54 protein-coding genes (2 of these 54 cut by a window edge) are annotated in these 57,671 nt (G+C 43.2%); 43 read left to right on the forward strand and 11 right to left on the reverse strand.

Features of this window, described 5'->3' with window-relative positions:
* The 3 genes from F0364_RS19170 to F0364_RS19180 form a co-directional block, all read right to left on the reverse strand.
* A protein-coding gene (locus F0364_RS19170; RefSeq protein ID WP_153799417.1) for an alpha/beta hydrolase crosses the window boundary here: on the reverse strand, positions 1 to 313 show its start. The gene continues 599 nt to the left of window position 1, outside the view; only the first 313 of its 912 coding nucleotides appear in the window; the start codon lies at positions 311 to 313; its stop codon lies off the left edge, out of view.
* A 685-nt stretch (positions 314 to 998) separates the two neighbouring features.
* Positions 999 to 1,376 carry a hypothetical protein gene (locus F0364_RS19175; protein ID WP_153799418.1) on the reverse strand — a complete coding sequence of 126 codons (378 nt, stop codon included), beginning with the start codon at positions 1,374 to 1,376 and terminating at the stop codon, positions 999 to 1,001.
* 73 nt (positions 1,377 to 1,449) lie between these two features.
* A complete protein-coding gene (locus tag F0364_RS19180) occupies positions 1,450 to 2,430 on the reverse strand; it encodes a PhoH family protein (RefSeq protein ID WP_153799419.1) in 981 nt (326 codons plus the stop codon).
* Between the two features lie 459 nt (positions 2,431 to 2,889).
* Here F0364_RS19180 and F0364_RS19185 point away from each other — a divergent pair, with 459 nt between their 5' ends.
* Positions 2,890 to 3,315 (forward strand): VOC family protein, encoded by a 426-nt coding sequence (locus F0364_RS19185; protein WP_153799420.1) that lies wholly within the window; start codon positions 2,890 to 2,892, stop codon positions 3,313 to 3,315.
* A gap of 42 nt (positions 3,316 to 3,357) precedes the next feature.
* Here F0364_RS19185 and F0364_RS19190 read toward each other — a convergent pair whose 3' ends face one another.
* Positions 3,358 to 4,386 carry a hypothetical protein gene (locus tag F0364_RS19190; protein WP_153799421.1) on the reverse strand — a complete coding sequence of 343 codons (1,029 nt, stop codon included), beginning with the start codon at positions 4,384 to 4,386 and terminating at the stop codon, positions 3,358 to 3,360.
* 131 nt (positions 4,387 to 4,517) lie between these two features.
* On the opposite strand from F0364_RS19190, the gene F0364_RS19195 reads away from it, so the two are divergent.
* A complete protein-coding gene (locus tag F0364_RS19195) occupies positions 4,518 to 5,018 on the forward strand; it encodes a GNAT family N-acetyltransferase (RefSeq protein WP_153799422.1) in 501 nt (166 codons plus the stop codon).
* Between the two features lie 9 nt (positions 5,019 to 5,027).
* Here F0364_RS19195 and F0364_RS19200 read toward each other — a convergent pair whose 3' ends face one another.
* Together F0364_RS19200 and purB are read right to left on the reverse strand one after the other, a co-directional pair.
* Complete coding sequence (locus F0364_RS19200; RefSeq protein WP_153799423.1) at positions 5,028 to 5,570, reverse strand: Uma2 family endonuclease; 543 nt, start codon at positions 5,568 to 5,570, stop codon at positions 5,028 to 5,030.
* An 18-nt stretch (positions 5,571 to 5,588) separates the two neighbouring features.
* On the reverse strand, positions 5,589 to 6,935 hold the full coding sequence (gene purB / locus F0364_RS19205) for an adenylosuccinate lyase (RefSeq protein ID WP_153799424.1): 1,347 nt from the start codon (positions 6,933 to 6,935) through the stop codon (positions 5,589 to 5,591).
* A 134-nt stretch (positions 6,936 to 7,069) separates the two neighbouring features.
* Here purB and F0364_RS19210 point away from each other — a divergent pair, with 134 nt between their 5' ends.
* Complete coding sequence (locus tag F0364_RS19210) at positions 7,070 to 7,813, forward strand: menaquinone biosynthetic enzyme MqnA/MqnD family protein (RefSeq protein ID WP_235921158.1); 744 nt, start codon at positions 7,070 to 7,072, stop codon at positions 7,811 to 7,813.
* Positions 7,814 to 7,999: 186 nt separating this feature from the next.
* Here the strand turns inward: F0364_RS19210 and F0364_RS19215 are convergent, their stop codons facing one another.
* Both F0364_RS19215 and pruA read right to left on the reverse strand, forming a co-directional pair.
* Positions 8,000 to 9,253, reverse strand: coding sequence for an alkaline phosphatase family protein (locus tag F0364_RS19215; RefSeq protein ID WP_153799426.1), 1,254 nt, complete (start codon positions 9,251 to 9,253; stop codon positions 8,000 to 8,002).
* Between the two features lie 283 nt (positions 9,254 to 9,536).
* Positions 9,537 to 11,168: an L-glutamate gamma-semialdehyde dehydrogenase gene (gene pruA, locus F0364_RS19220; protein WP_153799427.1), complete on the reverse strand. Its 1,632-nt coding sequence runs from the start codon at positions 11,166 to 11,168 to the stop codon at positions 9,537 to 9,539.
* A 184-nt stretch (positions 11,169 to 11,352) separates the two neighbouring features.
* Between pruA and F0364_RS19225 the strand changes: the two genes are divergently transcribed.
* Positions 11,353 to 11,775, forward strand: a complete 423-nt coding sequence (locus F0364_RS19225) for a DUF4293 domain-containing protein (protein WP_153799428.1) — start codon at positions 11,353 to 11,355, stop codon at positions 11,773 to 11,775.
* A 22-nt stretch (positions 11,776 to 11,797) separates the two neighbouring features.
* Here the strand turns inward: F0364_RS19225 and F0364_RS19230 are convergent, their stop codons facing one another.
* Positions 11,798 to 11,941 (reverse strand): hypothetical protein, encoded by a 144-nt coding sequence (locus F0364_RS19230; RefSeq protein ID WP_153799429.1) that lies wholly within the window; start codon positions 11,939 to 11,941, stop codon positions 11,798 to 11,800.
* 156 nt (positions 11,942 to 12,097) lie between these two features.
* Here F0364_RS19230 and F0364_RS19235 point away from each other — a divergent pair, with 156 nt between their 5' ends.
* The 3 genes from F0364_RS19235 to F0364_RS19245 all read left to right on the forward strand — a co-directional run bounded on the left by F0364_RS19235 (position 12,098) and on the right by F0364_RS19245 (position 17,089).
* On the forward strand, positions 12,098 to 12,919 hold the full coding sequence (locus F0364_RS19235) for a hypothetical protein (RefSeq protein WP_207632766.1): 822 nt from the start codon (positions 12,098 to 12,100) through the stop codon (positions 12,917 to 12,919).
* A 178-nt stretch (positions 12,920 to 13,097) separates the two neighbouring features.
* On the forward strand, positions 13,098 to 14,078 hold the full coding sequence (locus tag F0364_RS19240) for a hypothetical protein (RefSeq protein ID WP_153799430.1): 981 nt from the start codon (positions 13,098 to 13,100) through the stop codon (positions 14,076 to 14,078).
* A gap of 230 nt (positions 14,079 to 14,308) precedes the next feature.
* Positions 14,309 to 17,089: a CHAT domain-containing protein gene (locus tag F0364_RS19245; protein WP_153799431.1), complete on the forward strand. Its 2,781-nt coding sequence runs from the start codon at positions 14,309 to 14,311 to the stop codon at positions 17,087 to 17,089.
* Positions 17,090 to 17,320: 231 nt separating this feature from the next.
* Here F0364_RS19245 and F0364_RS19250 read toward each other — a convergent pair whose 3' ends face one another.
* Positions 17,321 to 18,076, reverse strand: coding sequence for a tetratricopeptide repeat protein (locus tag F0364_RS19250; RefSeq protein ID WP_153799432.1), 756 nt, complete (start codon positions 18,074 to 18,076; stop codon positions 17,321 to 17,323).
* Entirely contained in the window at positions 18,069 to 18,653 is a 585-nt protein-coding gene (locus F0364_RS19255) for an RNA polymerase sigma factor (protein ID WP_207632767.1), read from the reverse strand. The genes F0364_RS19250 and F0364_RS19255 overlap by 8 nt, the downstream gene beginning before the upstream one ends.
* 356 nt (positions 18,654 to 19,009) lie before the next feature.
* Between F0364_RS19255 and F0364_RS19260 the strand changes: the two genes are divergently transcribed.
* The 36 genes from F0364_RS19260 to F0364_RS19435 all read left to right on the forward strand — a co-directional run.
* The gene (locus tag F0364_RS19260) at positions 19,010 to 21,148 is read left to right on the forward strand and encodes a carboxy terminal-processing peptidase (protein WP_153799434.1); all 2,139 of its coding nucleotides are present in this window, start codon (positions 19,010 to 19,012) and stop codon (positions 21,146 to 21,148) included.
* A 146-nt stretch (positions 21,149 to 21,294) separates the two neighbouring features.
* The gene (locus F0364_RS19265) at positions 21,295 to 22,056 is read left to right on the forward strand and encodes a polysaccharide biosynthesis/export family protein (RefSeq protein ID WP_207632768.1); all 762 of its coding nucleotides are present in this window, start codon (positions 21,295 to 21,297) and stop codon (positions 22,054 to 22,056) included.
* 97 nt (positions 22,057 to 22,153) lie between these two features.
* The gene (locus F0364_RS19270) at positions 22,154 to 24,445 is read left to right on the forward strand and encodes a GumC family protein (protein ID WP_207632769.1); all 2,292 of its coding nucleotides are present in this window, start codon (positions 22,154 to 22,156) and stop codon (positions 24,443 to 24,445) included.
* A gap of 87 nt (positions 24,446 to 24,532) precedes the next feature.
* Positions 24,533 to 25,036 (forward strand): UpxY family transcription antiterminator, encoded by a 504-nt coding sequence (locus F0364_RS19275; protein WP_153799437.1) that lies wholly within the window; start codon positions 24,533 to 24,535, stop codon positions 25,034 to 25,036.
* 12 nt (positions 25,037 to 25,048) lie between these two features.
* Positions 25,049 to 26,089, forward strand: coding sequence for a Gfo/Idh/MocA family protein (locus tag F0364_RS19280; protein WP_153799438.1), 1,041 nt, complete (start codon positions 25,049 to 25,051; stop codon positions 26,087 to 26,089).
* 184 nt (positions 26,090 to 26,273) lie between these two features.
* Entirely contained in the window at positions 26,274 to 26,984 is a 711-nt protein-coding gene (locus F0364_RS19285) for an acylneuraminate cytidylyltransferase family protein (protein ID WP_153799439.1), read from the forward strand.
* On the forward strand, positions 26,971 to 27,771 hold the full coding sequence (locus F0364_RS19290) for an SDR family oxidoreductase (RefSeq protein WP_153799440.1): 801 nt from the start codon (positions 26,971 to 26,973) through the stop codon (positions 27,769 to 27,771). The genes F0364_RS19285 and F0364_RS19290 overlap by 14 nt, the downstream gene beginning before the upstream one ends.
* Before the next feature lie 38 nt (positions 27,772 to 27,809).
* On the forward strand, positions 27,810 to 28,853 hold the full coding sequence (locus F0364_RS19295) for an N-acetylneuraminate synthase family protein (RefSeq protein ID WP_153799441.1): 1,044 nt from the start codon (positions 27,810 to 27,812) through the stop codon (positions 28,851 to 28,853).
* On the forward strand, positions 28,847 to 29,986 hold the full coding sequence (gene neuC / locus F0364_RS19300; protein ID WP_153799442.1) for a UDP-N-acetylglucosamine 2-epimerase: 1,140 nt from the start codon (positions 28,847 to 28,849) through the stop codon (positions 29,984 to 29,986). Before F0364_RS19295 ends, neuC begins: the two co-directional genes overlap by 7 nt.
* Positions 29,983 to 30,933, forward strand: a complete 951-nt coding sequence (locus F0364_RS19305; RefSeq protein ID WP_153799443.1) for an alpha-1,2-fucosyltransferase — start codon at positions 29,983 to 29,985, stop codon at positions 30,931 to 30,933. Before neuC ends, F0364_RS19305 begins: the two co-directional genes overlap by 4 nt.
* A gap of 36 nt (positions 30,934 to 30,969) precedes the next feature.
* The gene (locus F0364_RS19310; RefSeq protein ID WP_153799444.1) at positions 30,970 to 31,698 is read left to right on the forward strand and encodes a TylF/MycF/NovP-related O-methyltransferase; all 729 of its coding nucleotides are present in this window, start codon (positions 30,970 to 30,972) and stop codon (positions 31,696 to 31,698) included.
* 97 nt (positions 31,699 to 31,795) lie between these two features.
* Positions 31,796 to 32,668: an alpha-1,2-fucosyltransferase gene (locus tag F0364_RS19315; protein ID WP_207632770.1), complete on the forward strand. Its 873-nt coding sequence runs from the start codon at positions 31,796 to 31,798 to the stop codon at positions 32,666 to 32,668.
* On the forward strand, positions 32,665 to 33,438 hold the full coding sequence (locus F0364_RS19320; RefSeq protein ID WP_153799446.1) for a class I SAM-dependent methyltransferase: 774 nt from the start codon (positions 32,665 to 32,667) through the stop codon (positions 33,436 to 33,438). Before F0364_RS19315 ends, F0364_RS19320 begins: the two co-directional genes overlap by 4 nt.
* 33 nt (positions 33,439 to 33,471) lie before the next feature.
* The gene (locus F0364_RS19325; protein ID WP_262885406.1) at positions 33,472 to 34,578 is read left to right on the forward strand and encodes a glycosyltransferase; all 1,107 of its coding nucleotides are present in this window, start codon (positions 33,472 to 33,474) and stop codon (positions 34,576 to 34,578) included.
* Positions 34,575 to 35,441: an ABC transporter permease gene (locus F0364_RS19330; RefSeq protein WP_153799448.1), complete on the forward strand. Its 867-nt coding sequence runs from the start codon at positions 34,575 to 34,577 to the stop codon at positions 35,439 to 35,441. Before F0364_RS19325 ends, F0364_RS19330 begins: the two co-directional genes overlap by 4 nt.
* A gap of 2 nt (positions 35,442 to 35,443) precedes the next feature.
* Complete coding sequence (locus tag F0364_RS19335; RefSeq protein ID WP_153799449.1) at positions 35,444 to 36,712, forward strand: ABC transporter ATP-binding protein; 1,269 nt, start codon at positions 35,444 to 35,446, stop codon at positions 36,710 to 36,712.
* Positions 36,702 to 37,706 carry a glycosyltransferase family 2 protein gene (locus F0364_RS19340; RefSeq protein ID WP_207632771.1) on the forward strand — a complete coding sequence of 335 codons (1,005 nt, stop codon included), beginning with the start codon at positions 36,702 to 36,704 and terminating at the stop codon, positions 37,704 to 37,706. Before F0364_RS19335 ends, F0364_RS19340 begins: the two co-directional genes overlap by 11 nt.
* A 41-nt stretch (positions 37,707 to 37,747) precedes the next feature.
* Positions 37,748 to 38,659: a glycosyltransferase gene (locus tag F0364_RS19345; protein ID WP_153799451.1), complete on the forward strand. Its 912-nt coding sequence runs from the start codon at positions 37,748 to 37,750 to the stop codon at positions 38,657 to 38,659.
* A 147-nt stretch (positions 38,660 to 38,806) separates the two neighbouring features.
* Complete coding sequence (locus F0364_RS19350) at positions 38,807 to 39,214, forward strand: sugar 3,4-ketoisomerase (RefSeq protein WP_153799452.1); 408 nt, start codon at positions 38,807 to 38,809, stop codon at positions 39,212 to 39,214.
* Entirely contained in the window at positions 39,211 to 39,624 is a 414-nt protein-coding gene (locus F0364_RS19355; RefSeq protein WP_153799453.1) for a sugar 3,4-ketoisomerase, read from the forward strand. The genes F0364_RS19350 and F0364_RS19355 overlap by 4 nt, the downstream gene beginning before the upstream one ends.
* 1 nt (position 39,625) lies before the next feature.
* Entirely contained in the window at positions 39,626 to 40,174 is a 549-nt protein-coding gene (locus F0364_RS19360; RefSeq protein ID WP_153799454.1) for an acyltransferase, read from the forward strand.
* Complete coding sequence (locus tag F0364_RS19365) at positions 40,171 to 41,316, forward strand: DegT/DnrJ/EryC1/StrS family aminotransferase (RefSeq protein WP_153799455.1); 1,146 nt, start codon at positions 40,171 to 40,173, stop codon at positions 41,314 to 41,316. The genes F0364_RS19360 and F0364_RS19365 overlap by 4 nt, the downstream gene beginning before the upstream one ends.
* Positions 41,317 to 41,438: 122 nt before the next feature.
* Entirely contained in the window at positions 41,439 to 42,854 is a 1,416-nt protein-coding gene (locus F0364_RS19370) for a CDP-glycerol glycerophosphotransferase family protein (protein WP_153799456.1), read from the forward strand.
* Positions 42,851 to 44,119 (forward strand): glycosyltransferase family 4 protein, encoded by a 1,269-nt coding sequence (locus F0364_RS19375; protein ID WP_153799457.1) that lies wholly within the window; start codon positions 42,851 to 42,853, stop codon positions 44,117 to 44,119. Before F0364_RS19370 ends, F0364_RS19375 begins: the two co-directional genes overlap by 4 nt.
* A 22-nt stretch (positions 44,120 to 44,141) precedes the next feature.
* On the forward strand, positions 44,142 to 45,383 hold the full coding sequence (locus F0364_RS19380; protein WP_207632772.1) for a glycosyltransferase family 4 protein: 1,242 nt from the start codon (positions 44,142 to 44,144) through the stop codon (positions 45,381 to 45,383).
* Positions 45,384 to 45,386: 3 nt separating this feature from the next.
* Positions 45,387 to 46,004 (forward strand): methyltransferase domain-containing protein, encoded by a 618-nt coding sequence (locus tag F0364_RS19385; RefSeq protein WP_153799459.1) that lies wholly within the window; start codon positions 45,387 to 45,389, stop codon positions 46,002 to 46,004.
* Positions 46,005 to 46,193: 189 nt separating this feature from the next.
* Positions 46,194 to 48,038, forward strand: coding sequence for an asparagine synthase (glutamine-hydrolyzing) (gene asnB / locus F0364_RS19390; RefSeq protein WP_153799460.1), 1,845 nt, complete (start codon positions 46,194 to 46,196; stop codon positions 48,036 to 48,038).
* A 3-nt stretch (positions 48,039 to 48,041) separates the two neighbouring features.
* Entirely contained in the window at positions 48,042 to 49,226 is a 1,185-nt protein-coding gene (locus tag F0364_RS19395; protein WP_153799461.1) for a glycosyltransferase family 4 protein, read from the forward strand.
* A 178-nt stretch (positions 49,227 to 49,404) separates the two neighbouring features.
* Positions 49,405 to 50,742: a glycosyltransferase family 2 protein gene (locus tag F0364_RS19400; protein WP_153799462.1), complete on the forward strand. Its 1,338-nt coding sequence runs from the start codon at positions 49,405 to 49,407 to the stop codon at positions 50,740 to 50,742.
* Positions 50,739 to 51,905 carry a glycosyltransferase gene (locus F0364_RS19405; RefSeq protein ID WP_153799463.1) on the forward strand — a complete coding sequence of 389 codons (1,167 nt, stop codon included), beginning with the start codon at positions 50,739 to 50,741 and terminating at the stop codon, positions 51,903 to 51,905. Before F0364_RS19400 ends, F0364_RS19405 begins: the two co-directional genes overlap by 4 nt.
* Positions 51,895 to 53,229, forward strand: a complete 1,335-nt coding sequence (locus tag F0364_RS19410) for an O-antigen ligase family protein (protein ID WP_153799464.1) — start codon at positions 51,895 to 51,897, stop codon at positions 53,227 to 53,229. The genes F0364_RS19405 and F0364_RS19410 overlap by 11 nt, the downstream gene beginning before the upstream one ends.
* An 85-nt stretch (positions 53,230 to 53,314) precedes the next feature.
* Positions 53,315 to 53,854 (forward strand): GNAT family N-acetyltransferase, encoded by a 540-nt coding sequence (locus F0364_RS19415; RefSeq protein ID WP_207632773.1) that lies wholly within the window; start codon positions 53,315 to 53,317, stop codon positions 53,852 to 53,854.
* 245 nt (positions 53,855 to 54,099) lie between these two features.
* The gene (locus F0364_RS19420; protein WP_153799466.1) at positions 54,100 to 55,125 is read left to right on the forward strand and encodes a Gfo/Idh/MocA family protein; all 1,026 of its coding nucleotides are present in this window, start codon (positions 54,100 to 54,102) and stop codon (positions 55,123 to 55,125) included.
* Positions 55,122 to 56,333 (forward strand): DegT/DnrJ/EryC1/StrS family aminotransferase, encoded by a 1,212-nt coding sequence (locus F0364_RS19425; protein ID WP_153799467.1) that lies wholly within the window; start codon positions 55,122 to 55,124, stop codon positions 56,331 to 56,333. Before F0364_RS19420 ends, F0364_RS19425 begins: the two co-directional genes overlap by 4 nt.
* On the forward strand, positions 56,330 to 56,926 hold the full coding sequence (locus tag F0364_RS19430; RefSeq protein ID WP_207632774.1) for a sugar transferase: 597 nt from the start codon (positions 56,330 to 56,332) through the stop codon (positions 56,924 to 56,926). Before F0364_RS19425 ends, F0364_RS19430 begins: the two co-directional genes overlap by 4 nt.
* 189 nt (positions 56,927 to 57,115) lie before the next feature.
* A protein-coding gene (locus F0364_RS19435) for a dienelactone hydrolase family protein (RefSeq protein ID WP_153799468.1) crosses the window boundary here: on the forward strand, positions 57,116 to 57,671 show its 5' portion. The gene runs 296 nt beyond the window's last position; the window shows 556 of its 852 coding nt (coding positions 1-556); the start codon lies at positions 57,116 to 57,118; its stop codon lies beyond the right edge, outside the window.

Raw genomic sequence — 57,671 nt, forward strand, 5'->3', positions numbered from 1 at the left:
TAATGCCCCACTCATTAAAGCGTTTGGCAAAGTTTTCTCCTTCATGGTTCCAGGCTAAAATGCCATACCCGCCACCCGGGCAAATAATAACGGCTGTTTTGGTGGCGGCCGGGTTGGCAGCTTTGTATACAACCATTGCAGGTACTGATACCTTACTTATCCGGGAAATGCCATCGTTGCCAACATCTGTTTTTTCCTCGTTGGCGGAGGGCTTACTGTTTGGCACCGTGTTGTACAGGGGTACAACGGTTTGCGCCTTGAGTTGGTTATGCATGCAGAAAAATACAAGTGATAAGGCCAGCAACTTTTTCATGTTGGAATTGATTATATGAACCTGAAATTTATAAAAAAGCTACATTCAGGCGCAATAATGTTTGGGAAGTTCTCTGCCAGAAAGCAGGTTTGTATGAGCGAAGAAAATTAACCATGTAAGTCATGTGAGAAAATGTAAGGGATTCGCTTTCTGAAAACTTGATAGATAAGTGCAAATTAACAATGTAAGCAAGGCAAAAAAGTATGGGCCCTTTGGGATTTCTGTTTACCAGGATTAAGAAGTGCATGGAATTACAGAAAGTACAAAGCGCAGAAATGTTTGGGAAGTTCTCCGCCAGACAAGCAGGTTTGTATGAGCGAAGGAAAATTAACCATGTAAGTCATGTGAGAAAATGTAAGGCATGCGCTTTCTGAAAAGTTTGATGGGTAAGTGTAAATTAACCATGTAAGTCATGTGAGAAAATGTAAGGGATACGCTTTCCGCAAAGTTTGATGAGTAAGTGTAAATTAACCATGTAAGTCATGTGAGAAAATGTAAGGGATACGCTTTCTGAGAACTTGATAGGTAAGTGTAAATTAACAATGTAAGCCAGGCAAGAAAATGTAGGTGATTTCGGATTTCTGTTTACCCGGGCTGAAAAGCTGCATAGAATTACAGAACGTACAAGAGTGCGACGCAAGTAAAGCCTCCTGCTTGTTCTTCTGCCGGGCCCATAAAATCTCCGCTATTGCTCACTCATGCGGAAGAGTGTTTCTATATCGTACGCTACTTTCCAACTCCCGCTTTGTTTAAGCAGTAACAGTTTCATAGGATATGCCTTGCCGGTAATTTGAATCCTTACGATGCAGGAATCGTTGCGTGTGTTGAAAGAACTGATTTTGTACGTGTCGTTTTCTTTAATGGGAAAAATATTTTGCGGTGAAGAAGCCAGCGCTTCAAGCATATTGCTGCTGGTGCCGGTAGCCAGCTTTTTTGCCTGCGCATACTGCCTTTGCTGCATAAGGGTAAGAAAGGTTTGCGCCACACTCTCCGGTGGTTTGCCATTGCTGCATGAAGCGCATGCTATGATTGCCGCTGCCAGGTATGTAAGGCGGAATTTCAAACGCTGTTTTTTAATAGTGCTTAACAACAAAGGGTGGCCATTGCCACCCTTTGTTGCTTGTGAAAATAAGTTTTTAATGGTGGTGCCTGTGCTCTTCTTCTTTTTCCTTTTCCCTGTCGTAAGCCTTGATGATGGCTTTTACCAGGCGGTGGCGCACCACATCTTCTTCATCCAGTTCCACATGCGCAATGCCATCAATGTTCCGCAAAATACGTGTGGCTTTTTCAAGGCCGCTGCGTTGGTTTTTAGGAAGGTCAACCTGTGTGGGGTCGCCGGTAATGATGGCCTTTGCATTGGCGCCAATACGCGTAAGGAACATCTTAATCTGCAGGTCGTTGGTGTTCTGTGCCTCATCCAGTATAATGAAGGCATTGTCCAGCGTACGGCCACGCATGTAAGCCAGTGGCGCAATTTCAATGGTGCGGGTACTCATATAATAGCCCAGTTTATCGGCGGGTATCATATCGTCCAGCGCATCATATAAAGGCCGCAGGTAAGGATCAATTTTTTCCTTTAAATCGCCGGGTAAAAAGCCAAGGCTTTCACCAGCTTCCACAGCCGGGCGGGTAAGAATAATTTTCTTTACCAGTTTGTTTTTAAGCGCCCTTACAGCCAGCGCAACAGCGGTGTAAGTTTTACCCGTACCGGCAGGGCCAATGGCAAAGAGAATGTCATTACGGTCTGCTGCCTGCACCATACGTTTCTGGTTGGCTGTTCTGGCACGCACCGTTTTGCCATTGGGGCCAAACACCAGAATGTCATTCGGGTTGCGGTCAACAAAATGGTCAATGGTTTCAGCATCGTCGCCACCCAGAATCTGCTCAAAATAGTTATCGCTCATGTCGCCATTGCGCTCCATGTACTGGATAATCAAATCAATTTTTTCTCTTGCCGAATCTATCTGTTCAGGGGCGCCGCTTAGTTTTATTTGCGTACCACGGGATAATATTTTCAGCAGGGGAAATTTTTTCTTAAGCAGGTCAAGCTTCTTGTTGTTTACACCAAAGAACTCAATGGGATTCACGGTGTCCAGGTTAATAATTGTTTCTGTCAAGTCGTTTCTTTTTAGGTGAGTAATGTGTACTTGCTCGGGTAACTAACCGTTCTATCCAAATTTAATTTATTGATTGTCACTTATGGTGATAATGATATACACATGCTGTGGATAGAAAAGGCTACTAAAGTTCGCCAATAAAAACTAAAACTGGTGTGAAGATTATGGGGTGCCCCCAAGCTATCGCAAGGGGTCGGGCTTTCCGCTATTACTCCGGCACATAAGCCTGGCTGCGATGACCCTCACCGGGGTAACCGCTTCAATCCCTCACCCGGCGGTGTAACAGCCGGCTTATTTTGCAGGCAGGCTTAAAATTTGGCCTCAATGATAAAGGTGCAGCATTTAAATGTCGCTTTTGGCCCGCCTAACCGGCATTATCTCCCCTTGCAAAATGCATTGGTGCTACCTAACTTGCATGCAACAGTAAAAACAATTATTCACTCATTCAACAATTGTAACATGACAGAACAGATCTTCCCTTGTTTATGGTTTGATGGCAACGCCAAAGAAGCGGCCGAATTTTATTGCGGCGTATTCGAGAACTCAAAAATCGTTACCGACCAGGGCATGGTGGTAATATTTGAGGTGAACGGCAAAAAATTCATGGGGCTTAACGGCGGGCCAAAATTTAAGTTCAATGAAGCGGTATCGTTTGTAATTACCTGCGATACACAAAAAGAGATAGACTTTTATTGGGAAAAACTTACTGCTGACGGTGGTGAAGAAAGCATGTGTGGCTGGCTGAAAGACCGGTATGGTGTTTCCTGGCAGGTGGTGCCCTCCATCATTGGCCAGCTTATGTCAGACCCTCAGAAAGCGCAACGCGTAATGCCTGTATTGATGCAGATGAGAAAGCTGGATATTGAGAAGCTGCAATCAGCCTGAGTATGGGGGGTTACTGCATACCAAAGATTTTTTACGGCAATGTCACTCCGTTCTCGCATTATCAATAAACTCGTACCTTATATTAGCCGGGCTGGATACAAGGTTGTAAAACTCATCCAGGTATTTCGTCATGCTGCGTTTCTGGATATCCGCTAATAATGCAAAGTTTTGTATAAGCCCGTAAATGTTGTTTTTCTGTTCATTTAATAAGGTGATAACCGGCAGCAGTTCTTCCATGGTTCTGCCAAAGCCCCGGTAAGCCCTTTCCTGAACAGATGTTGTGCCCAGGTCTTTAGAGGGGGTGGCGTAGTAGGCATTTACAATACCGGCAAAATCAAAGTCGTAGGGGATGATGTAAGGTTTTTCAACCGGGGGCTTTTTGTTGGTAATGAATTTTACGTTGTGGTTTACCGGTACTGCCCAGTCTGTATTGCCAATCATGTACTGGAAAATGGTAACCAAAGTAGTGTGTTGCCGGTTGGTGTTTTCCGTATGCAGTTTCAGGTTATTTACCTCTTTGCATTTGTTGCGGTCTGCCAGCGCATCAATATCCTCAATAAAGAAAGTGTATTTTGTAATGTCTTTCCTTGCCTTTTCGCTGTCTGTAAAAGTTATCCTGGCAAGCCTAACTTTAAAACTCTTATCTGTTAGCAGGTTATACATTTTATACACCAGGTATTCTTTTAACAGCAACTGTTCATCTTCTTTGCCATTGCCGCATGGGCAAACAAGTTTAAGGTCTTTCAGTTTTTTAAGCCTTGAGCTGTCTGAACTTTTAAAATGCAGCTTAAGGGAAGGGAGGTAACAATTCTTTCTCCGGAAAACGCCCCTTGCATTCAGGGAAATTTTTTCTGTGATCACCGAACTGTCAGGAAAAGAAATACTGATAGTTGCCGGCTGCACAATACCTTTTGCTTTTTCAAACAGCATTTTTTTAAGGTTGGTGGAGATGGTTATCTGCAGTGGTGTTTCGTCCTTAAATACCCGCAGGCTGTCTTTAGCAAAATGCGCCCTTGCTGATGCATTGTTCAGCAGCAGAAGAAGGCATATGCAGTAAAGTATAGCTTTCATCCAGTGGGGTATTGCTTGTAAAAGATAGTAAAAACAACGGCAAAAAACAATAGGCTTGTTTTCTTATGTTGTATCAGCCGTTTTGCCATAAATCCTTAGCTGTTTATTTTTGAAAAGTGTAAACAGTAAGCATGATAGTTTTTGAAACCAGTGATTACAGCATAAGGCAATACACTTTGGCAGACAGCGGGGTTTTCTTTCTTATCAACGGCGATGCGGATGTAATGCGTTATATAAGGCCGCCTAAAACAAGGGCAGAGTGTAATGCTTTTCTCGCAGAGAATATACGCAGGTATGAGGAATTTCCTGGTACTGGAAGGTGGGCGGTAGAAGAAAAAAACAGTGGCTTTGTTATTGGCACATTTTCCCTGCTTCCCTTAGAAGAAGACCCGGCTAAATTCCATATCGGCTATGCTCTTTTGCCACAATATTGGGGAAAAGGCATAGCCAGTTTGCTTCTAAAAGCTGGTATTGAATGGTTCTTTTCCGCGCATACCGGAGAAACATTGTACGCAATTACGGTTAAGGCAAATCTTGCTTCGGAAAAAGTGCTGGTGAAATGCGGTTTTCAGTTGGCCGGAGGGCATGGGGATAATGAGAACCTGTGGACTTATCATGAATTGATTAAATGAAGCCTTCCGCTATTGCCATATTTGTGAAAGGTCTACGGTAATGCTACAGTCATTATCTAATTCAAAACTGTAGGGTTCATTGTCTTCTTTTCTGAGTTTGTAAAAGCTTCCTGACAAGTCATAAACTTCTATTTTTTCTTTATCAGTGTCAACAATAAGATAATGTTTTACTTTCTCCTGCTCATAAATATAAAACTTGGTGTTCCTGTCTTTTAAAGCAGTTGACGGCGACAATATTTCTACAACAAGTGCAGGAGGAAAATCCAGGTATGGTTTTTTTATGTTTCCGCAAACAATCAGTATGTCCGGTTGTAAAATCGTGTCTTCTGATATTTTATAGTCAATTGGGTCATAAGCATGGCAATGTTTGCAGCCGGTTTTTCGTAAAGCAACAGTCAATTCAGTCCTTAATTCCGCTGCAATTCTCTGGTGCCGGGGCAAAGGGGCAGGGCTCATGGCAAACGGAAGTCCATCAATCAACTCCCATTTACCTTCCCACAATTTCCATTCATTGTATGTATAGTGTGGTATTATTTTGAATGCATTGCTCATACACTAAAATTACAAAATCTAATACTCCGCAGCAATTCCTGTGTAGTTATGCGGGGTAATAGCTTTCAACTCTTTCTTAAGTTCTCCACTTATTTTCAAGCTGCTAATAAAGGCATGTATAGATTGTTTGTTTATCTGGTTTTTACCCCGTGTCAGTTCTTTCAAGGCTTCGTAAGGGTTGGGGTAGTTCTCCCTTCTCAGTATGGTTTGTATCGCCTCTGCCACCACAGCCCAGTTATTTTCCAGGTCTTCTTTCAGCTTGGCTTCATTCAGTAAAAGTTTGCCCAGCCCTTTTTCAATAGATTTAATAGCTATCAGGGTATGCGATACCGGCACACCCAGGTTGCGCAGCACTGTGGAATCCGTAAGGTCGCGTTGCAGCCTTGATACCGGCAGTTTCGCCGATAAATGTTCCAGCAGCGCATTGGCGATGCCCAGGTTGCCTTCCGCGTTTTCAAAATCAATAGGGTTTACCTTGTGCGGCATGGCGCTGGATCCTACTTCTCCTTTCTTAACCTGCTGTTTAAAATAATCCATGCTAATGTAGGTCCACATGTCGCGGCACAGGTCAATCAGTATATTGTTGATGCGTTTAATATTGTCAAAGTGTGCTGCCAGGTTATCGTAGTGTTCAATCTGCGTGGTAAACTGCATGCGCTGCAGGCCCAATACGCCTTCTACAAATTCGTTGCCCAGCGTAACCCAGTTCTTTTTGGGGAAAGTTATATGGTGTGCATTAAAATTGCCTGTGGCGCCGCCAAATTTGGCCGCGTAAGGTATGTAAGAGAAAAGCTGTACCTGGTTATCCAGCCTTTCGGTAAAAACCATAATCTCTTTGCCCAGTTTGGTGGGGGATGCAGGCTGACCATGCGTACGTGCCAGCATAGATACATCCTTCCATTGTGCGGCCAGTATGGCCAGGTTGTTCTGCATGTTAATAATGGCAGGCAGGTATTCATGTTCCATGCAGTGCTTCCAGCTAAGCGGTATGGATGTATTGTTGATGTCCTGAGAGGTAAGTCCAAAATGTATCCACTCTTTCAACTCAGGGGCGCCGGCTTTATCCAGTTGTTCTTTCAAAAAGTATTCAACAGCCTTTACATCATGGTTGGTAACACTTTCAATTTGTTTTATCTGTTGCGCATCATCCAGCGAAAAATTTTCGGCCACCAGTTTAAAGCGTTGCCTGGCTTTGGCGGGCAGCTTGAAAAACTTTTTATCTGCCAGGAATAGAAAGTATTCTACTTCCACAATAACACGGTATTTAATAAGGGCAAACTCAGAAAAGTACTCATCAAGGAAAGCAACCTGTTTACGGTAACGGCCATCAACAGGGGAAATTGCTGTCAGGTTATTTAATTCCATTCAGTGTTGTGTTTTAATGCGTAAGAGCGCTGTTGGCGGTCATCGCAAGTGTGGCCAGCGTGTGGGTATTACTTACAGCCCCTGCGGCTGGCATATAGGAAAATCCTTTTTCTTTGCACGCAAAAATAGCTGAATTGAAGAAGATAAAAGTTGGTGCTGTTAGTTATTTGAATACAAAGCCATTACTATACGGCATCACAAGGTCTCAGGAATTAATGAACCAGGTTGAATTAACAGAAGCGTACCCGGCAAAAATAGCAGCCATGCTGGTGGCCGATGAAATTGACGCAGGTCTTGTTCCTGTAGCGGTTATACCAAGGTTAAAAGAATGGCATATCGTAAGCGATTATTGTATTGGCGCGGTGAACGATGTGGCTAGCGTATGCCTGTTTAGCGAAGTGCCCTTTGATAATATTGAAAAAGTATTGCTGGATTATCAAAGCCGTACTTCCGTTAACCTGTTTAAAGTATTGCTGAAGCATTACTGGAAAAAAGACATGGTGTTGGAAGACGCCAAAGAAAACTATATCTCTCAAATAACAGGCACTACTGCCGGCGTTGTTATTGGCGACAGGGCTTTAGCGCAGCGCAAGGTATCGCCTTATGTATACGACCTTGCCGGCAACTGGAAGCATTTTACGGGCCTGCCTTTTGTGTTCGCGGCGTGGATAAGCAACAAACAACTGCCTGCTGATTTCATTAACTTGTTTAACCAGGCCAACAGTGTTGGGCTCAATCAGCTTGACGCGGTTATTGCCGAAAATAATCACAGTAATTATAACCTGCGTGAGTATTACACCCATAACATCAGTTATGTGCTGGACGATGAAAAACGCAAAGGCATGAATAAATTCCTGGAGTTATTGCAACAGCTATAGCAATAAGCAATGCCCTGCGGTCATTTACTGAACCCTCATCCCCTGAAGGGGTGTTATTATGGGCCCGGCAGGAGGAATTGCTATGAGGCTTTGCTTGCGTCGCACTCTTGTACGCCTTGTTCGCTATTCAGCTTTTCCCGCATTGTAGTTTTGTTCTGCTGCCTCCGGCGGCAGAAACAAAAACTGCTACTTAAGTATCCCGTTCAACACTTTCTCTTTCCCGTCAATTTTTCCGGTAACCTTAAGGCCAAGCATTTTGGCTATCATGGGGTACACGTGCACGTTACTGAACGATCCTATCTGAAGGTTTTCTTTAAAGGCAGGCCCCCAGGCATAAAAGCTGGCCTGCATATCCTGCATGGCATTGTCATAGCCATGTCTGCCGGGGTGGGGCTTGCGGTTTTTAAGGTTAAACACTTTTGGGTATTTAGGCACCAGCAACAAATCTCCAATCCGGTGGTAACCGTCGTCTTTTTTTCGGTAGTGCCAATGGCGCGGTGCATTTTTGGCCAGGTACACATCAAAATCTACGGCTTGTTTTTTTAATGCCTTGTAGGTTGGTTTAATAAAGCTTTTGTCTTTAGCATATAGGTGCAGCAGCAGGTCGCCATCGGGTATAGTAAACTGTGTGGTATCTATGGCAGCGGGCAGTTGCAAAGTATGCAGTGTATCAATGGCCGTCATGCCGTGGTCTGATACAAACACGTAGTTCACCGGCAGTTGCAGCGAGTCTGTCATGCGAACCATTTTACCCACGCTTTCATCCACAAAGCGTACCGCTTCTTCCGTTTGCCTGGAGTCAACGCCGTAAGTATGTTCTTCATGGTCAACTTCCGGAAAATAAAAGGTAATCATGTGGGGCCTTTTTTCCGGCGGTAATGTCAGCCAGTTTTTTACGGCCTGTATGCGGGTATCTATATCAATTTTATCGTTGTACAAATAGTAGTATGTTGGGCGTATGCCCTGTACAGCCGTTTCGGAACCTACCCAGTAAAAACTTGCGGAAAGCATGCCCTGTTGTTCTGCCAAAACCCAAAGAGGTGTGCCGCCGTAATAGCTGCTATCCCCTACAGCTTTGCGGTTGCTCATTTTATAGGTAGCGTTTTTTTGGGCATCAAAAAACGTATTGTCAACCAAACCGTGGTGAGAGGGGTAAAGCCCTGTTACAATGGTATAGTGATTGGGGAAAGTTAAGGAAGGGTAGGAGGGCTGCATGGATGCGGCTGCAACACCGGCAGATCTTAATCGCTTTATGTTCTCTGCATTGTATTTATCCGCAAGGTCGTAGCGGAAGCCATCGGCGGAAATAAGTATTACATAAGGTTTTTGCTGCTGTTCGGCGGTATTGATCCTCCCTTCAATAATCTTTTGTGTGGTATCAACCTGGGCAACAACCGCACCGGGCAATAACAGGAGTAATAAGGGCAGTATTCTACGCATGTGTTTTTTGTAAAAATAGTTACGGCTGTAAACAAGGCATATTAATTTACCTTGAACAATGGCCGCAAATATAAAACAATGGTTGTACTTAAACGGTGCTTCAACCGGAACAGTGTGGTGAGGTATTGCGCTGTGTCACCACCGCGCCAGGGATTGCAGCGGATACCCCGGTGAAGGCTTTGTGTGCAGGCCCTGTGCCGGAGTATGAGCGGAAAGCCCGGTGCCTTTGGCAGGCGCCCTTAAAAAAGCCCTTCTCCGGGTAAGGGAAGGGCTTTTGCGGTTCTTAGCTCTCTTTCAAAAACGGGTAATGATAACCCGTTGGCGGGTTAAACGTTTCTTTAACCGTTCTGGCGCTTAACCAGCGAAAAAGGTTTAGCATACTGCCGGCCTTATCGTTGGTGCCGCTGGCACGGGCGCCGCCAAAAGGCTGCTGGCCAACTACAGCGCCGGTGGGCTTATCGTTAATGTAAAAGTTACCGGCAGCGTAACGCAGCTTTTCGGTAGCCAGTATAACGGCATCCCTGTCCTGCGCAATAATAGAGCCTGTTAACGCGTAAGACGATGTGCCGTCAACCAATGCCAGTGTTTCTTCAAACTTATCAGCATCGTAAACGTACAGCGTTAACACCGGGCCAAATATCTCTTCGCACATGGTTACATACTTCGGGTCTTTGGTTTCTATAACGGTAGGCTCAATAAAATAGCCCTCGGTTTTATTATAGTTGCCGCCCACCAGTATTTTGGCTTTCTTGTCTTTTTTAGCATTGTCTATGTACGAGCTTATTTTATCAAAGCTCCTTTCATCAATTACGGCATTAATAAAATTGCTGAAATCTTCCACGGTGCCCATTTTCATGCTTTGTACCTGTGCCACCAGGCGGGCCTTTACTTCTTCAGCTATGTTAGATGGCAGGTAAGCCCTGGATGCGGCCGAACATTTTTGCCCCTGGAATTCAAAAGCGCCACGGGCAAGGGCGGTGGCCACCACATCCGCATCGGCGCTTTTATGCACCATCACAAAATCTTTACCACCGGTTTCGCCAACAATGCGTGGGTAAGATTTGTAGTTGGCTATGTTTTCCCCAATGGTCTTCCACATTTGGTTAAATACACCGGTAGAGCCGGTGAAATGCACGCCGGCAAAATCTGGGTGGGAGAAGCATACTTTGCCCAAAACAGGGCCGTCTACGTATATCAGGTTAATAACACCATCGGGCAGGCCGGCTTCTTTTAAAATACGCATAAACATTTGTGCGCTGTACACCTGCGTGTGGGCCGGCTTCCATACTACCACATTGCCACACATGGCGGCGCTGGTGGGCAGGTTACCGCCAATGGCCGTAAAGTTAAACGGTGTTACGGCCAGTACAAAGCCTTCCAGGGGGCGCCACTCTGTGCGGTTATGCATACCGGGGGAGGAGATGGGTTGCTGCTTGTATATCTCGCTTAAAAAGTGCACATTAAAACGCAGGAAATCTATTATCTCGCAGGCGCTGTCAATCTCGGCCTGGTAAGCGTTCTTGCTCTGGCCCAGCATGGTAGTGCCGTTCATGTACGTACGGTATTTGGTGGCAATAAGGTCGGCGGCTTTTAAGAATATATGCGCCCTGTCTTCCCAGGGTAGTGCCGCCCAGGATTGCCTGGCTTTCAGCGCCGCGTCTATTGCCTGTTTTACATGCTTCTCTTCGCCTTCGTGGTAAAAGCCAAGGGTATGTTCAATTTCATGTGGGGGGTGCATCCTAACCTTTTTGCCGGTTTTAATGGCTTTGCCGCCAATATACATGGGCACTTCCGTTTGCTTTTTTTTAAGCTCGGCCAGCGTTTTCTTTAATGCCGCTTTTTCTACAGAGCCCGGTGCATATTGCAAAACCGGCTCGTTTACAGGCATCGGGTAACTAAAGTATCCAAGACTCATATATGCTGTATTTAGAAAAGTAAATGGGCGCAAGTTAATCATTCAGGCTAACATGTGTTATTCGTTTATTAGCCAACAATTGCCCATATTTGATGCGGTGAAAACAAAAAGGCTGTACCAAATGTTATTTGGAATTTGACTGCCTAACCTTGAGATTTGTGAAAAATAAAAACCACCTGTTGTTATGATACAACGTGTACAAACACTTTGGTTGCTGGCTGCATCAGCCTGTGCCTTTTTAACCTTAAAGCTTTCTTTTTACAGTGGCAATAAGCTGGTTGAAAACAAACCATTGTTTTCCAGCCTCACCGCAATGAATAATATCCCTATACTGATACTTACTGTTGCCGTTGCTATAGCTGCTCTTGTAATAATATTTTTATACAAAGACCGCAAGATGCAAATACGGTTAACTCTTGCAACGGCTGTTATCTCCATACTTATTGTGGTGCTTTATTTTTTGCAGACAAAGAAGTTTATTCCTGACCAGGGTAATTATGATTTTACAGCCTTCTTCCCCTTCCTGGTGCCTGTATTTTTATTCCTTGCCGCCCGAGGCATTTACCGCGACCAGAAGCTCATTAAAAGTGTTGACAGGCTCCGATAACAGCCGTACGGGATAAATACAATTATGGGCCCGGCAGCATTACAGCTATGGGGCTTTGCTTGCGTCGCACTCTTGTGCGTTCTGTAATTCTATTCAGCAGGCTGTAACAGGCTTTCATCATGGTAAACTCATGCAGGGCATTTTCTTTTGCTATAGCTGCAGTCACAAAGTTTTAAAGCCGCACCAACTTAAGCATTTCTTTCTCCCATACTTTTTTTGTCAAAAAAATATCAGCAAAGGCGGTTACATAAAAAGCCTTAAGGCAACTATTTACCAGACCGGTCTTTAACCAATCATTCATTAAAAATTAAAAACTTAGGTTATGAGATTCAATTTTGGTAAGTATTACAAGAGCTTTTTACCGGCGGGCATAGTAATGTTGCTGTTTACTGCCTGCCAGAAAGAAAACGCCATGCCGCAACAACCGCAACAGCAGGAAGAAATTGCGGAGGATGCAACTACAGAACGTACCGCAACACAATCTGTATTACTGGTAATTGATGAAGAAAGTATTGACAATGGCAACCCGCCCAATAACTTTTCTGAAACAGATGTTAACGACAAGCTTGCCAGGGTGGGCCTGCGCCAGAAACTGCGGTATTTTTCTAATAACGTAGGCAAAACTATTGACCTGTTTACCGGCGAAGTGGGTGATGAAGGGTGGTTTGCCTTAAAATCCATACCCAATAGCTGGAAGAATGCGGGCCCTACCACCAATGGCTCCCGCAATTACCTGGCTGCCGGTAAAGGCCTTGGCACCGGCGAAAGCCCCGAAGTATTGCTGGATAAAATACCCAACGTTACGCCGTTGCGTGCCAGGGGGCTTAAAATGCTGATTGGAAAAACAATACTGGCGGTAGTGTACGATGGTGATGTAAGCATCAACTATTCCCCATTGAATGGTAACCTGCAGGGCGCCAACCTGGGCCTTGTAGCGCTGGAAGTGGTTAATGTGCGCAAACGTAACGATGGCTCCAGCGGTTCGCTGCCCAGGGTAACCGTAAGAATTAAAAAAGTGGAAGACTCCATGGCCGGCACACTAAGGCTTTTTGCCAATGCACCTGTTCCCAAATCTTCATCCGAGCCTTTTGATATAACCCCTCCCCAAACTGTATCGGCCATACAGCTTGTGCCTGCGCCCTGATAATTTGCAGTTGCAGCACAATAATCCTTTCTTTTATTTCTTTTTATCTGTGAAAAACCATTTCTTATCCTGCTTGTTTACTATTTGTTTTGCACCCTGTAGAAAATACCGGTAACCAAATAAAAATTTAATGGTTACAAAACGCTAATAACGGCAACTGATATTTAAATACAGTAACATGGCTAACCTGAAGTACTTTTTATTAGCGCTGGCTATTTATGGCCTTGCAGCCTGCAGAAAAAACGTGGACAACCAACTTCCGGATAGTGTAGAGGAAGCAACCTCAACAGAAGCGGGTACAGAAAATGCCCGTACGGGAAGGTTGTCTTACGGTAAAAGTTTGTTTTACCTTAAAAACCAGGCTGGCAATTATACCGTTTTGCCTGTAAGTAAGCCCGCCGCTGCCGGTTATTTCAAGGCCAACCCACTTGGCCTCCGCCTTGACAGTGCAACCGGCCGTATTAATGTAACCCTTAGCGAAACAGGTCTCCGGTACAAGATATACTATATATCCCCCACTGGTAAATTGCTGGACAGCGTTAAGATTGTTATTTCCGGTATTGATTATAGGGATGCCATTTATGAAATAAAGAAAACCCCGGTAGCCTACGATACGGCTTTCCCTATCTATAATGCCAATACTACATTGGCGCTGCCCTGTGGTTCTGGCGATGATGACGACGACGATGATGATGACAATGGATGCGTATTTGATGAAACAGATTTGAACAATGATGGCAATGATGATATTCCCGGTGTTATACAGGACAAGTTACTGGTAGATGAAAAACGCGGAACGATAGATGTGGAAGCATCTTTTCATGCGGGTATATTCGGCTCATCCAACCCGGCCAATGACCTTAGGAAAGATTTTACTTTCTACTATCGTCTTAACGATGCCAGCAACATGGCGCTCAACAAGATTACCGTAAGGGTGTACCATTACAAAAAACGTTCGGACATACCGGCATCCCTGTTGGCGGAATTAAATAACCGCAGGTTGCTTGCCGCAGCAGTAAATAGCCGCGGGCAGGAAGAAGCCGATCTTTCCGGCGATTATATTTACGGGGACGGTATGGATGCTTTTTCGGCTTTCAGGTTCCAGTCTAAAATGAAACGGCCACCAATCATTATTATCGTAAGCCAGTACACAAAATAACCCCCAATTTCATTCAACGTAAAACCCGGGATAAGTTTCCGGGTTTACTTATTTTTACGCATGTTGTAATCCCGGTGTTGCCGGGTTGTTGCACCAGCGTAAAAAACAAACCTATCGCACCTCTGTTGTTCCTTAAGCTGCTCATAAAATGTTGGCAGGCTTTTTCATCTCCTGTTGTTCTGCGCCTGCATTTGCTGGCGCCTGCCGGTTTACTCAATAAAAAAGCAAGTTTGGTATCCTGCCTGCTCCTGCTGCCTGCTTTTTTTTCGCTGGCCAGGCAATACCAGTTTAGCAATTACCGGCAACAGTTTAATAAAGCCATTGCGCTGTATAATAACCCGTCGCCTACGCCGGAGTCAGATAGTGTGGCCTTACAGCTTTTTACAGCCTGTGCCAATAGTGCGCTGGCTGCACGTAAAGACTATAAACTTGCTGTTGAAAGTTTAATAAAGGCAGGCAACATACATCAAACATACCAGCGGTACAGCCAGTCTAATCAAATGTACCATCATGCGCTGTCCATCAATAGCCGGTACCTCAGGCACAAGGCACTCCGTTACGAGGCTTGCCTTTATATCGGTTCATCTTTTTATTTCAGCAATACTATGGATAGCGCCAGGCATTATTTTGAAATGGCTTCATCCATGGCATCGGGGCCTGAAAGCGCAACCCTGCCGGAGCAGGAGCGGTTGTTCAACTCCCTGGGCGCCATTTATTTTGAAAGCGCCAACTACCAGCAGGCTAAAAATTATTTTGAAAGGGCTTTGCAGGCACTGCAGCAGGGGGCAGAAGGTTATGAAGAATTGTATGTAAGCATCAGGAGCAATATTGCCAACTGTTTGCTGCGCATGAACCAGTATAACGAGGCGCTGTTTATTTACAAGTCACTGGCCCGTTATTCCATAAACAAAGAAATAATACTGCAAAATACAGCGCATACTTATTTCAGGTTAGGGCATTACGACAGCGCCCTGGCGCTTTACAACCAACTGCCGGGCAAAGAGGGGTTAAACCATGTAAAGGCATTGAACGACCTTGGGCGTATTTATATTCAAAAAGGCCATTGGCAGTTAGCAGAAAATTATTTCGATTCTGCCATAGCCGTGGTAAGAAAAATACAATATCCCGCTAAAAACAAAGAGGCAGCGCTGGCACTTCTATACCGTAGCGAACTTGCCCGCCGCCAGGGCCTGGCAGAAGAAGCCATAGGCTGGTGTAACCGGGCGCTTGAAGAAGTGCACCTTGATTTTACACTTAAAAACCGTTTTGATATTCCGGCAGATGTGTCAAAAGCTGTAAGCCATATAACGTTGTTCGAAATTTTACAGGCTAAAGCTTCGCTGCTTTTTAACCGTTATAAGGTAACAGGCAGCCGGGATATGCTGGATGCATCAGTAGAATGCTTTTTAAAAGCTATACAAACAGCCGGGTATATCAAGCGTAGTTTTGATAATGATGAAGCCCGTATTTTTTTTAATGAGCAATACAGGCAAATTTATTCCCGGGCAGTAGAAGCCGCTTTCACAGCCTCAGAGAATAACCCCGCTGTTATTAACAAACTGCTTTACATTATCGAAAATTATAAGGGTAATGCTTTGTATCAAAACCTGCGCAGTATAGAGCTTAAATCTTCTGCCAAAATACCCGGCAGTATTAAAGTTAAAGAACGATACACAAAGCAATTGCTTGCTTTGTACACATCCCGGTTAAGCAGCACTTCAGAAACAGATGCTGCCGGCCTGCAGGCTAAAATATTGCAGTTGCAGGTGGAATTATCCAGGATTCAAAAACTGTATGAGAAAGATCCCGGTTACAGCTTTTTCCTGTCAGAAGTTAATAGCCCTGCCGGTATGGTAAAGCAACTGCAGCATGAAATTGATGATAACACCGCCTTGCTCAATTATTACGCCGGCGATTCTGTTATGTATGTTGTGGCCATTAATAAAGGCAAAGCGGTCGCCCGGAAAATAAATATGGATGCCGCTTTTACAAGGGCGGTAAAGCTTTTTCTAGAAGAAACCTACAGCCTGCAAGAGGGTAGAAGGTACAACGGGTATGCCTCTGCCGCGCAGTTGTATCAAAGCCTGTTTAACCCGGTAAACAGTATTACGGCAAACAGCGAAAACCTGGTAATTGTTCCTGATGGTATGCTCAATTACCTGCCTTTTGATGCACTGGTTACCGATGAAAAGCAACGGCATTACCTCTTGCTTGATAAAACCATAAGTTATCACTATTCTTTTGCGCTTTTATTGCAGAAAAGTACGTTGCAGGCCGGCGGTAAAAACAAAGCAATTGTGTTTGCGCCCTACGTTGCGCCAGATGCGGCCACTGCAGGTACGGGTTTGCCAGGCCTTCCTTTTTCCGCTTCAGGGCTTGATACGGCAGGCAAATGGATACTGAAATCCGCGGAAGCCACCAGGCAAAGTTTTGTAGAAAACGCCCCTGCTTACAAGCTGGTGCACCTGGCTACACATGCCAGTATGGGTACTGAAAACTCAACCGGCAACTGGATACAGTTTTATCCTGCGGATAGCATGAACATCAATAACAGGCTTTACCTGCACGAGATTTACAACCTCAACCTTCACCAGACAGAACTGGTAATACTAAGCGCCTGCGAAACTGCCGGCGGCGCCAACAGTTCCGGCGAGGGGTTGTTAAGCCTTTCCCGTGCATTTATGTATGCGGGCAGCGATGGTGTTATTTCAACCTTATGGAAAACAGAAGACAGGGTTGCTGCTTTGCTCATGCAACGGGTGCATTATTACCTGCAACAAAAAATTCCCCCGCAAAAAGCTTTGCGGCTGGCCAAAATAGATTTGCTGAACGATGATAAGTTAAGCGTGCTGTATAAAACGCCCAATTACTGGGGAAATTTTGTTTATGCAGGCAAGCAGCATTATCAAAGCGGGATTACGTTACGTAAATATGCCTGGTTCGGTATTTTTCTCTTGGCGCTGTCAATATGGTGGATAGTAAGAAAGCGGGTGGTACAGTTACTTAAGTAACGGCTTTTGTAGTGGTTGTTAAAAATAATCAAGGGGGTGTCCCTCGTACCTCGGGCCGGGCTTTTCGCTCATACTCCGGCACAAAAGCCCGGCTGCGATGGCCTCACCGGGGTATCCGCTTCAATCCCTCACCCGGCATTTTCTTCCCAACTCTGCTTTATTCAACATTTTAGCGGTTGCTATTACTATTACAGGTAAGCCTGCCAGCATGCAAAACAGCAGGGCGGTATATTAGTCAAGCCATTGCAATCTTGTTAGCGTCCAGCGGTTAACCCTGGCATGAAAGGTATGAAAAGGGTTCTCCTTTATTTTTTTGAAATAGCCCACCGCTTCTTCATTTTTCCCCAGTTTCAGCAGTACCAGGCCAAGGTAAAACTCTGCTTCATCGCTATACAGCCCTGTGCCGCCCTGTGTGCTTTGCTCCAGTATTTCCCTGAACAAAGCCTCTGCCTGGCCGTAATTTCCTGTTTGCAGGTTGGAAAAACCGGCAAGGAATTTTTCCCGGTTGCCAGGCTTTTCAATGCCGGGGTAAAGTTTGGTAACTCCGGCATAGTCTTTTTTTCTGAATAGTTCTACCAGGCCGTTTGGGGGCGGGTCTGTCGGCTGGCTTCTGTCGGTGTTTAGTTCATACGGCTGGTAAATCTCGGCATACATGCTGTTATCGGTTACCGTAGCGTACTGATAAACAAACCAAAGCCCGGCAATAACTAATATGGCCGCTGCTGCACGCAGCAATATTTTAAAGGGTTGCATGCTTACAATACGCCCCGTTGGTTTACCGGATGCTGTAAACTCCCCGTGTACCCGGCTTACCTGCTGTATTATGTTGTAGCGCTGTATGGCCACCGCCGCGGCTTTGTGCAGGTTTATCTCCATGGCCGTATCTTCCACACCTTCCTGCCGCAGTTGTGCCGTAGCTTCATCAAGGGTAAGGCGGCCTTTCAGCAATTCATCCAATATGTAGTCTGTTTGTAAACTGTTACTCATACATAGAAAGGTTTTTAAGGTTTTCCAATAAGTTTTTATCTGCGCTAAGCAGGTCTTTTATTTTTTTCATGCATTTGCTTTTCCGGTTGCGCAGCACCTGTTCGTTTTCATAATTAAACTCTTCCAGTAATTCCCGCATGCTCTTGTCCTGGTAATAAAAGCCGGTAAGGATTTTCATGCATACTTCGCCGGTGCTTTGCAACAGTTGTGTAATGCTGTACCTGCCGGCAGGGTTAGCTACCCGGCTTTCCGGTTCCTGGCCGGTGGGCACATCCTGCATAAACATTTTCTCTCTTTTTACCCGGCGCCCCCTGGTGCGCATTTCATGAAGCCAAAGGTTTTTTGCAATGGCCAGCAGAAAAGTGCCTACACCGCTTTGTTGCTTGAAAGCACCGGTTTTTACCTTGTCAATCAGCACTATTACCGCTTCCTGGAAAATATCGGCGCCATCCTGCCGGTTGCCCCCGGTAGATGCTATGCTGCGTACCACCTGCTCAAAATAGTTACTGTATAAAAATGTTACGCTGCTGTTTATGTCGGCGCTTTTCAGGTTCTGAAGAATTTCTTCCTGTGTCATATTCATGGCTATGGCTGTATCTCCGCGTATTGGTTGCCGTTATGATAATAATGTAACTTTAAATTATTAAATATTTTATGGGCCACAGTATATTCCGAGAAATTGCCGGTTTACCTATCCGGGCCTGAAATGCCGCCATGAAAAACCAACCGTATAAGTGAGTGACACAACGAAAGCCTAATAGTAGCATTTCAGCTAAGTGCCAAAAGAAATTTCCGGCCATGTAATGACAAAACCGTCGGTAAAAATTAATAGGCTTACGGTACAAACCTTTGTTAATTGGCGGCAATTATTGGGTTAAAAGTTAACCGAATAGATTATTTTTGAAAGGCATGCTAAATAAAATTTTTAGAATTATGATGAGCAGAAAAGTTTTGCCATTTATTTTAATAATGGTTGTGGGTGGAACATTTTGGGCTTTTACCGGTAAGGGAAGCAATGAAGATGTAAAAGCCAGGCAGCAAAAATTGCTAACCGCCATTGGGAACATCCTGGAACAAAGGCATTACAGTCCACGTCAAATTGACGATACTTTTTCCCGTAAAGTGTTTAAAAACTACCTTGATGTGCTTGATGGGGATAAAAACCTTTTTCTAAAGCCGGATATTGACCAGTTAAAGAAATATGAAACAACACTGGATGATGAAATTCATGGAGCGCCGATGCAATTTTTTCCTTCCGCAGGCGCTATTTACAAAAAAAGGCTGGCTGAGGTAATGTTGGTTTATAAAGATATACTGGCTAAACCTTTTGATTTTACCGTTAATGAAACCGCTGTACTGGATGGCGATAAACTTGATTTTGCCGCTAACGAGGCTGAAAGAAAAGAAGTTTGGAGAAAACGTTTGAAATGGATGGCGCTTGAGAGATACATAGACTTGCAGGAGCAAAGAGAGAAAAACAAAAATATTGACAGCATTGCCAAAAAAACAGACGTAGACCTTGAAAAAGAAGCAAGGGAGAAAGTGCTGAAAGCTGTTGACCGTGTGTATAACAGGCTCAAAATTAAGTTTGACGAGAACGAGCAGTTCAACAGTTATGTTAATACGGTTACAGGTGAAATGGACCCACATACCAATTATTTTCCCCCAATTGAAAAAAGGGCTTTTGATGAAGACATGAGCCGCAAGTTTTTTGGTATTGGCGCCCAACTGAGGGAGGAAGACGGTTCTATAAAAATAGTAAGCCTTATTACCGGCGGCCCAGCCTGGAAGAGCGGTAAAGTGCAGGTGAATGATGCGATTGTTAAAGTAGCCCAGGGCAACGAAGAGCCGGTTGACCTTACCGGTTATGCAACAGAAGATGCTGTAAAACTAATTCGCGGCGAAAAAGGAACTGAAGTAAAGCTTACGCTAAAAAAATCTGACGGCACTTTGCAAACCATTGCTTTAATACGCGATAAAATAGTGGAAGATGAAGCACTTACACGCAGTGCTGTTGTAACAGAAGGAAAGAAGAAAACCGGCTATATATATGTTCCGGAGTTTTATGCAGATTTTGAAAACCCTGAAGGCAGCCGTGTTTCTGTTGATGTGGCAAAAGAACTGGTAAAGCTTAAGAAAGAAAATGTAAGTGGTATTGTACTGGACCTTAGGAGCAACGGCGGCGGTTCTTTGCTTGAAGTTGTGAAGATGGTAGGTTTGTTTATTAAGAACGGACCGGTAGTGCAGGTAAAGGAAAGAAATGGTCAAATTGACCAGGATACATGGCGGGACAATGATGACTCGGTTTTATATGATGGCCCCTTGGTGGTAATGGTAAACGAGTTAAGCGCATCTGCCTCCGAAATTTTTGCCGCAGCCATACAGGATTATAAAAGGGGCATTGTGGTAGGCAGCACTTCAACTTATGGTAAGGGCACCGTTCAAAAAAACCTGCCACTTGGCAGGGCACTGGATCCTTTTACGGGCTCTACAGAGTACGGGTTTTTGAAACTCACATTTGAGAAGTATTACCGTGTTAATGGTGGCTCAACCCAGTTGAAAGGTGTAACGCCTGATGTGGTGATGCCGGATGCATTTGATTATTTTAAGTTCAGGGAAAAAGACAATCCTGCGGCTTTGCAGTGGGATCAGATTCAGAAATCCACCTATGACGCATGGAACAGCAGCTATAATCTCGGCCCCATCATTCAAAAAGCCGCTGAACGAGTTGACACAAGCTTCGCGTTTAAAACCATACGCAGCAACACCTCATTCCTCGGCCAAAATATAAATAAAGAGTATAGCCTTAATATTAATAAGTATAAAGAGGATCAGAAAGTTTTAAGAGACAAAGCAAAACAGAATGACAGCCTTGCCAAAATTGCACAGCCGATGGATATACAACCCATAGCGTCTGATGCGGACAAATTCTTCAAAAATGAAGACAAGGCAAAAGGCGAACGTTTTCAGCAATGGCTTAAGAACCTTAAGACAGACCTTTATATAAATGCCAGCGTTAAGATTGTTGCAGATATGGCAGACGCAGCTACAAACTCTACCGCCCAACGGTAATATATAAATATACGCGAAGAGTATAGTACAATAACAAAGGCCCGCCAAGCGGGCCTTTGTTATTGTTTTAAATAGTGATTAAAAAAGCGTTATCGGTTGTATTTCCATTTGTTATGTATAAATTTGCGTGGAGTCCGTAAATGATTATGAATAAACCTACTGCATGTGCTTATCTATTGATTCTACCATTTTTGTTTATAACTGCCTGTGTAGATATAAAAAAAGCAACTTATTTTAATAACCTTCCCGATACTTCAAGATTGGCTTTGAATGAGATTAAAATTCCACAGCAAACAATACAGGTAAACGACCAGATTGAAGTAAGGGTGGGTGGTGAAAACGAAAAGGCAACAGAGTACATCAATCAATACTTAACTGGTGGGGCAGGTTCCACGGGTGGCATACAAAACATGGTTGATATAGATGGCAACATTGAATTACCTTTAGCTGGAAAAATTCATATAGCAGGTTTAACAAGAGATGAAGCCAGGGATGCCATAACCAAAGGCTATGCTGTTTATCTTAAAAACCCTATTGTATCGCTTAAGTTTTTAAACTTCAAGTTCACCGTACTCGGCGAGGTGAAAAGCCCCGGCTATTTTAATAGTACCAACGAAAAAATTAATCTTTTTGAAGCGATTGCCATGGCTGGGGATATGACCCCGTATTCCCGCAGGGACAGGGTTAAAATCATCCGGGACGATAACGGTAAAAGAGAAATCATTACGTTAGACTTTAACGATAAAAATATTCTTAATTCACCGGACTACTACATAAACAGGGCAGACATTATTTACGTTGAAGCACAAAAGAACAGGTTTGTAAGCGAAAATTTCTCGAAGACAATTTCTGTATTGGGTGCGGTAACTGGTATTATAGCTCTATTTCTGGCCATATTTAGGAATTGACATGAGTTATCCTGTTTCAAATCAAGAATCTGAAGTTACGGCAGCATCAGGCACCCAGTTTGATATAAAGCGGTTTATATTGAAAATGGTTAGCTTTTTGCCTTGGATAATACTGTCTGTTATTCTTTGTTATACGGTGGCCCGCTTATATCTGCGTTATACACCCAGGCTGCATAAGGTATCTTCCTATGTTTTGATAAAGGAAGATGAAGAGTCATCATCTGACTATCGTATTTTGAAAGAATTGGGTGTTATGCCCGGCAGCCGGCAGGTGCAGGATCAGATAAATATCCTTGAATCTTTTGAACTCTCCCTGGGCATAGTAGATTCCCTGGATCTGCAGATACAAATGGTTGCGCAGGGCAGGATTGCATCATCACCCTTGTATGGAGATAACCTGCCGGTAGTTATTAAGCGTGTTAAAACAGATACCTCAAAATTTATTCCCGGAGTTTACAAGCTGTTCGTTTACCACGACAGGTTTCTTATAGAGCGGGGAAACAGTAAAAGTTATTATCGTTACAACGATACTTTCAGTTTTGCCGGTAAAAAGCTTTATGCAAGGCGCAATACAAAGATTAAACCAGACAAGGAAGGTTATACGCTTATCATTGCTGAAGCAGCGCCAATAGCCCGTTCCATCAGGGGCGGTATTTATGTGCAGAAGATGAATGATATGGGTAATATCATTGAAATTTCAATGCTGGATGAGATACCGCAAAGGGCAATAGATATTATTAATAAACTGGTGGAGGCTTATAATACGGCAGGGCTTACCGATAAGAATGTAGTTGGGTTTAAGACAATCTCTTTTTTAAACGACAGGATAGCATCTGTGTCAGGGGAATTGGATGAAATTGAGGGCAAGGCAGAAGCATTTAAGCGGGAAAGTAAAATAACAGACTTTTCCGCAGCGGGCTCGCAATTCCTCAGCCAATCAATGGAGTTCGATAACCAGAAGATGGAGCAGGAAGTTCAACTGCAAATGCTGGAGTCGCTGGAAAAATATATCCGTAACACAAAAACATTGGGAGACATAATACCTGCAAACGGGCTGCTGAAGGAACCTGCTGTTGAAAAGCTGATACAGGATTATGATGAGAATGTTATCCTGTATCAGAATCAAAGCAAAATAAGCACCGACAAAGACCCTACACTCATACGTTTGAAAGGTGAATTGGCTGAACTTAAGAACTCACTGATTAAAAGTATAGAAGGCGTAAAGAAAAGCTATTTACAAAGGCTAAATACACTTGGCGGTAAACAAACAGAGTTTGATAATAAACTGGCCGCATTACCAAAAAAGGAACGGGATCTGCTGAACCTTAAAAGACAAAGCGGTGTAAAAGAAGCTTTGTACCTATATCTTCTGCAGAAGAAAGAAGAAACAGAACTTTCCATGGCTTCCAACATAAACAACACTCGTGTTGTAGATGCTGCCTTTGACCAGGGGGTAATAAAGCCAAACAAGGCGCAGGTTATTAACTTTGCCGTGTTTTTAGGTATTGTTATTCCGGTCGTGGTAATGTTGCTGCTTGATTTTTTTGACAACAAATTACAGGATAGAAAACAAATTGAGGCAGGAACAACGGTGCCGGTTATAGGAGAGTTGTCATTTACCAAAAAGGGGTCTGGTTCTGTTATTAACCCCAAAAGCAGGGGTATCCTGGCCGAGCAGTTCAGGTTAATACGTGCTAATCTTCAATATTTGGGTGATGCTAACAACCAGGTAAAAACAATGCTGGTTACATCGTTCATGAGCGGAGAAGGTAAAAGCTTTGCTTCTGTAAACCTGGCGGGCAGCCTGTCTAACAATGAAACAAAAGTGCTGCTGATTGAAATGGACCTTAGAAAACCATCCTTCTCAAAATATTTTAATATACAAGCCAAGTACGGGCTAACTGATTTTATTGTTAACCACAGTATTACCCCTGAAGAGCTATTGATAAAAATACCCGGGGTAGATCATGTGAGTGTAATTGCATCCGGCCCATTACCACCCAACCCTATCGAGCTACTGATGAGCAGTAAACTCTCTACTTTGTTTGATTGGGCCAAAAAGAACTTTGATTATGTAGTGATAGATACATCCCCGGTAGGGTTGGTGGCAGATGGTTTCCTTAAAGATAAGTATGTGGATTTCTGCTTCTTTATGTTGAGGCATCAGTACTCTTACAAAACAACCATTGCCTTTGTTGATAAGCTAAATAAAGAGCGGAAATTTAAGCGCATGGGTATTATTGTAAACGGTATTAAAGATACCCGTACCATGGGCTATGGCTATGGTTACAATTATGGCTACGGCTATGGTTATGGGTATGGGCAATACGGTATGGCAGAAGAGACCCTGATAGATAAAGTGCTTAAATTTTTCCGGCTTAAAAAGTAATAAAGCCGCAGCGAAGGGCTGTGATTAAATGTAATTTTAAATAATGAAAAAGTTACTCTCTGTGAGTGAGGTGGCGGAGCTGTATTTATGAATGTAGAAAAAAAATGGTACGCACTTTATACTAAGCCCCGTTGGGAAAAAAAGGTGGATAATGTACTTACTAAAAAGAATATAGAAAGCTGGTGCCCGCTTCAAAAAGTAGAGCGCCAATGGAGCGACCGCCGCAAAGTAATTGAAGAACCGTTGTTTAAGTCGTATGTGTTTGTACATATTAGCGAAGAAGATAAAACCAATGTGTTGCGGACTGACGGCGTATTGAATTTTGTATATTACCTCGGTAAGCCTGCCGTAATAAGGGATGATGAAGTGAACCTGGTTAAAACTTACCTGCTTGAGGAAGATGCAAGAGTTAGTGTTCAATCATTCTCTTCTTTGGAGGAAAACGTGAAAGTGATGATTAAGAGCGGCGTATTTATGCATAATACAGGTAGGGTATTGCGTACCGCTAACAAGCGAGTATATGTGCGTTTGGAAAGCCTTGACCAGGTAATGGTTGTTGAATTTCCCGCTGCGCATGTAGCACGTGTTTAATTAACAGTTAGATTGAAAATTGCAGTAATTGGTATCGGGTCTATCGGCGCCAGGCACCTGGAAAACATAATGATGCTGGGCTACGATGATATAGTCCTGGTTAGTAAAAAATCAGGGTTACAAGATAAATTTAAGTCGTTTGCGCAGTGCAATAACCTGGCCGGGGCTTTGGCCCTGCACAGTATAGATGCCGCGATAGTATGTACGCCCACAGCTTTTCACCTTGCCGGCATGGAGTTGTTGCTGAAGCATCATGTACAGCGTATTTATCTTGAAAAGCCTGTAAGCCATGCACTTGAAGGGGTTAACAACATTCTTGAAAAAGCACAGCAAAACAATGCACTGGTTGTGGTAGGCTATGACCTTCGGTTTGACCCCGCCCTGGAAAAAATAAACAACATTCTTAATAGTGGCGAACTTGGAGTGCCGGTTTCTGCCAATGCTTTTGTTGGCCAATACCTGCCAGACTGGAGGCCTTACGAGGATTACAGCAAAGGCATGAGCGCAAAAAAAGAAACAGGCGGCGGTGTACTGCTGGATTTGGTACATGAGTTTGATTACCTGTACCATTTATTCGGCAAAGCTTCATCTGTGGCGGCGCATTATAAGCATAGCGGCAGCCTTGATATTGAAACAGAAGACACGGCTGATGTGTTGCTGAGTTTTGAAAACAACGTAACAGCAACCATTCATCTTGATTACCTGCAACCGCAATTAACCCGCTATTGCACTATTACATGCACACAGGGTACCATTAACTGGAACCTCGCATTACAGGAGCTTACCTGGACAAACAGGCAAAAGCAAACCTCTTATTTTGAGTACAAATCTTTTACGCGTAACCAGCGCTTTCAGGCTATTATGAAGGCATTTCTTGAAGATGTTGAGGATACACGGCTGGCAGGCTTAAGTGATGGTGTGGAGAGCCTTAAAATGGCGATGGCTGCAAAGCTATCTTCTGAGTCTGGCAGGTTTGTTAATCTTAATCTTTTGGGGCAAATGCCTGGTACCCGCTTAAATGTTGCCCAAAGAACCGAACGTACAAGTGAGTGACACAACAGCCGATGCCATGAAATACTGCAGTCCGTCCCAAAAAATCTCGAAAAAAAACCATGATACCGGCTTTATGTTTCATGGCATCGTTCCTTGCGTCGCAATCCGTTCATCTGTATATCTATGGGCGGCTGCAGTCTGCGGTGCTGTCACCCTGGCAATACTCAAACTGGCTTAATAATACATGTTTATTTTAGGAACTATATGTTGCCGGGGCGGCTCTAAGGGTGTGCCGGGAAAAAATATAAGGCTGTTAAACAACAAGCCGCTGATAGCTTATACTATTGAAACCGCTTTTGGTTGTAAACTGCTGAATGATTTGATTGTTTCAACCGATGATGAACATATTGCCGCTGTTGCAAAACAATACAAAGCACATGTACCTTTTATGCGGCCGGCAGAATTATCAACCGACAGTGCATCTAAATGGCATGTATTTATACATGCTTTGGAATGGTATGAGAAACACAACAATGTGCAGGTAGATTATCTTGTTGATATGGATGTAACCGTGCCGCTTAAAACAGTGGCAGATACAGAAGGCGCTGTTAACATGGCCCTGGATAATACTGAAACAGATGTGGTAATTACCGGTTACGAGCCTGAGCGAAACCCCTACTTTAATATGATGGAAGTAACGCCTGACGGCTATGCAGAAATTGTAAAGAAGCCGCAAATACCAATAGTAACAAGGCAGGATGCACCAGTAGTTTATAGTCTTACCCCGGCAGCATACGTGGTGAAAAAAGCTGCCCTGTATAACTACAGGCATTGGAGTGAAGCGAAGTGCAGGGTATACCCGATAGCAAGAAACAGGGCAATAGATATAGATAGTGAAATGGATTTTAAGCTTGTGGAGTATTTTATGACCCAACAGCAATATGCAGAACAATAACTTATTTAACCTGGAAGGCCGGGTGGCAATAATAACAGGAGGAGCAGGCCTGTTAGCATCGGAACATGCGTTGGCTTTAACAGCTTTTGGCGCTAAAGTTATGCTGGCAGATGTAAATGATGAAAAATGCCGGGCCGCGGCTAACTTGTTGCAACAGCAGGGGGCTGATGTAACTGCGGCAGTTTGCGATGTTACCAGTAAGCAAAGCTGGCAAGACTTGCTGAAGCAAACGCTGGACACTTTTGGCCGCGTTGACATACTGGTAAATAATGCCGGCTTTACCAACCAGAGTAAAACAGCAGGCTTTACCCGTGGTTTTGAAGATTTTCCGCTGGAAGACTGGAATGCCATAATGAACGTAAACCTCACGGGCACATTTCTTGGCTGCCAGGTTATCGGTAGCTTTATGGTTAAGCAGGGCAGTGGTTCAATTATCAACATAGCATCATTGTATGGAGTGATAAGTCCCAACCACAAAATATATCCCGGTACAGGCATTACGCAACCAGTGGCCTACTCAGTAAGCAAACATGGAGTTATAGGCCTTACAAAATACCTTGCCACTTTGTGGGCCGAAAAAGGTGTTAGGGTAAACTCACTTACGCCGGGCGGTATTTTCAATAATCATGAAGGGTTATTTTTAGAAAGGTTTAAGCAATTAAACCCCGCAGGAAGAATGAGCCAAAAAGAGGAGCTGCGTGGCGCTATTGTTTACCTGGCCAGCGATGCGGCCAGCCATGTAATTGGCCATAACATGATAGTTGACGGGGGATGGACGGCGTGGTAAATAAGTAAATTAAAAGGAAACAGTTAGTAGAAGCAATAATGGCAAACAGTTTTATTGAAATAGCGGGCAGACGTATAGGTTACGATTACGAACCATTGGTAATAGCTGAAATTGGTATTAATCATAATGGTTCGCTACAGGTGGCTAAAGAAATGGTAGATGCCGCTGTTGAAGCGGGGGCCGAGGTTATAAAACACCAGACACATATTGTTGAAGATGAAATGAGTGGTGCTGCGAAGAAAGTGATTCCGGGCAATGCCAACATAAGCATTTATGAGATTATGAGGCAATGTGCGTTAGGCGAAGAAGAGGAACTGCAGCTAAAGGAATATGTAGAATCAAAAGGCCGTATATTCATCAGTACACCGTTTAGCAGGGCCGCGGCAAACAGGCTGCATAGCTGGAACGTACCGGCCTATAAAATTGGCAGCGGGGAATGTAATAACTATCCTTTGCTTGAACATATTGCGTTGTTTGGAAAGCCTGTTATTTTAAGTACAGGAATGAATACGATTGAAAGTATAAGAAAAGCGGTTGCTGTATTTGAGAAGCATGCTGTTCCATACGCGTTACTGCATACTACCAACTTATACCCCACTCCAAACCATTTGGTAAGGCTTCACGCCATGGTTGAGCTGCAGGAGGCTTTTCCCCAAGCGGTTGTGGGTTTATCGGATCATACTTTATCTAACCATGCCTGTTTAGGGGCGGTTGCATTAGGAGCGTCTATCCTGGAACGGCATTTTACTGACCACATGCAACGACAGGGGCCGGATATTATCTGCTCTATGGATAAAACAGCCTGCAGAGAGTTAATTGAAGGCAGTAAAATTATAGCGCTGCAACGTGGTGGGGTTAAAGGCCCAGCTAAGGAAGAACAGGTAACTATTGATTTTGCTTTTGCAACAATATGCACCATAAAAGATATACAGGAAGGCGAATTGTTTACGCAGGAAAATATATGGGTAAAGCGGCCTGGTAAAAATGGTGTCCTGGCTGAACATTATGAAAGCGTAATAGGTAAAAAGGCATCAAAATCAATTGCTGCCGATGTTCAGTTGACGTGGGAGGATATATGTTAAACAAAAAGAAGGTTGTTTTTTTAACCGGTACCCGCGCCGACTTTGGAAAGCTGAAATCATTGATTGAGGTGCTGCTTCCGCATGAAACTTTTGATGTTCACATATTCGCCACCGGTATGCACATGGATGAGAAATACGGGTATACAGTGCATGAGATTGAGAAATGCGGGTATCCCAATATTTACAAATACATCAATCATTACACAGAGCAGTTGCCTGACATAACTCTCGGAACCACCATACAGGGTTTTTCGAATTTTGTAAGGTTAATTAAGCCCGACCTCATTATAGTGCATGGCGACAGGCCTGAAGCGCTGGCAGGGGCTTCTGTAGGTGCGCTTAACAATATACTTGTAGCACATATTGAAGGCGGGGAACTGTCAGGTACCGTAGATGAGTTGATACGGCATGCCGTATCAAAATTAAGCCATGTGCATTTCGTCGCTAATGAAGAAGCCAAGGAGCGCCTTTTGCAAATGGGCGAAACCAGGCAAAGCATTTATGTAATTGGTTCTCCGGACATGGATGTAATATTAAGCGATAGGCTGCCTGGCATTGAAGATGTAAAGAGTTACTACGGAATAGAGTTTGGTACGTACGCTATTTCTCTTTTTCATCCTGTAACCACAGAAATAGATATGCTTGCAGGCTATGCCTCGGCTTATTTTGAAGCTTTGGAAAACTCGGGGTTAAACTACATCGTTGTTAACCCTAACAATGACATAGGATCAGAAATTATTATGCAGCATGTTCGCAAGTGCGCAGATAGGCAACAGTATAAAGTATACCCTTCCATAAGGTTTGAATCTTTCCTCACGCTGCTTAAGCATGCTGATTTTATTATTGGCAATTCCAGTGCGGGCATAAGGGAGGCGCCCTATTATGGCTTATCTGTTGTAAATGTTGGTACCCGCCAGAAAAACAGAACCAGCAACAGTGACATTATCAATACAGGTTACATTACCCATGAAATTGAAACGGGTATTCGGGAAGCGCTGAACAAAAGGAATGAGCCCCGTTTTCTATTCGGCACTGGTTGCAGCGATTTCAAGTTCCTGGAAATACTTCAGCAAAATGCTTTCTGGGAAATTTCAAGACAAAAACAATTTGCGGATAGCAGGCAGGAGATATGATAGTTGTACGAATGATTATGGGACTTGGCAACCAGATGTTTCAATATGCGGCCGCAAAGTCATTGGCATTGGAAAAGAACACTTCATTAATGTTGGATTTGTCGTCTTACGCTGGTTATGGATTGAGGAAATACGAATTGGAAAACTACTTTAATATTAAGGTGGATGTTATTAAGGAATCTCAACTAAGCAGATATTTTTATAATCATCCAGTGAAAAGAGTATGGAACAAACTGGTGCCAGGCAGAACTATCAGAACACTTGGTTTGCCCTACGAAGAAAAAGGCGTCCCCTATTTTCTGCTAAACACTTATGATTTGTTATTCCCTCCTTATAAGCGCAAAACCTACCAGGAACCGCATTATTATTTCGATGAGCATTTTTTTCAGGCAAATGAAGATGTTTTCCTCCAAGGGTATTGGATGAGTTGGCGGTATTTTGAAAAATACAAACACCAGATACTTGAGGAGTTCATTATGAATGACGACAAGTTTTCAAGCCTTAACTGGATAGTTAATGAAATAGAAAGCACTAACAGCGTGAGCATCCATATCAGGCGTACCGATACTGTTTCTCCAAAGGTAGCAGAACAGAAAGGATCGCTTAGCGCCGGTTTTTACTATGAAGCTGTAAGTTATATTTTATCCAAAGTAGAAGATCCTGTTTTTTATGTATTCTCCGACGACATACAATGGGCAAAAGAAAACTTACTAATAAAAAATGCAAAGGTTTATTTTATCAGCAATAATGTAGTAAATACTGCAAAAGAGGATTTTTACCTTATGAGCAAATGCCGACATAGCATTATTGCCAACAGCACATTTAGCTGGTGGGCTGCTTATATAGGATCACAAAAGGACAAATTAACAATCGCTCCCAAAAAATGGATGACAGATAGCAGGTATAACTGCAAAGATATTTATCCCCCGGAATGGATATTGTTGTAAAGAGAGATTTGCAACAGTGAGCTTTAATTTCTACCCATGCTAAAAAAAATATTTCTACGATGGTTAAGGGCAAAAGGATATAAGCTTCAGTCTTATACAAAGGATGATCTTTTGATGAAGAGTTTTGAAGAAGTTTACCTGCGATACAAGAGTTATACAATGATCACCCCAAACAACTACAAAGTGAATTTGCTGCTTTGTAAGAATTTGGTTGATAGCGTAGATGGGGATATAGTAGAGTGCGGTTCGTGGAAAGGAGGGATGATGGCGGGAATTTCCAGTGTGTTGGGTAGGAAAAGGATGTATTATCTCTTCGACAGCTTCGAAGGATTACCTGCTGCCAAACAAGTTGATGGAGAAGCTGCTATACGTTGGCAGAACGACAAAAACTCAGAGCTTTACCTTAATAATTGTACAGCCGACGAGATAGAGGCGAGGGAAGCTATGCAAAAAGCGGAAGTACCTCATGAAGTTATTAAAGGATGGTTCAATGATACGGTAAGTTCATTTAGATCAACGAATAAAATCGCATTGCTTAGGCTTGATGGGGACTGGTATGAATCAACATTAACCTGCCTTCAGGCTTTGTATCCCAAAGTTGTAAAGGGGGGCTTGGTCATAATTGATGATTATTATTCATGGGATGGATGTAGCCGTGCTGTTCATGATTATTTTTCATCTATCGGTTCCAGCATCAAAATCAGGTCATTAAAAGGGGTTTGCTATATACAGAAAACAGAAGAGTTTGGAAATGTACCTGCTTGATTATTTTGTCAAGTGCGCTTATGCTGCTTATTAATTGTTTCAGTGCCGGATGATTACCTTTTCTAAACTTGGGCAGCATGGTAAATTGGGGAACCAATTGTTTCAAATAGCCGCGGTAATTGGCTTAAGTAAAAAGTATGAGTGTGATTACACGCTGCCACGTTGGGAATATGCCGGATACTTTTGCAGTGGAATCAGGTATGGTAATGTAAAGGCAGATTTTTGCATAGAAGAAACCGCGTTTCACTATACCCCGCAATTTTGGGATGAATGGAAAAGTAAGATAAAGAAAGGTAACGCTGATTTGCTGGGTTGGTTTCAGACAGAAAAATACTGGAGTCATTGTAAAAAAGAGGTATATAAAAATTTAAGTTTCAGCCCCGAATTTTTAGAAGCTGTAAAGGCAAAATTTGCCAGGTTTTTTACGCGGGATACTATCGCCATATCAATACGGAGAGGCGACTATGTAACAAACCCAAACTATTATCTTTTGCCGGTTAATTACTATTTGACTGCATTGTTGCATCACTTTCCGGATCATCAAAAGTATAACGTAGTGTTTTTTTCTGACGATATCAGGTATTGCAGGATTAACATAAGGCAGCTTTCTAATTTTTATTTTGTTGAAAACGCATCTGCTATAGAGCAATTATGCTTAATGAGTCTGTGCAATCACTTTATAATCAGCAATTCTACTTTCAGTTGGTGGGGGGCATCTTTTGGAGAAAGAGAAGGGTCAAAAGTTATCAGACCTGTATTTCATTTTGATGGTGAATTCCGGCTTAGTAAAAATTGGCAGGATTATTATCCTGACCGATGGATTCCCTATAACCATGACGGAAGTGAAATTGATGTTAGTATGCTTCAAACCGGGATCTTCCGGAAGAAAATAAGCGTATTTAAAATTTTCTTATACAAAATTTACAAGCGTATGTGGCTGAAGTTGCATAGATATACGCCGATTTTATGAGTAACAACTTAAAATACTTGCATGCGGTTGAAGAGGACATGCTTAAATCGCCTCAGGTTATAGTACCAATGTTATTAAAGTTATTGCAACCATCTAGTGTAGTGGATGTCGGCTGCGGGCTCGGTGCTTTCCTGCATGTTTTTCAACAGAATGGCATAGAAAATATTTTAGGTATAGACGGAGAATGGGTTGATCGGTCTCAGCTACTTATTCCGGCAGATAAGTTTTTAGTTACAGATCTTGAACACAAGATAAGAGTTGCCCAAAAGTTTGATCTTGTAGTGAGCCTCGAAGTTGGCGAACACCTGGCAGATAATGCTGCGGAAGTGTTTGTTGAAAGCCTCACATCGTTGGGCGATGTTATCGTTTTTTCGGCAGCGTTACCCCATCAACGGGGACAAAACCACATTAATGAACAGTCATTCAGTTACTGGGTTAAGAAATTCGCTGAAAAGGGATTTCATGTTCATGACATATTCAGGCCTTATTGGTGGAATGATACCAGGGTTGCGTGGTGTTACAGGCAAAACATGTTTCTATTTGTAAAAAAAAGTGTAGGGCCTATAAAGTTTATTGAACCAAACGCAGGTTTTGCAAATATCAACGACTATATACACCCTGAGTTATTTGAAATCTATGTAAGGCATAGAACTGTTTTAGAAGGAAGGTTAGCTAAAATAATGGAAGGGAGGGCAAATGGAAGGGTATATTTTCAATTTTTAACCAAGTTCCTGAAAAGAAAAATTTTCGGAAAGAAAAGTATTAACTGAGTGGAAGCGGGTATTTATTGCAATGGGATTTCAGTGGTCATTTGCTCTCATAATGGTGCAGCACGCATGCCTGCCACGCTGAAGCATCTGGCAGAACAGGAAGTGAGTGAAAATATGCCTTGGGAGGTTGTATTGGTTGATAATGCTTCAGATGATAATACTGGCGATATTGCTTCGGAAATATGGAATACATTAAAAACAAATACTGATTTAAAGGTAGTAAAGGAACCTGCCGCCGGGTTAAGCTTTGCGAGGAAAAAAGGTATAGCTACGGCCCGCTATAATGTTATTGTTTATTGTGACGATGATAATTGGCTGAGCAAGGATTACCTGAACAATGTGTATGAGCACATGATCTGTCATCCGGGTACGGGAATTTTGGGTGGCCAGTCGGATGCTTACTTTGAAAAAGATAAACCTTTTTGGTTCGACGAATTCGCTTTAAATTATGTTGTTGGCAAACCTTTAGCGGCATCTGGCAATGCCAATAGTAGAAAGTATATCGCTGGGGCAGGGATGGCTGTGAGAAAACAAATTTATACACAACTTGATGAGGTGTTTTTTGAAAGCCAACTGGTTGGAAGAAAGGGCAGAAATCTTTCTGCAGGTGACGATTCTGAGATTTGTTTGCTTGCTTTGTTTATGGGGTATGATTTGTATTATGAGGAGAAGTTAAAGTTTGTTCATTATATGCCGCAGCAAAGATTGTCATGGAAGTATTGTGTAGAGATGGTATCAAAAGGGTTCGCTATACCTCAGTTATATTTTTACATGTATGATTATTGCTACAATTGTGTTCTGAAAAAAACAAAGCCTCAATTTGAGTATGCATATAGGCGTAACATAAGGAAACCCGCTAAGGAAATTGCCATAAGTGTCAGAAAATTTGGAGATATGGTTGGTATGGTTAAGCAATTAACCTCTTTGCAGGCAGGCTCAAAAAAGCAATTGGAAACAAGGGGTCGCTTTAACAAACTGTTGTATGCTTTGTTGAACAGGAAAAAACTAAAGTCTTCTTTTTCTCATATTTCCAGGCTCATTACGGCGCTGGCAGATAATGGATCAATTACACTAAACAAAGCGTCTTTTCCGGGAAAGGCTGATAATAATATTGCAGCCCAACCCGGGTACATAGTATGAATAATATCGAAGCAAAGCAAGATAACTGGACAGAAGTAATAACGCCCAGGCCTCATGTTTTTTATATCAATTTCCGGGAGCTATGGGAATACAGAGATTTGTTGTTGTTATTTGTAAAACGCGACTTCGCATCTCAATACAGGCAAACAGTTCTTGGCCCTCTTTGGCATATCGTGCAGCCCTTGCTTACCATGTTCATGTTCTTAATTCTTTTTAACCGCTTGGCCCATATTCCTACTGATGGTTTGCCTGCGGACGTGTTTTACATGGGGGGGATTGTTATCTGGAGCTATTTTTCTGCATGCTTTACTGGCACATCTACCACTTTCGTAAGCAACGCCAGCATATTTGGCAAAGTCTATTTTCCCAGGCTTATTATGCCTTTGTCTGTTGTTACATCAAATCTTATTCGTTTTGCAATACAATTTCTTTTGCTTCTATCAGTTATGGCTGTATCCGCAATTAAAGGAGAATACAAGTTTCATGTAGGATGGCATACTCTTTTAATACCTCTTGTTTTATTTTTTATGGCGGTCATTAGCCTTGGCACAGGAATAATCATTTCTTCTCTTACCACCAAATACCGCGATTTAAGTGTGTTGGTAAGTTTCGGTATACAGTTATTAATGTATGTTGTTCCTGTAGCCTACTCATTGGCGTACGCCGAAAAAAAGGGGTACAGAACATTAATTGTACTAAATCCACTTTCTTCCCTGATAGAAACATTCCGTTATGCAGTACTTGGAAAGGGAACATTAGACTTTGGCCTTTTATTATACGCTTGTATTTGTAGTGTGATAATATTATTCATTGGAATATTGGTTTTTAACCAGGTTGAAAAATCTTTCATGGATACGGTATAGAAATGAGTGAAGTTGTTATTAAAATAGAAAGTTTATCAAAGCAATACCGGCTTGGCCAGGTTGGGCGTAGAACATTATCTCATGATATCAACCGGTGGTGGTATAAAGTGCTTGGCAAAGGCGATCCTTATGCTAAAGTTGGCCAGGAGAATGAAAGATCAAAAAAGGCTGAATCAGAGTATGTATGGGCACTGCGTGATATTTGTTTCAATGTCAGGCAAGGCCAGGTGTTGGGGGTTATAGGCAGAAACGGGGCGGGGAAATCAACGCTGTTAAAAATTTTATCTAAAGTAACGGCACCAACTACCGGACAAATAAAGCTTAACGGAAAGATTGCTTCTCTCCTTGAGGTTGGAACAGGCTTTCATCCGGAATTATCAGGGCGGGATAATATTTTTCTCAATGGCGCCATTCTTGGAATGAGCCGGAAAGAAGTGCAGCGTAAGTTTGATGCAATTGTGAGCTTTTCAGGTGTGGAGAGATATATAGATACTCCTGTTAAGCGATACAGTAGCGGTATGTATGTCCGCCTCGCTTTTGCTGTAGCTGCTCACCTTGAGCCTGATATTTTGATAGTAGACGAGGTATTGGCGGTAGGCGATGCGGAATTTCAAAAAAAATGTTTGGGTAAAATAAAGGATGTAAGTGAGAAAGATGGTCGCACGGTATTATTTGTGAGCCATAACATGTCTGCTGTCAAAGCTCTTTGCGATTCATGCCTGGTACTCAAGAATGGTAAAACATTTTTTTTGGGAAACTCTCTTGAAGGAGTAGGATATTATGAGTCTGAGGTAGAAAGTATTGCAAGCTCTTTGTTTCATGAAGATATTAAACAGGCTCCGGGAAATGACCTCGTAAAAATAGTTTCTTTTACAGTAAGGCCAACGAAGAACAATGCTATAACTGTAAGGTCAGGTATAGAAGTTGAAGTTGTTGTATACAGCTTTCTTGAAAACAGAAATCTTGATGTCACTTTTGATTTAAAGACTGGTGGAGATATCACTGTATTTCATTGCGGGTGTGTTATTACTTCACAAAAGAATAGTCGAAAGGGTAGTTATAAAGTTTCTTTCACACTGCCTCCTTTTTTGTTAAATGTCGGGATGTATTATTTCTCTCTTATTGTTGGTGAAGATATGCGGGTTGCATTATTTAAACTTGGCAGTTTTGTAGGCTTTAAAGTATTGCATGAGTCTGATGGCGCCAATCATAGTGCGTTACCAGGTATTATTTCGCCAAGAATTGAATACCAGGTTGAGTATGGAAGCTAACGTTAACGTGCAGGATTTCAGAGGAAGGAAAATTTCAGAGACAGGAATGCCCCTGGTAACCATCGGGGTTTTGTCTTATAATAATGCGCCCTTTATCCGCGAAACGCTTGATTCTGTGTATGGCCAATCATACGGTAATATTGAACTGGTGATTGTAGATGATTGTTCCACGGATAATTCCCTTAACATCATTACTGAATGGATTAAGGCGTATAACTTAAAGTGTAATCTTATAATTCATGACAGGAATTACGGCATCTGCAGAACCTGTAACGACGTCATCAAAAATGCATCGGGTAAGTACATTTCTCTTTTTGGCTCGGACGATATCATGAATGAGATGCGAATAGAAAAACTCGTGCACGAAATGGAGCAGGCGGGGGAAGAATACGCTTTATGTCACAGCAGTTGTGAGGCAATTGATCAAAATGGCCAGCATATTGGAATCTATAATGTTGAAGGCTATCAGCGCCAGGGATATATTTTTGATATGCTGCTCGAAAGGAAAATCTTCATATCAGCCCCGTCGGTGCTTATCAGAAAAAGCGTATACGACAAAGTCGGGTTATATGACGAACGCCTTTATGCGGAGGATTTCGGCATGTGGACAAAACTGCTGCCTCTTTACAAGGTAAAATTCAGCCAATACATTGGTGTTAAATACAGGATAATCGGCGGAGAAAAGAGATACAATACAGAGCAGTTAAAACAGAGAATACAACGGTATCATAAAGACAGGATATTCATATACATAGAATGCCTTAAAATTCTAAAGACAACTAAAGAATGGCCAAAGCAAGAGCAGGATATAAAAAAGAAAGTTGAGTTTCATCTTATACGACTGCAGCAATGCAAGTCTCCATACTTTGCAACCATGCTGGGGTATTTGTTGAGACATTTTTTTTGGCGGCTTGATTACAAAATACTTTTGATGAACCGTATTCGCCAACTATCTCCAGGTTACAAGGAGAATTACCATTGGAATTTTGAATGAGTTTTTAGTTTTTATCATACTGTTGGCCTGTTTACTATATAATGAAAGCTAATACCGCCCCTCTCGTAACTATTATCGCGGTTTGTTATAACCAGCAAAACTGGGTTCAGCAAACATTAGATAGTATAAAGGCCCAGACTTATGATAATATCCAGCTAATCATTGCTGATGATGGTTCCTCAGACGACTCAAAAAAAATTATTCAAAGTTGGATTGACTATAATGGCGGAGATGTTTTCTTTATTAGCCATATCAAAAATAGAGGGCTAACCAGAAATATAAACAGTGCCATTCCGCACATACGGGGTAAGTATTACCAGGTATTCGGGTGCGATGATATAATGTTGCCGGATAAAATAAAGCTGCAGGTTGCTTTTCTTGAGCAAGATGAGAGTGTCGGCATTGTCTATTCCGATATGCAGCTTATAAACAGCGATGGGGTAATGCTCGAAAATTCTTATTACCAGAAGCATACGTATAAGCAACCGTTAAGCGGGTGGATTTATGGAGATATGCTTAACCGTATCATTATTTCTGCACCCAGTGTTTTAATCAGAATGGAAGTACTCAATCAGTTAAAAAAGTATAACGAGTCACTGGACTATGAGGATTATGACTTCTTTTTGCGGGCTTCAAAAAAATATAAATTTTTCTATGACCCTTCGATTACTGTTAAATATCGCATAACAGGCAATTCGCTTAGCACAGTAGAACATAGCGACAAATATTTTAAAAACCTCTTTATTATCTTTTATCAAAACTTTGATAAAACTGTGGAGTTTCGTGATCAATTCTCAAAGCGCCTGCTCTTCGCTTTAAAAAACCTGCATAGCATAAAGTATAACAAGGTTTTTATCTGGGGTGTCAAAGCTTTTGTAAAGACCGGGCGTTTAATTTTTTTAAAATGGGGTATTGCGGGAATGCCCTATATGATTACCGGAAAAACAGTTTAGTATTTTCTTAGACTGACAGTTCTTTTGATACCAGCTTTGTATTTCATGGCATCTTCGTTGCGTCGCAATCCGTTCATCGTATGTTTCAATGGGCGTCGCCAGTCTGTAAGGCTAATCGTTTCCTAATATAAATAGTCCCTTATTGCTATGAGTAATGATATACGCATTATCCAACTCCCGAGAATATTTGATGAACGGGGAAATTTATCTGTTCTGCAGGAAGACAAAGAAATACCCTTCCTGGTAAAACGTGTGTACTGGATTTATGATGTTCCGGGCGGGGAAATGCGTGGCAGCCATGCTTTTAAAAACTCTTCCGAAATTATTATTGCCTTGTCAGGCAGTTACGACGTGGTATTGCATGATGGTATCAAAGAGCACAGGTACCAGCTTAACCGTTCTTACTATGGGCTTTATGTACCTAAAATGACCTGGCGTACACTTGAAAATTTTTCCACCAATTCTCTTGCCCTGGTAATAACGGATCTTGCATTTGATGAGCATGATTATATACGGGAGTTTGATTTTTTCAAAAAATTAAAGCAATCAGCATGAGTGCCGCCACTGTGTTTGACTGTAATGTAATTCACCTCCCCAAAATTTACAATAAAGCAGGGAGTATAACACCTGTTCAAAACTCAGTTGAAGTGCCGTTTGATGTAAAGCGTATTTTCTACCTGTATGATATACCCGGGGGCGAAGCAAGGGGTGGGCATGCGCACCATACATTACAGCAGTTTGTAATAGCCGCCAGTGGCAGTTTTGATATTACCATTGATGACGGCAGAAGCAAGAAAACCATACACCTTAACAGGCCTTATATGGGGCTTCACATAAAGCCCCTTGTATGGGATTACATGAGTAATTTTTCTTCTGGTGCTATTGTATTGGTTCTGGCATCAGATTTTTATAACGAGCTGGATTACATCAGGGATTACGAGCAATTCAAAAAAATAAGGCGCTAATATGATCCATCATCTGGCAGATGTTCAATCTACGCGTATTGGGGATGGCACCAACATTTGGCAATTTTGCGTTGTGCTGAAGAATGCTGTAATAGGCAGCAATTGTAATATATGCAGCAATTCATTTATTGAAGATGATGTGGTAATTGGCGATAATGTAACTATAAAAAATGGTGTGTATATCTGGAATGGCCTGCGTATAGGTGACAATGTATTTGTTGGCCCTTGTGTTGCCTTTACCAATGATATTTACCCCCGCAGCAAACATAGGGCGAAGCCGGTTTCCACTACTGTAAATAGGGGTGCTTCAATTGGGGCAAATGCTACCATTAAGTGTGGCATTACTGTTGGAGAATATGCTATGATAGGAATGGGTGCTGTTGTTACCCGGGATGTGCCGGCTTATGCATTGGTTATGGGCAACCCGGCAAAAATTGCCGGCTGGGTAGATGAGAGCGGTAGAAAGTTGATACGGCACGATGAAAAAAGTTTTATTTCTCCTGATGGTGTTATATACCTTGAAACAAAAAGTGGTTTGCAAAAACAATGAAAGTTCCTTTTTTCTCTTTTGATGGTATGCACGACACAATTAAGCATGAAATGCTTAACGCTTTCGAAAAGGTGTATGACAGCAAATGGTATATTTTGGGCAATAATGTTAAGGAGTTTGAGAGTGCTTACGCCAGCTTTAGCAATACGCAGTATTGTGCTGGCATAAGTAATTGCCTGGATGCCCTTGTATTAAGTTTGCAGGTTTTAGGGATAGACAGTGGAGACGAGGTGATAGTTCCATCTAACACTTATATTGCTACAGTACTTGCGGTTACCCGGCTGGGTGCTACACCTGTGTTTGCCGAGCCTGATAAGCTAACATATAACCTGGACCCTGAAAATTTTGAGAAGGCAATTACTTCAAAAACAAAGGCCGCAATACCTGTGCACCTGTATGGCCAGCCATGCAATATGCCGGCAATCACTAAGGTTGCCAGGCGGCATAATATTTTTGTTGTAGAAGACAATGCACAATCGCATGCCGCAAAATGGAATGGACAAATTACCGGTAGTTGGGGTGATATAAATGCGACCAGCTTTTACCCCGGCAAAAACCTTGGTGCGTTGGGTGACGCAGGTGCCATTACCACAAACTGTGAGGAATGGTTTGAAAGGATAAAAATGCTGCGTAATTATGGATCTTCAGTTAAGTATTACAACGAAGAGCCTGGCTACAATATGCGCCTTGATGAATTACAGGCGGCATTATTATCTGTTAAGCTAAAGTATATCTATCAATGGAGTGAGGAACGTGTTAGGGTGGCTAATAAATATATTGAACGGTTGAGAGGTGTTAAAAATGTTGTGCTGCCTTATCATCCCCCGGAATGTACACATACCTATCATTTGTTTATTATACGTACAGATTTACGCAATCAAATGCAGCAATACTTAAGGGAGAAGGGTATTGATACGTTAATTCATTATCCCGTACCACCTTTTCTGCAAAAAGCTTATCGTTACCTGGGGTATGGAGAAAAGGATTTTCCTATAGCAAAAAACCTGGCCGATACAATGCTTAGCTTGCCCTTGTACCCGGGAATAACTGATGAACAGATTGAATATGTATGCAAGTGCATTGAAAATTTTGCGAAGCAGCATACCGGGCTCCAGGTATTTGCCGAAAGCGATAAAGCATGATTTTGCTTTACACAGCCCCGCCGCCATTGCCCAATAGAGAACAAAGCGCACAAGTGAGTGACACAACCAAAGCCTCATAGTAGCAATGCTGCTTGTCCCCAACAGCATTATTGAGTAAAACAATGCCAGAAACCGGTATAAATAATTTTAAAAGAATACTTGTTCCCATAGTAGGCAAAGGGTCGGTGGTGCATGTTATAAGAACGGGCCTTTTAAAAAACATGTCTTTGTTTTGTACGCCTGTGGTGGTTATTACCTGGCAGGACGATGCCTTGCTAAACGAAATGATGATGGAGGGGTTTGAAGCGTACGTGCTGCCGGAATATAAGGTTAACGACGACTACAAACTTGTAAGGGCTAAAATGGATTACTGGTATCAGCGCTATAAACTAAAAACGCCAAGTACAGGTATTCAGCAACAATTGATTAACGCTTACAGGCCGGGCAAAAAAGTATTGAAGAACGGGCTCATTAAAATGAGGGAAAGAATAAAAGCAACTGTGTGGCCAGGGTATGCTGAAAATAACAGGCAGCAGGAAGCCCTGCTTATTCAACAGCAAAGTGCTTACATCGTTTTTTCCGAATGGCTGGCCGAAAGAAATATTGAAGGGATTTTTACAGTAACCCCTTTTTTAAATGAAATAGAATTACTGGCAAGAATTATACGTGAAAGGGGGGGCAGGGTAATTGCTTCCATCCATTCTTTTGATAACATTACCAAAAGAGGATGGCCCGCATTTTTCTTTGATCATTATTTTGTTTGGAACATTCACAATAAGCTGGAGCTTCAGCGGATAAGTGAAGACCTGCACGATTCGAAAATCACTATAGCCGGTGCGCCACAATTCGATTTTCACTATCACGAATCTTATTGTTATACAAAGCAGGAATGGCAGGAAATGATGGGCTTGCCGCCTAGCAAAAAAATAATACTGTATGCAGGTGGGGTAAAAGGATTGTTTCCTGATGAGCCGCAATATCCTTTACATCTTAAAGAGGCTATTGAAAGGGGCGGCCTGGGCAGCGATGTAGTGATACTAATGCGCAATCATCCCTTGGATAATGTGGAAAGATGGGAAAATTTTTTGGGCAAATCTCCGTTTGTTTTTTGGGATGTAAATAAGGGCGGAGCGGTAAAAATGGACTTTAGTAATGTTTCTCTGCATGAAATAAAAAGCTTTATTTCTACACTGAAATACACCGATGTTCATGTTAACCTTTGCTCTACCATGGCTGTGGATGGCAGTGTTTTTGCCAAACCCCAGGTAGGCCCGGCGTATGATGCTTATGACAATAAAAAGGGGGAACTGATTAAAAAAATGTATTTCCAGGAGCATTACCGTCCAATTATGAAATCCGGGGCGGTTAAACTGGCCCATTCGCCCGGGCAATTGGTACAACTGGTTAAGCAGGCGCTTGAAAATCCGGCTGAGTTCACCAACCATTCGCAGGACTGTGTAAAAGAAATCATCACTTACACAGACGGGCAGTCTGCCAGGCGTGTGTCAGATAAACTGAAAATGATTTTTGCCGAATGAAGATTTTGCATGTTTGCCAGAACTATTATCCATCTAAAGGAGGGCCGCAGTATACGCTGAAGCACCTTTCTGAAAAACTGGTGGAATATTATGGGGATGAAGTAACCGTATGTACAACCGATTCTTTATATAACCCGGAATCAGCCCTTTACAAAAGAATTGTGCCGGTGCGGGAAACATTGAATGCTGTAAAAATTAACCGGCTGCCTTTCCGGCGTTGGCATTACCCGCTAATTAAGTACGTTAACAAAGCAGCGATAAAGGTTACACGCAATGCATTGCCCGAACATATTACAGCCATGCGATGGGATGTATACAGCCCGGCTATAAAAAAAATGATGGCTTCCACAACGGCGGATGTAATTATGGGCACCACCATCAACTACGATTTCTGTAACTACCCGGTATGGAGGAATGCTTATCCCAATCCCCGGCCTTTTGTTATATATGGTTCGTTACACCTGCACAAGTCTTACGATTACAACGATACCAGCATTAAAAAAGCAAGGCTTTGCGATTGCTACATAGCTAATACAGATTACGAGCGGGATGTGCTGATTCATAAATACGGGGTTGAGCCGGGCAAAATAGTAACCATAGGTACAGGTATAGATGTTGCCGCTATGGATTGCCGGGAAGAGGAAGTTGCATTGTTTAGAAAACAGCACGGCATTGCTGATGATGATATCATCCTTGGCTTTGTGGGCCGGCTTGTTAAAGGTAAAGGTGTAGCATTGTTGTTGGGTCTTATCCGCAATTTGTATAAAGAGAATAGCAAAATTAAATTACTACTGGCCGGCGCTTCAACAGACTACGTGCCGGTTATAAAAGAGGCGATGCACAAAGAGGGTTTGCCAATAATACTCATAGAAAACTTTGCGGAAGGCAAAAAGCCTGTTATTTATAACGCCATGGATATTTTTATCCTTCCTTCTCAAAGCGAATCTTTTGGTGTGGTATTCCTGGAAGCCTGGGCCTGTAAAAAACCTGTGGTGGGGGCATCAATGGGGGCTACCGCTTCTCTGCTAAATGATGGCACTGACAGCTTTCTTTTTGATTTGGACAACATGCCGGAGTTGGAAAACAAGATAAATATGCTTGCCGCCAGTGCGGAATTGAGAAAAGTTATGGGCGAAAACGGTTACAAAAAAGCCAGCCGTCAGTTTTCCTGGCCCTCAATTGTAGAAGGGTACAGAAATGCCTATTTGCTGGGCATTGAAAACTTTAAAAAACAGGCAAGCCTTAATTATCTTTCTGAAAAGTAAAGTAATAAGCTTACAGAGTTTCATGCACATACTTCACGTTACACAAAACTATTATCCCTCACGTGGCGGCACGCAGCATACCATGCAACATGTATCTGAGTACCTGGCACAAAAGTACAACGATGAAGTTGCTGTGTATACTACCAACTCGTATTATGGTCCCAACCGGAAGAACTTCAGAAAAATCCCGCTGCAGCAGGAAGTAGTTAACGGTGTTCAGGTAAAGCGTTTCCCGTTTATAAAAATTCATAAGCCCCTCATCAGGTATTATTCACGCATAAAATCCAGGGTTTTTCGCGGAGAGGCGGGAGATTTTTTAACCGCACTTAATGCAGGCCCTTTATCTCCATCGCTCCGTAATGCCATGCTTCATACCGGCGCGGACGTTATATGTGCTTCATCCATGCATTACCTTTTTGCCGATTATCCTTCGTGGGGTAACGGTGCCAACAGCAATAAGCCTTTTGTGTTGTATGGCGCTCTGCATGTAAAAGAGGGTGAAGAAGTTTCAGCGCAATACCTTAAGAGAATCAGCCAGGCTGACTATTACATTGCCAACACCGGTTTTGAAAAGGAATACCTTGTTGCCCGTGGCATTAATGCGGCAAAGATAAAAGTAACAGGTGCTGCCACAGATGTTTTTGAATATGCACTTCAATTAAGCGAAATAGAAACCATAAAGCACAAATATCATCTTGATGAGGGGAGCAAAGTTATACTGTGTTTGTGCCGTCATGAGGCTTCCAAGAATATTGAATGGTTGCTGCAGGCGTATAAACTGCTAAGGCAACAGGGGCAACATGTTTATCTGCTGCTGGCAGGCGCCAGGGGCGGCTTAACGGATAGCCTGCTTGCGCTTGCTGAAAAAGACCCTCACATACGTGTGCTTTTCGATTTCAGCGACAAAGAAAAGTGCGAATTGCTTAAGCTTGCCGATATGGTGGTGCTGCCTTCCGTTTCAGAATCATTCGGTGTGGTATTCCTGGAGGGCTGGAGTTATCATAAGCCTGTTATTGGCGCCAATATCGGGGCGATAGCATCCGTTATTGATGATGGCATTAACGGGTTGCTGTTTAAGCCGGGCGATATGGAAGACCTGTCAGAGAAAGTAAAAACGTTGCTTACAAATAACCAGCTATGCAATGCTTTTGGCAATAACGGTTATCAAAAGGTAATGCGCTTATATACATGGCCCATCGTCTCGTCTGCTTTTAGAAGTGTTTACGAACTGGCCATTCAATCAAAGAAGGGAGTAACAGTTTAGCCAATGTTTTCAGAAGAAGCTGGGTGGATTAAAGAAGCCCTCAAGTCCGTAAACAATGTTCCGCACAAAACGGCTGGTAATTTTGGTTCTTCAACCGGTTATTTCAGAAAGCACATCCAGCCTCACATACACAATTTTATTTTCGGGCCGTTGGAAAGTACCGGGTGGAAGGTGCAGCACATTGATATTAAAGCAGAGGAAGGTGTTGATGTGGTGGCGGATATTACGGCCCCTTCATTCAGTCATAATTTCGCCGGCCGGTATTCGCTTATATTTTGCACCAATATGCTGGAGCATGTAACCAACATACCATTGGTGATAAACAACCTGCTTGCCGCTGCCGAAAAAAATGCGTACATACTGCTCACGGTGCCCTATAAATACAAAAAACACCTTGACCCTATTGACAACATGTTCAGGCCAACACCTGAGCGCATTGATGAGTTGTTCAGCCATGTAAGCCATAGTGTTGTTAAAGCGGGTATCGTTACCATCCATAATAAAGAGTATTACAGGGTTAAAAAATCCGCGTTTCCCCTGTGGGGCTACCGCGAAAGAATGCTGTATTACGTGGGCCGCCGCCATAAAGTTTCTGCGTTGCTCATTCAGCTTAATAACTGATACATGGGTATACAGGTAAGAAGAATTTTTTGGGCGCCCCTACGGCCGGGCTTTCCGTTCCAAGTCCTCACTCCGCTCCGTTTCACTTCGCTTCGTTGCGGGCTTTCCACTTCAATCCCTGGCGCATAGTGACACAGCTCTGTTCCCCACATAGCTTTTGCGGTGCTGTTTTTAAAATTTTCGTTTAACATGTGTGGCATAGCCGGAATATATCATTTCAAACGTAAAGAACCAGACCTCCATTACATGAACTGGTGCCTCTCCACTATGCGGCGCCGTGGGCCCGATGCGTCTGGCATATGGCATAACCAGCAAAATTACACGGCTGGTTTTGTACGCTTATCCATCAGGGATTTAAGCGCCAATGGCCATCAGCCCATGCTTACAGATTGTGGTAACTACTGCATTAGCTTCAATGGCGAAATTTATAATACCGGCCAACTTCAGCAACTGTTAAAACCTTACCGCTCTCATTATGCTTCAACTTCCGATACGGAAGTGCTGCTGTATGCGCTCATGCATCTTGGCATTGATAAAACTTTGCAGGAGGCAAACGGCATTTTCGCATTTGCCTTTTTTGATGTAAGGAAAAACACCCTGGTGCTTGCCAGGGACAGGGCGGGCATTAAGCCCCTCTATGTAGGTGTCAGCAGCAACACAGTTGTGTATAGCTCCCAGTACGATCATGTAATCAACCACCCGGAATTTAAGGCGGAAACATGGTCTTCCTCATCCGTGGCCAATTATCTTTCTTTAGGCTTCATGCCCGATGGAGAAGGGGTCATTAATAATACCTGGCTCTTTCCGCATGCGCATTACGCTGTAGTGCAAAACGGTACTTTCACTACAAGCTGCTATTACAGCTACCCTGCAGTTTCAGGCGCTGCCAGCTCCCAAAGCATGGAGGAATGTTTGCAGGCTGCCGTCAGCAATCAACTGGTGAGTGATGTACCTGTTGGTACTTTTATGTCCGGCGGCGTTGATAGTACGCTGGTAAGCTATTATGCAAACAGTCGCAGCCGCATCAGCTCGTTTACAATTGGTGTTCAAAACAGCGGTATGGACGAATCGGCCGATGCTGAAAAGTTTGCTGCCGTGTTTAATACTGTGCATTCCTGCAGGTTTATAGAGCCTGCTGATTTGCTGGCGCTTATACAGGACAATGCCCGGGCGTTTACAGAACCCTTTGCTGATTACTCTTCCATACCGACTTTACTGCTTTCCGCATTTGCCAGGCAAAAAGTAACAGTGGCGTTAAGTGGCGATGGGGGCGATGAATTGTTCTGGGGCTATCCACGCAATAATAAGGCGTTAAACTTAATACCTTTCTACCGCAATTCTTTATTGGCAAGGCGGGCCACACTGCTGCTCTCAAAGCTTAAAAGCAGCAAGGCCATGGATCTTTCCAGGCATTGGAACCAGCGGGACTTTTTTAGCTTCTACTATTCTTCCTTTTTTATCAGTGGTGCTTTACAGCAATTGCCTTCCATATGCAGGGCTGAGCCATCAGAGCCTTTCTTTTTAAAAGAATTCTTCAAAACCGCAAACCAGTATAACGAAGCAGATGAATTAATGAATGCTGTGCGCAAATTGGAAATGGACATACACCTTCAGCGCATTTTGCTAAAGGTTGACAGGGCCAGCATGTACCACAGCCTGGAAGTGCGGGTTCCGCTCCTGGATAATACAATGCTGAACCATAGCCTTTCTTACGGTTATAAAGAGTGCATAGTTAACGGCAATGGCAAGATGAACCTTAAGCGGCTGCTGTCAGAAAAATCTGATGAAAGCTGGGTGATGAAGCCTAAAAAAGGTTTTATAATTCCTATTGATGAATGGACGAGGAATGTGCTGAAGAAAGAAGTGCAGGAGAAAATTATGGATATGCCGCAGCACCTGTCCATGTTTTTTAACCGCGGCAACATGCACCGTATGCTTAACCGGCATTTTAACGGGCAGGCAAACCTTGGCTGGATGGTATGGGCTGTTTATTCATTGGTTGTATGGGATAATATTCACCGTAATAAATTGTAAATTTTGAGAATAGGCATAGTTGTACAATCCTTTCCGTCAATAAGCGAAACGTTTATTTTTAACCGGGTACTGTATTTAAGCAAGCGTGGGCACCAGGTAATTGTTTTTGCAAGGCAGGTAAATATGGACATGCAACGGCAATTGTTTGCCGGCAACAGCAATGTTGCGGTAGTCGCCTGCGGTAATGCCGCGCTGGTTAAGCATATAGTTACACATCCCTGGTTAATAGCTGCGGGCAATAATGGCAGCCGGCAAGGGTTCAAGAAAAAAATTATTACCGCTGCCCGGCTGGCATTGTTTGCCAGGTACAGGCCAGATATTATGCACTTTGAGTTTTCAGGCATAGCGGTTGACCACCTTGCTGAAATAGAAAAGATCACTGCCAAGAAAGTGGTAAGTTGCCGGGGCACAGGGGAAAAGGTAAAGCTGCTTACTGATAAGGGCCGTAAAGAAAAACTGCAGCAGGTTTTTAACCAGGTTAACCTGGTACACTGTGTATCTAATGACATCCGCAATGCAATATCTCCTTATTGCAGCAACATGGATAAAGTTTTTATCAACTATCCCTCAATTGATACGGAGCGTTTTAAAAGGTCATCAGAGTATGCCGATGCCGGAGTGATAACCATACTTACCATTGGCAGGCTTACTTTTCAAAAAGGGTACTTAACGGGTTTGCTGGCTGTAAGAAAACTTAAACAATCCGGGGTTAAGCTCAGGTGGCTGATAGTGGGGGCGGGGCCGCAGGAAGAAGAAATTGTTTTTCACATTAACCAGATGCAGCTTAATAATGAGGTAGAGATGCTGGGCGCCAAAAAAAGGGAAGAAGTAATTGACTTATACAATAAGGTAAATATATTCCTTTTGCCAAGTGTATATGAAGGTGTGGCCAATGTGGTGCTGGAAGCCATGAGCATGGAACTGCCCGTTGTAAGTACCAAAAGCGGTGGAATGGATGAAGTGATTACCCATGATGCCGATGGCCTTCTTACCGAGGTTTACGACAGTGATTTGCTGGCCACACACATGGAAAGGTTGGCTAAAGATTACGGGCTGAGAAAAAAGCTTGGAGTGGCTGCAAGGGTTACTGTACAAAACAGGTTTAATATAAATCTGCAGGCTGATATTTTTGAAGCGCACTATAAAAAGCTGATGGATACAACGGCTGCGGTTACGCAGCCAGTTTAATACCCGCTTAAATGCAGCCATGAAAACAGAACGTACAAGTGAGTGACACAAGCGGCGATGACATGAAAGGCCGCAGCCCGTCCCATAAAAAAATGGCAGCACTTGGTAAGAGGTAATGAAAACTATTAGCGAAACAAATACTGTTGTTGGTGGTAAAAGGCAAGGGAGGAATACATAGGTGATTTTTAAGTTTATCAGGTACACGCACCCTTCATGGCAGTTTAATATAGAGCCCACCGCGGATGAGTTTCCCTGCTATGTTGGCATTGATGAAATGCTGCAGTTTGAGCTGCAGGACGAAAGATATGAATCGGAAGCGGCAAAAATTGCAGACGCGGGTTACAGGCTGTGGAACAGGGGTATGATGCTTACCGCAACAGGGCAGCAAATGCGTGAACTGAAAGCTTTACCACAGCCCACACTTAAAGATGAATATATATTTATAAAAAAATATGGGGGCAACCTGTGGGCCGGTTATGCTTTGCTGTTAAGGCTGGCCACATTTAAAAACCCGTTTAAAGAAGTGTATTGTTACGCCAGCACAAGGCATATAAAAAAACAAGACCTTTTTAATAACCCATTGCCATACCACTATGATGCTTTTGAATCGCCGCTGGTTGCCGTGTCGCCAAAAGTAGCGGTAATAATACCTACACTTAACCGGTACGAATACCTTCAAGATGTTCTGCTTGACCTGGAGAAACAATCGTACAGAAATTTTGAAGTAATAATAGTTGACCAGTCAGAAAAGTTCAGAAAAGAATTTTATAACCGCTTTAACTTAAATATTAAACTTATTTACCAGTTTGATAAGGCTTTGTGGACAGCCAGGAACAAGGCTGTGCAGGCAACAGATGCGGAATATCTTTTGTTTTTTGACGACGATTCAAGGGTTGAAAAAGACTGGATATTACACCATGTAAAATGCCTTGATTACTTTAAAGCTGATATTTCCGCAGGTGTGTCCCTTGCCAAAGTGGGAATGAAGATTCCGGAGAACTACAGTTACTTTCGCTGGGCAGACCAGTTCGATTCAGGTAACGCCCTGGTTAAGCGGGATGTGTTTAAAAAGATAGGGCTGTTTGATGAGCAGTTCAACGGCCAGCGCATGGGTGATGGCGAGTTTGGGTACAGGGCATATAAAAATGGTTTTAAAAGTATTTCTAACCACAAAGCATTCCGCATACATTTAAAAGTTCCATCTGGCGGGCTTAGGGAAATGGGCAGTTGGGATGGGTTCAGGCCTAAAAAATGGTTTGCACCCAAGCCGGTGCCCAGTGTTATATACCTGTATAAAAAGTATTTGCCCCCTTATTTATACCGCAATGCCCTGTTAATGGGCATCATGCTCTCCAATGTACCTTACCGGTACAAAAGAAGCTCCCGCATGTTGCTGGTAAGCGTATTGCTTACAGTGGTAAAGTCGCCGTTGTTGCTGGTGCAGTATTTAAGGGCACGCTCCATAGCAAACAGTATGTTTAAGAAGGATAAAGGTTTTGTACTTCTGCAAAAATGAACGTCAAGAAGCTGGCAATTGTAACGGATTGTGTACACATGTACACCGCAGAAGGAAAAGTGGCAACAGAAAATCATATTTTTCAGAAACAGTTGGAAGCATTGTGTGCCCTGTTTAGTGAAACTTTAATCTGTTGCCCGTTTGTGCCATTTACAAAGGATAAGGTGGTAAGTGTTTATCAAAACAGTACTATCACATTCTCTGCATTGCCAAATGTTGGTGGTAATGCTGTAAAAGACAAGCTTCGTTTGCTGGCGGCTTTTCCGGCATGGTTTAAAGCTTTTGCAAAAGCGGCCGCTTTTGCGGATATTGTTTACCAGCGCTTTCCTAATAATCTTAATATCCCCGGGCTTTTTTATTTTTACTTCAGGTGTAAAAAAGTTTTTGCCACCTACACCGGTACCTGGAAAAACTACAGCAACGAGCCAGCTACTTACCGCCTGCAAAAATGGCTGCTGAAGAAACTTTTTCGCGGGCCGGTTTTTATTTACACAGATAGCGCCGCGCCGGGTGGTAAACTGGTTAAAAGTTTTAGCCCGTCTTTTGATTTACAGGAATGGAACGAAGAAACCGCTTATATTCATAAGCGGATTGAAAGGCTTAATGCGGGGAGAATAGAACAGCCTGTTTTTATTACCGTGGGTTCACTGCAGCAAAATAAAAACCAGCAGTTTATACTGGAGGTTTTCAGGATATTGCATGAGCAGGGTGTATCGTTCAGGCTTTTTATTGTAGGCGATGGGCCGCTGCGGGATGCGTATCTTGGTTTTATAGAAAAGCACCGTCTTGCACAAAAGGTTGTCCTCACCGGTAAAAAAAAATATACGGAATTAAAACAGTTATACCGGCAGGCGCACTTTGTTATACAGGCGCCATTAGCGGAAGGTTTTGGTAAAGTGCCCGTTGAAGGCTTTTGCCATGGCGTTATTCCGCTATTAAGTAATACGGCGCTTGCAGCAGAAATGACGGCAGGTTCGCAACGCGGTTTTGTATTTTCAACAGGTGATCCGCAACAAGTTGTTACGCTTATTACACAGGTATTAAACAGGCAGCATGACTGGCCAAAAATGATAGCAGATGGCCGTGAGTATGCTGCTTCGCTTTCCATGGAAAGCTGGGTAGCTCAAATTAAACAGGCCATCAGCCGGTATTATGAAGACTGAGCTTTACTTACGTACATTATCAAAGCCCGTATTTGGGTATTTACTGGCCTTTGCCATAGGCTGGTATTTTGGTGCGGCCAATGTTCGTGGCCTGCCGGTAGGCATCATATATGGCGTGTTAATGCTTGTTTGTATCGTTTATGCTGTTAAGGGCAACCTGGATAAAGTATTTACCTTATTGCCATACATTCTTTATGGTGAGTTGTATGTAAGAGCATACGGCAGGGTGCTTCCTTACCTGGTATGCCAGTATTTTTTTATAGCCCTGCTTATAATATTATTCGCTAAAAAGAAAGGTGGTTATAGCATTCATTCCAGGGCATTTTTGTTTTTGTGCATCTATTTCATCATGGAAGCGCTTGATATGGTAAGGGCAGCAGATCAAAACACTACAAGGGGCATAATTGTACAAACGCTCACCCTTACCATGGCCGCACTCTGGGGCAGCTTTACCATTATCACGCCATCCCTCGTTAATAAACTATTTACTCATATTAAATATGCCAGCCTTTTTTTATGCGGTGTTATGTTAACAGCGCAAGCCGGGGTTGAGCAGTTCGATATACATTCCAGTTACGAAACCACCAATGGCCTGGCCCCTGTGCAGGTTAGCGCTTACCTGGGCCTGGCCTGTGTTATTTTCTTCTGGACAATTATCAACGGCAAAGGATTGAATTTTAACACCCTGCTTAACGTGGCCCTTCTTGCGTACGTATGTGTTGCCATGTTATTAAGCTTTTCAAGGGGTGGGCTTTATTTTCTTGCAATACTGGTGGTATTGTATTTTTTTCTTAATACCAATAAGGCAAGAAGCTGGTCTGTTCTGTTGCTGCTTGTGCCTGTGGTGCTGGCAGTGTATGGGTACATTACCGATAAAACAGGTGGCGCTATACAGGAACGATATACCGAGCACGGCACATCAGGCAGGGATAAACTGGTTGAACTTGGGTTTATGCTGTTTAGCGAGGAGCCGGTTATGGGCGTAGGTACCGGCAATTTTGCTTACGTGGTATCCGCCCGCAAGCTCTACTATTTATCAGGCGCACATAATGAGTTTGTAAGGTCCGCGGCGGAGCATGGCTTCCTGGGTATCTTTTTTTATTGGGGTTATTTCGCTTTTCTTTTTCTTGAAATATCTCTTCGCAAAGGGGTGCAAAAAGAGTACGCGTATTATTTTCTGCTGCTCTTTACGCTAATGGTAGTACACAACGGATTAAAAATATCCATACAGCCGCTGATGATATTGCTGGCTACGGCCACACCCAATTTTGTTCGTATAAAAGCAAAGGCTAATGTACCAGCTTCAGTACAGCTCACCGGCTGATCTAGGAGGCATAGCATTATGCCACCAGGCTTGTTTTCCCGGCTCTTTTTCCGTAAAGTTGGGCAGTGCGTACATGCGCCGGTCAATGGATTGGTTTCTTTCCGGCCATAACCGTTTTCTTTTTCATATTACGTGCAATGGTTTAGTGGTAGGGTATTGTGGTGGCTTTGTATCGGAATATGTAGGTGACGGTTCTACCAGCGGTATGATGCGCCATGCCATGCGGCAGGCAGTAATTGGCGGTATAAGAAAGCCCTGGCTTATTTTTGATAAAAACCTGAGGCATTTTTACCCGCTTGTGGTAAAGAATTTTTTTCGTGCCGCCGGTTTGCCGCGTAAAAAAAAGCTTCCTGCAATTCAGTCCATACCGGCCGGTGAAAAAAAGGCTGGCCTTGTTGTAATAGGCGTGCACCCTTCACATCGTGGCACGCCGGTTTTTTCATTATTAATGGCAGAGTTTGAAAAACAGGCGGCTCAAAGAAACATCCATAAGCTGGTGCTGACCGTAAAAAAAGACAATCTTCGTGCGGTTAATGCCTACAAAAAACAGCACTGGTTTATAAGTGTGGAAAAAGAAGATTCCCTGCAAATGATGAAAGATATCAACCCCCCGGATGAAACGTGAGTAAGGGTTTATGGGGTGCCCCCAAGCTGCGCAAGGGGTCGGGCTTTCCGCTGCTACTCCGGCACAAAAGCCAGCACACAAAACCTTCACCGGGGTATCCGCTGCAATCCCTCACCCGAAAGACGTTGCAGATTACTTAACCCGGTCTGTTCAAAAGCATCAACTACACCCACAAGGGGCTAATAAAAATACGGCCCATTTTATAGCCGTACCTGCAACTTTTTATCTTTTAAAGAAAGGAATTAATGTTAAGATTCGGAATTATCGGTTGTGGAAGAATTGCGCAGCGACACGCTTTGCTGATAAGCCAATACGGTAAACTTGTTGCGGTTTGCGATATTGATGAAGCCAGGGCAAAATCCCTGGCGGAAAGCTACCAGGCTTCCTGTTACACCTCCTGCATGGATATGCTTGCCAACAGCCGGAGCATGGATGTGGTAGTGGTATGTACGCCCAACTGGCTGCATGTTCAGCATACAGTGCAGGCTTTAAATGCAGGCTTTCATGTGTTGTGCGAAAAACCAATGGCCATCAGTTCCGCCGGCTGCCGCCAAATGCTGGATGCTGCCACCGCTAACAATAAACTGCTTTTCATAGTAAAGCAAAACAGGTTTAACCCACCGGTAGTTGCCGTAAAAAATGCTATTGATGAAGGGGCGTTGGGAAAGCTTTACAGCTTTCACTTAAGCTGTTTCTGGAACCGTGATGAACGTTATTATGAAAATAGCTGGCATGGCAAGAAAATGGAAGATGGGGGTACGCTTTTTACACAGTTCAGTCACTTTGTTGATGTATTGTACTGGTTGATGGGAGATGTAGAAAGCGCAAAAGCCATTACCGCCAACCTGGCCCATGTGCCCGGCGTGGAGTTTGAAGATACAGGCGCTGTGCTTATGGAAATGAAAAACGGGGCTGTCGGTACCATGCACTATTCTGTAAATAGTTACCGAAAAAATATGGAAGGCTCCCTTACACTGCTGGCTGAAAAAGGCGCAGTGAAAATAGGAGGCCAATACCTTAACCTGCTGGAGTACCAGCACCTGCAGGATCATTTATTGCAGGTAACCCCATCACAAGCCGGGTCTAATAACTACGGGTTCTATACCGGCAGTATGTCAAACCACGATAAGGTTTATGAAAACCTGGTAGCTGTATTACAGAATGGCGCCAGGGCCTATATGGATGCCTGCGATGCCATGAAAACCGTTGAAATAATTGAACGTATTTACAAAGCCGCACAAGAAAGCAGAACAAGAAAACAGATAAAATGAAAGTACCTTTTTCGCCACCCTATATTGATGATGATGTTAAGAAGGAAGTAGCTGAGGTTTTAAACAGCGGATGGATAACAACAGGCCCTAAAACCCGGCAACTGGAGGAACTGGTGGCCGGATTTTGTAATGTAGATGCGGCGCTGGCCGTTAACTCCGCCACATCGGCTTTAATGCTGGTGTTGCACTGGTTAGGCGTAAAAAGGGGAGATGAAGTAATTGTGCCCGCTTATACTTACTGCGCTACGGCCCTGGCTGTAATGCATGTAGGGGCAAAACCTGTAATGGTAGATGTGGGTGACGATTTTACTATTTCCCCCGCCGCGGTTGCCCGGGCTATTACACCCAATACAAAAGCGGTTATCGCGGTTGACTTGGGCGGCTGGCCTTGTGATTATGAAGCTATTTACCAGGTAATTGAAAGTAGCAGTGCCAAAGCTTTATTCAATGCAGGTTCGCCGGTGCAGCAGCAGTTGGGGCGCATATTGCTGCTGGCAGATGCGGCGCATTCCATAGGGGCCGTTTATCACAACCAGCCCGCCGGCGAACTGGCTGATATAACTGTTTTCTCTTTTCATGCGGTTAAAAACCTAACCACAGCCGAAGGTGGTATGATTTGTTGTAACATGCCTTCGCCTTTTGATAACAGGCTGCTTTACCAAACACTTAAGTTGTGGAGCCTTAATGGCCAAACCAAGGATGCTTATACCAAAACACTGGGTACATCCTGGCGCTATGATATTGTTTACCCGGGCTTTAAAATGAACATGCCCGATGTGCTGGCAGCTATTGGCCTTGCGCAGTTCAAAAAATACGGTGCCCTGCTGAAGGAAAGAAAGCGGGTGTTTGATTTTTATACTGCGGTGTTCAGCGGTTATGGCTGGGCTATCTGTCCGCCTTTTGATGCACCAGGCCGTAATTCCTCGTACCATCTATTTCCCCTGCAGGTAAAAAGTGCTACAGAACAACAGAGAGATGATATAATTGATCTTATTCTTAAAGAAGGTATTTCAGTGAATGTTCATTTTGTGCCTATGCCCATGCTTACCATCTTTAAAGAGAACTACAACATACAGGATTACCCGGTTAGTTACCGGCTTTACAGCAGGGAAATATCCCTGCCTGTGTACCCACAGTTAACTAACGAACAAGCCCGGGCTGTAACCGATGCTGTAATAAAAGCTGTTGAAGCTGTGCTGCATGTATGAGAGATATTACCCGCCTGTTTGATATTGTTATTTCTTTTATTGCCCTGCTGCTGCTGTCTCCGTTGTTGTGCATCATAGCGGTTGCGGTAAAACTTAATTCTAGGGGGCCCAGTCTTTTTCGGCAGGTGCGTGTAGGCCGGGATAACAAGGATTTTATTATTTACAAGTTCCGCACCATGCATACGGATGCGCACCTCAAATATTCCCTTACGGTTGGTAAAAGAGACACAAGGATAACCGCCATAGGGTATTACCTGCGCAGGTACAAATTGGATGAGTTACCCCAGTTATACAATGTGCTTAAAGGCGATATGAGCCTTGTAGGCCCCAGGCCGGAACTGAGAAAATATGTTGACATGTACTCTCCCCAACAAAAGAAAATACTGTCCGTACGCCCCGGTATAACAGACTATGCCTCTATTCTTTACCGCAATGAAAACGAATTGCTGGCCAACGCCGAAAACCCCGAGCTTTATTACATTCAACACATCATGCCACGTAAGTTAGAGCTCAACAATAAATACCTGCTCAACAAAAGCGTATCCGCTTATTTTCACATCCTTTCCCGCACATTCCTGTCGTTATTTCATTAGTATTTCCTGTTGGCCGTAAAGCCTGTTAATTATTATTAGTCTGTTGCACAATGGCGAATAGCGTTACAGAACGCAGAAGAGTGCGACGCAAGTAAAGCCCCTGCTAGTTCCCATTGCCGGGCCCATAAAAATCCTGTCTTAAACAACCGGTAGTGCTAAATATGTATCTTCAGATGCAAATAAAACACCATGAACCAGGATATTATTAACCTCTACGATGAGTACACGCATAAGCCGCTTACCCGGCAGGAGTTTTTAAAAAGGCTCGCCCTGCTGACCGGCGGCACTGCAGCGGCACTGGCATTGCTGCCGTTGCTTGAAAATAATTACGCTTATGCGGCGGTTACAAAAGCCGATGGACTGTTTACAGAAACTGTTGAATACCCGGGCCAGCCTGCTGCCATGAAAGCTTATGTAGCCAGGCCGCAGGAGCTTAAAAAGTATGCCGCTGTGGTGGTCATTCATGAAAACCGTGGGCTTAATGCGCATATAGAAGATGTGGCCCGCCGGGTAGCGTATGCCGGTTATCTTGCCATTGCGCCCAATGCTCTTTCAGCATTAGGAAAAACGCCTGCTAATGAAGATGAGGCCCGGCAATGGTTCCAGGAATTGAAGCCTGAAAACAACCTGCAGAATTTTATCAATGTGTTCGATTACCTGGCTACCCGGAATGATTATAATGGTAAAGCCGGCTGTATTGGTTTTTGCTGGGGCGGCGCTATGGCCAATAACCTGGCTGTTAATG

Origin of the sequence: Foetidibacter luteolus (genome assembly GCF_009650435.1) — a bacterium.
In the GTDB taxonomy this organism is placed as follows: Bacteria; Bacteroidota; Bacteroidia; order Chitinophagales; family Chitinophagaceae; genus Foetidibacter; species Foetidibacter luteolus.

What these genes read in the sequence shown, in the direction of transcription:
- F0364_RS19185 (WP_153799420.1), top strand. Translation starts at nt 2,890, where the DNA reads ATGACAGAACAGATCTTCCCTTGTTTATGGTTTGATGGCAACGCCAAA.
- F0364_RS19190 (WP_153799421.1), bottom strand. Translation starts at nt 4,386, where the DNA reads ATGAAAGCTATACTTTACTGCATATGCCTTCTTCTGCTGCTGAACAAT.
- F0364_RS19195 (WP_153799422.1), top strand. Translation starts at nt 4,518, where the DNA reads ATGATAGTTTTTGAAACCAGTGATTACAGCATAAGGCAATACACTTTG.
- F0364_RS19200 (WP_153799423.1), bottom strand. Translation starts at nt 5,570, where the DNA reads ATGAGCAATGCATTCAAAATAATACCACACTATACATACAATGAATGG.
- purB (WP_153799424.1), bottom strand. Translation starts at nt 6,935, where the DNA reads ATGGAATTAAATAACCTGACAGCAATTTCCCCTGTTGATGGCCGTTAC.
- F0364_RS19215 (WP_153799426.1), bottom strand. Translation starts at nt 9,253, where the DNA reads ATGCGTAGAATACTGCCCTTATTACTCCTGTTATTGCCCGGTGCGGTT.
- pruA (WP_153799427.1), bottom strand. Translation starts at nt 11,168, where the DNA reads ATGAGTCTTGGATACTTTAGTTACCCGATGCCTGTAAACGAGCCGGTT.
- F0364_RS19225 (WP_153799428.1), top strand. Translation starts at nt 11,353, where the DNA reads ATGATACAACGTGTACAAACACTTTGGTTGCTGGCTGCATCAGCCTGT.
- F0364_RS19235 (WP_207632766.1), top strand. Translation starts at nt 12,098, where the DNA reads ATGAGATTCAATTTTGGTAAGTATTACAAGAGCTTTTTACCGGCGGGC.
- F0364_RS19240 (WP_153799430.1), top strand. Translation starts at nt 13,098, where the DNA reads ATGGCTAACCTGAAGTACTTTTTATTAGCGCTGGCTATTTATGGCCTT.
- F0364_RS19250 (WP_153799432.1), bottom strand. Translation starts at nt 18,076, where the DNA reads ATGAGTAACAGTTTACAAACAGACTACATATTGGATGAATTGCTGAAA.
- F0364_RS19255 (WP_207632767.1), bottom strand. Translation starts at nt 18,653, where the DNA reads ATGACACAGGAAGAAATTCTTCAGAACCTGAAAAGCGCCGACATAAAC.
- F0364_RS19260 (WP_153799434.1), top strand. Translation starts at nt 19,010, where the DNA reads ATGATGAGCAGAAAAGTTTTGCCATTTATTTTAATAATGGTTGTGGGT.
- F0364_RS19265 (WP_207632768.1), top strand. Translation starts at nt 21,295, where the DNA reads ATGAATAAACCTACTGCATGTGCTTATCTATTGATTCTACCATTTTTG.
- F0364_RS19275 (WP_153799437.1), top strand. Translation starts at nt 24,533, where the DNA reads ATGAATGTAGAAAAAAAATGGTACGCACTTTATACTAAGCCCCGTTGG.
- F0364_RS19285 (WP_153799439.1), top strand. Translation starts at nt 26,274, where the DNA reads ATGTTTATTTTAGGAACTATATGTTGCCGGGGCGGCTCTAAGGGTGTG.
- F0364_RS19290 (WP_153799440.1), top strand. Translation starts at nt 26,971, where the DNA reads ATGCAGAACAATAACTTATTTAACCTGGAAGGCCGGGTGGCAATAATA.
- F0364_RS19295 (WP_153799441.1), top strand. Translation starts at nt 27,810, where the DNA reads ATGGCAAACAGTTTTATTGAAATAGCGGGCAGACGTATAGGTTACGAT.
- neuC (WP_153799442.1), top strand. Translation starts at nt 28,847, where the DNA reads ATGTTAAACAAAAAGAAGGTTGTTTTTTTAACCGGTACCCGCGCCGAC.
- F0364_RS19305 (WP_153799443.1), top strand. Translation starts at nt 29,983, where the DNA reads ATGATAGTTGTACGAATGATTATGGGACTTGGCAACCAGATGTTTCAA.
- F0364_RS19310 (WP_153799444.1), top strand. Translation starts at nt 30,970, where the DNA reads ATGCTAAAAAAAATATTTCTACGATGGTTAAGGGCAAAAGGATATAAG.
- F0364_RS19320 (WP_153799446.1), top strand. Translation starts at nt 32,665, where the DNA reads ATGAGTAACAACTTAAAATACTTGCATGCGGTTGAAGAGGACATGCTT.
- F0364_RS19330 (WP_153799448.1), top strand. Translation starts at nt 34,575, where the DNA reads ATGAATAATATCGAAGCAAAGCAAGATAACTGGACAGAAGTAATAACG.
- F0364_RS19335 (WP_153799449.1), top strand. Translation starts at nt 35,444, where the DNA reads ATGAGTGAAGTTGTTATTAAAATAGAAAGTTTATCAAAGCAATACCGG.
- F0364_RS19340 (WP_207632771.1), top strand. Translation starts at nt 36,702, where the DNA reads ATGGAAGCTAACGTTAACGTGCAGGATTTCAGAGGAAGGAAAATTTCA.
- F0364_RS19345 (WP_153799451.1), top strand. Translation starts at nt 37,748, where the DNA reads ATGAAAGCTAATACCGCCCCTCTCGTAACTATTATCGCGGTTTGTTAT.
- F0364_RS19350 (WP_153799452.1), top strand. Translation starts at nt 38,807, where the DNA reads ATGAGTAATGATATACGCATTATCCAACTCCCGAGAATATTTGATGAA.
- F0364_RS19355 (WP_153799453.1), top strand. Translation starts at nt 39,211, where the DNA reads ATGAGTGCCGCCACTGTGTTTGACTGTAATGTAATTCACCTCCCCAAA.
- F0364_RS19360 (WP_153799454.1), top strand. Translation starts at nt 39,626, where the DNA reads ATGATCCATCATCTGGCAGATGTTCAATCTACGCGTATTGGGGATGGC.
- F0364_RS19365 (WP_153799455.1), top strand. Translation starts at nt 40,171, where the DNA reads ATGAAAGTTCCTTTTTTCTCTTTTGATGGTATGCACGACACAATTAAG.
- F0364_RS19370 (WP_153799456.1), top strand. Translation starts at nt 41,439, where the DNA reads ATGCCAGAAACCGGTATAAATAATTTTAAAAGAATACTTGTTCCCATA.
- F0364_RS19375 (WP_153799457.1), top strand. Translation starts at nt 42,851, where the DNA reads ATGAAGATTTTGCATGTTTGCCAGAACTATTATCCATCTAAAGGAGGG.
- F0364_RS19380 (WP_207632772.1), top strand. Translation starts at nt 44,142, where the DNA reads ATGCACATACTTCACGTTACACAAAACTATTATCCCTCACGTGGCGGC.
- F0364_RS19385 (WP_153799459.1), top strand. Translation starts at nt 45,387, where the DNA reads ATGTTTTCAGAAGAAGCTGGGTGGATTAAAGAAGCCCTCAAGTCCGTA.
- asnB (WP_153799460.1), top strand. Translation starts at nt 46,194, where the DNA reads ATGTGTGGCATAGCCGGAATATATCATTTCAAACGTAAAGAACCAGAC.
- F0364_RS19405 (WP_153799463.1), top strand. Translation starts at nt 50,739, where the DNA reads ATGAACGTCAAGAAGCTGGCAATTGTAACGGATTGTGTACACATGTAC.
- F0364_RS19410 (WP_153799464.1), top strand. Translation starts at nt 51,895, where the DNA reads ATGAAGACTGAGCTTTACTTACGTACATTATCAAAGCCCGTATTTGGG.
- F0364_RS19415 (WP_207632773.1), top strand. Translation starts at nt 53,315, where the DNA reads ATGGATTGGTTTCTTTCCGGCCATAACCGTTTTCTTTTTCATATTACG.
- F0364_RS19420 (WP_153799466.1), top strand. Translation starts at nt 54,100, where the DNA reads ATGTTAAGATTCGGAATTATCGGTTGTGGAAGAATTGCGCAGCGACAC.
- F0364_RS19425 (WP_153799467.1), top strand. Translation starts at nt 55,122, where the DNA reads ATGAAAGTACCTTTTTCGCCACCCTATATTGATGATGATGTTAAGAAG.
- F0364_RS19430 (WP_207632774.1), top strand. Translation starts at nt 56,330, where the DNA reads ATGAGAGATATTACCCGCCTGTTTGATATTGTTATTTCTTTTATTGCC.